Source organism: Flavitalea plasmicola (assembly GCF_030546645.1).
In the GTDB taxonomy this organism is placed as follows: Bacteria; Bacteroidota; Bacteroidia; order Chitinophagales; family Chitinophagaceae; genus Puia.
In genome coordinates, this window is the sequence record NZ_JAUOTO010000015.1 from 1 (window position 1) to 42,540 (window position 42,540).

At 53.0% G+C, this 42,540-nt stretch carries 10 protein-coding genes; all 10 read right to left on the reverse strand.

What is annotated here, in order from left to right:
* Nucleotides 1–12,445: non-ribosomal peptide synthetase (locus tag Q4E93_RS34225; protein WP_303592609.1), on the reverse strand; the 12,445-nt coding region annotated here is incomplete at its 3' end.
* A 22-nt stretch (nucleotides 12,446–12,467) separates the two neighbouring features.
* A complete protein-coding gene (locus tag Q4E93_RS34230; RefSeq protein WP_303592611.1) occupies nucleotides 12,468–21,350 on the reverse strand; it encodes a non-ribosomal peptide synthetase in 8,883 nt (2,960 codons plus the stop codon).
* Nucleotides 21,351–21,392: 42 nt separating this feature from the next.
* Nucleotides 21,393–22,445 carry an LLM class flavin-dependent oxidoreductase gene (locus Q4E93_RS34235; protein WP_303592613.1) on the reverse strand — a complete coding sequence of 351 codons (1,053 nt, stop codon included), beginning with the start codon at nucleotides 22,443–22,445 and terminating at the stop codon, nucleotides 21,393–21,395.
* An 18-nt stretch (nucleotides 22,446–22,463) separates the two neighbouring features.
* A complete protein-coding gene (locus tag Q4E93_RS34240) occupies nucleotides 22,464–32,087 on the reverse strand; it encodes a non-ribosomal peptide synthetase (RefSeq protein WP_303592615.1) in 9,624 nt (3,207 codons plus the stop codon).
* Between the two features lie 27 nt (nucleotides 32,088–32,114).
* Entirely contained in the window at nucleotides 32,115–33,743 is a 1,629-nt protein-coding gene (locus Q4E93_RS34245; RefSeq protein WP_303592616.1) for an MBL fold metallo-hydrolase, read from the reverse strand.
* Nucleotides 33,718–34,443, reverse strand: coding sequence for a thioesterase II family protein (locus Q4E93_RS34250; RefSeq protein WP_303592617.1), 726 nt, complete (start codon nucleotides 34,441–34,443; stop codon nucleotides 33,718–33,720). Before Q4E93_RS34250 ends, Q4E93_RS34245 begins: the two co-directional genes overlap by 26 nt.
* 5 nt (nucleotides 34,444–34,448) lie before the next feature.
* The gene (locus Q4E93_RS34255) at nucleotides 34,449–36,113 is read right to left on the reverse strand and encodes a cyclic peptide export ABC transporter (RefSeq protein ID WP_303592619.1); all 1,665 of its coding nucleotides are present in this window, start codon (nucleotides 36,111–36,113) and stop codon (nucleotides 34,449–34,451) included.
* A 173-nt stretch (nucleotides 36,114–36,286) separates the two neighbouring features.
* Entirely contained in the window at nucleotides 36,287–37,804 is a 1,518-nt protein-coding gene (locus Q4E93_RS34260) for a glycogen/starch synthase (protein WP_303592621.1), read from the reverse strand.
* A gap of 3 nt (nucleotides 37,805–37,807) precedes the next feature.
* Nucleotides 37,808–39,769: an alpha-amylase family glycosyl hydrolase gene (locus tag Q4E93_RS34265; protein WP_303592623.1), complete on the reverse strand. Its 1,962-nt coding sequence runs from the start codon at nucleotides 39,767–39,769 to the stop codon at nucleotides 37,808–37,810.
* Nucleotides 39,733–42,540 (reverse strand): amino acid adenylation domain-containing protein (locus Q4E93_RS34270; protein WP_303592625.1); only part of this gene is annotated, 2,808 nt, incomplete at its 5' end. The genes Q4E93_RS34265 and Q4E93_RS34270, both read right to left, overlap by 37 nt.

Below are 42,540 nucleotides of genomic sequence, written 5' to 3' on the forward strand. Positions count from 1 at the left end.
GCGGGCCCAGCAGCTCCCACACCGATACATCGAAGCAATAGGTCGTCTTCTGTAAGACAGCATCACCGGGTCCTAATGCAAAATATCGTTGTCCCCACTGCATCCGGTTGGAAACCCCTCTATGTTCCACCATCACGCCCTTCGGGCGGCCTGTCGAACCGGAGGTATACATCACATACGCCAGCTCCCCGCTGCCAACCTTCACGCCCACCGGACCATCCGCCATACCATCGCCCCACATAAGCCGCACATCTTCCTGTCTCAGCACGTACCGGGCTTCACTATCCGATACCATATAATTGATCCTTTCTTCAGGATAATCGGGATCTACCGGCACATACGCACCTCCCGCCTTCATGATCCCAAGGATCCCAACGATCATCTCAAATCCCCGCTCCACGCAGAGACACACCAGCTCCTCACGGCGCAGGCCTCTACCCAGCAGCGCATGCGCCACACGGTTGCTCCGCCTGTCCAGTTCCCCATAGCTCATCCCCTCACCTCCCGACCGTACCGCCACCGCAGCAGGATATCGAGCCGCCTGCTCCTCAAACAACTGCAGCACCGTATCGTCATTATCCCATCTCCTGGCACCGCTCTCATGGAGGGTCAGCAATTTCTCTTTCTCTTTCTCATCCATCACTGCATCGACGCTTAAAGTCCGCTGCTCATACATGGTGAAAGAGGTGAGGATCCTGATAAAATACCCGGCGGCACGCTGCAGCTCTTTCTCGCTGTACAGGTCGGTCGCGTAGGAAATACTGACACGTATATCATCGCCTGACTTGATAATCGTAAAGTCAAAAAAGGTGTTGGTATTTTCGTAAAAACTGTCCACGAGAGGCAGCTTTGACTTCGTATTGGCGTGGACGCCCCGGTAGATATGAAAGTCTACAAAATTAAAAAGGATGTCATACACAGGGTTTACGCCGGAGGCTTCTTCTCCAATGCTTTTAATGATTTCAAAGAAGGACAGCTTATCATAGGCTGTCAGCAACGCCAGCTTTTCACTGATGCTGTGGACAAGGCCCGCCGGCGCGGTCGCCCGGGAAAAATCCCAGCGGAAAGGGATGGCATTTAAGAAGCAGCCGACGATCTTGTCTCCGTCCTCTACGGCTGGCCGGCTGTTGGATACCAGGCCGATGACGACCTCTTCCGTATTAACGATCGATCTTATAAGATATAGGAACGCGGAAAAATATACGATCTTGACATTGACCTCCTGCCGCCCCGCAAAGCCGGCCACGGCATGGGCCAGGCCCTCGTCCAGGTCGATGGTAAACCTCCTGGTGACCTTGTCGCTCTCCAGCATCGCGGACTGCTTGTTAAAGGGCAGGCCCGTCCTTTTATACCCCTCCATCTCACTGGCCCAGAAGTTCCTCGTCTTTTCAGAAATCTTATGCCGCTGCTGATCGATGATAAAATCCTTATAAGACGCTTTCAGCAGGCCGGGTCTGAAGGCCGGATCTTCTTTTAGCCTGTAATATACATTGGTCAATTCTGTCATGAGGGAGGAGTTGCTCCACCCGTCGATGATGGCGTGATGGACAACCCATAATATGCAGTAGTCGTGCTCGTCCAGACGGGCGATGGCGAGCCGCCACAATCCTGGGTTGGCAAGATCGAAGGATGGCTGGTGATACCTGGCGACGAAGGCCAGCATAGCCTTCCGCTGCTCCTCCTCATCGCGCATGCGCATATCCGTGATATCCATGTCTATGACAAATGATCCGCCGGTATGCACGATCTGGACAGGCTCGGAGAAGTCGCCGGTGTTGAAGCTGGTTCGCAGCATAGGGTGTTTGTCCACCAAAAGGGCAAAGGCATTACGGAAAATATCCAGGTCAAAGGATTCGTCCTCTATCTGGTAAAGGAAGTAATCCTTGAATACGCCGGAAGCCGCGTGCAGCTGGCTGTGATACAGCATGCCTTTTTGAATATCGCTGACGGAGAACAGGTCTTCCCACCCGGACGGCAGCAGCCGGGAAAGCGTGGGATCGCCGGTTATCTCCTCGCGGAGCTTGTTGATTGACGGGGATCCCTGCAACAGATCTGCCCGGACAGGGACGGTAGCAACGACCGGTATCTCCAGGCAGCCGGCCAAGCCAGCAATGGTCTGGTGCTCGAAAATATCCTTTATCTCCAGGCTGGACCCAAAGGTCTTATTGATATCCACCACCAACCTGATGGCTTTGATGGAATCCCCGCCGATGGCAAAGAAGTTATCAAAGATGCCGATATCCCCATGTCCCAGCTTGTCCTGCCAGAGGGCAGCCAGCTGTTCTTCGATGGGATTACGGGGTCCAATGGTTGTCGCACCGGAAGATGTTTCCACCGATCCCAGCTCCGCCAGGTATTTCTTGTCCAACTTTCCGTTGGGTGTGAGGGGCAGCGCTTCTTCGAGCAGGATAAACCCCGAAGGCTGCATATATTGAGGCAGTGATGCCTGCAGGAATGCTTTCAGCCCGGGCAGGATATCGGGTGTGTCCGTCACGACATAGCCTGTCAGCTCCTTATCTCCTTCGGCCGTCTGTTTCACCAGGACCACGGCGTCCTTTACGGCATCGTAATCCCGGATACGCGTCTCTATTTCACCCAGTTCGATACGATAACCGTTGATCTTCAGCTGATCGTCCCGGCGGCCTTTGAATTCGATGGTATCCCCCGGCAGCCATCTTCCCTGATCCCCCGTCCTGTATAGCCGCTGGCCTTCTTTAAAAGGATGGGGAACGAATTTTTCAGCCGTCAGTCCCGGCAGGCCCAGGTAGCCTTTCGCCAGCCCTTTCCCCGAGAGGCAAATCTCCCCGATGGTCCCGCGGGGGAGGATATCCAGCTCCTCGCTGAGGATATATACATCGACGTTATCGATGGGTTTTCCGATTGGAATAGGCGCCGCAGCGGCAGCTGTCAGCCGGCAGGAAGTAGCCACCACCGTGTTCTCGGAAGGGCCATAGTTATTGACGATCTTATGTTCCGGGTGAAAGGTCCGCAATGTGTCTCCGCCGGTGAGTATCCACATCTCCTTATCCAGCGGCAGCTGTTGGCGTACCATCTGTTCATACACGGGCGTGGGAAGGAAGACATGCGTAATGGCCTCTTTCCGGAGGAATGCCGCAAATGCAACCATATCCAGCCTCAGCGGTTCTTCGATGGGGAATAAGGTGGCGCCGCTGAGCAGGTAAGGCCACAGCTCCCAGACGGAAGCATCAAAGCCGACACCGGCGTACAGGGTGGCCCTGCTGTCAGCATGGGTCTCAAAAGTCCTTATGTGCCAGCTGCACAGGTTGCGTAGCGATGCATGTTCCACCATCACGCCTTTCGGCTTTCCTGTAGACCCCGATGTATAAACGACATACGCCACCTGATCTTCGCAGGCAGGGACCCTATATTTTGAAGCCGGCTGCGGAAGCCCGTCCAGTTGAAGGTCCATGGCAAATATCTGCCCGTTGAAATACTCCAATACAGAGAACATCAGCTCGCTGGTAGTCAGGACGACCTTTATATTTCCATCCTTCAGCATATGATCGATCCGTTGTGACGGCAGGGAGGGGTCGATAGGCACATAAGCAGCTCCGGCTTTCAGCGCAGCCAGGATGGCGATGATCATCCAATCGCTGCGATCCAGCAGCACGGCTGACAGGTCATTGGGCTTTACCCCGGATACATCCCGCAGGTAAGCCGCCAGCCTGTCCGACACATCTTCCAGGGTAGCATAGCTGAGCCTCCGGCCGGCATAGACAATGGCCGTTGCATCCGGCGTTCTTTCCGCCTGAAGGGAGAACAACTCATGCACTGCCAGTGCGGGGAACGCCGGCTGTGTCTTTGCGGATACGTCCGCCAAGGCAACAACCTGCCCGCCACCTGTCACATCGGCGCCTGAAAGAACAGGCTTTTCATCGACGATACACCGGAGAATCCTTTGATAGTAAAGAACAAGGTCATCGATCTCGGCCGCTGTAAAAAGCCCGTCCAGGTAAGCGATTATAAGGAATATGTCCTCTTTATAACCATCGACGATAAAATTGAAGTTCGTGTTCACTATCTCATAGAAATACACGCCGGACCGGTTGATCTTCGTGTGCTCATGGATCTCTCCCATGATATGGAACTCGATATAGTTAAATATGATGTCATATATCGGGTTCTGCATAGTGACCTCTTCACCGATGGCTTTTAGTATGCCTGGCAGCGTGAGCTTATCATAGGATTTCAGTTGTTTGACCTTTTGGCTGATGGCGGCCACTGTCGCCGCAGGAGAGGAAGCTTTGTCGAATTTATGACGGAAGGGCACTGTATTCAGGAAGCATCCGAGTATCTTATCGCCATCTTCCACTTCCGGTCTGCCGCTGGCGACAAGCCCGATGGTAACATCGTTGGCATTGTTGGTATATTTCAACAGGTATAGGAATGCCGTCAGACAGACCTCCTTTATCGTCACCCCATGACGGACGGCATAGGCACGTATCATCCGCGACAGCTCCAGGCCAAACGGGGTATTGCGCCTTCCAAATTCTTTCTGGTCCCCGGCGGAAGGAAGGGATTTGTTAAAGGGAAAATCGGCCCGCTCATAATCCAGCAGCTCGTTTTGCCAATACCGGGTGATCTCCGGCACCTGCTGAAAGCGGAGCTGGTCGATGATAAAGTCCTTATAGCTGGCGCGCAGCCGGGTGACCTTGTAGGCGGCATCGGATTTGAGCCGGAAATATACATTGCTCAGCTCGGTGAGCAGGGAAGCGTTGCTCCACCCATCGATGATCGCGTGATGGTCAGTCCATAATATTCCCTGTTCATATCCGGATAATGCATAAACTTTCATTCTCCAAAGGCCTGGTGAAACGATATCGAAGGGGGTGTCCTTGTCTTCTTTCAGGTCTTGCCTGATCCGTTGCTGCTGCTCCTGGCGGGACAGCCTGCTGATATCTTCGAAAGGGATGTCCTTTCTCATAGCCGCCGTACGGTGGACTATCTGCACGGGTATCGCGAATTCATTCAGATGGAAGCTCGTGCGGAGTATCTCATGCTTGTCTATCAATTGATGGAAAGCCTGTACAAACAATGCATGGTCATAAGTGGGGTCTTCGACCTGGAAGAAGAACTGATCGCAGTAAATGGCCGACGTGGCATCCGACATATTGTGAAAGACCATGCCGAGCTCGATATCACTCATTGGATAGACATCCTCCCATCCCGCTGGCAGGCGCTGCGCCAGCGTGGGGTCTGAAAGCAGGCTGGTCTTCAATTGCTCTATGCTGGCTGTGATGCTGTCTTTACCTCCCGCTTGCGCCTGCGCATTCTCCCCGGCATAACGTATTTGGTCTGCCACGGCCGCTACCGTGGGATGGAGGAACAGCGTCCGCACGTCGACGGCATCCGTCGCTATTCTCTTATTAATGGCCATGGACAGCCGAATGGCCTTTATCGAGTCGCCGCCCAATTCAAAGAAGTTGGCATGGATCCCGACATCGTCCCTGGAGAGCACTTCCTTCCAGCATTCCACCAGCTCCTGCTCCAGGTTGTCCCTGGCTGCCTGGTATTCCGGTCCGGCATATGCCTGCAGCTGCATGTTCAGCAACAGCGCCTTTTTGTCGACCTTGCCACTGGGTGTCAGCGGGAACTCGTCCAGTACCACAAAATAGGCCGGGATCATGTAAGGAGGAAGGATCGCCATTATTTCTGCTCGTATCGGGCGGACATCGCTGGTCCCGCTGATAAATGCTATCAGGCTGTAATCGTCGTTCGCCTCTCTTTTGGCCACCACATGCGCCTCTCTGACACCGCTGGTCCGTAATAACGCAGTCTCTATCTCGCCCGTCTCTATACGGAAGCCCCGTACTTTCACCTGGTGGTCTTTTCTGCCGAGATATTGGATATCTCCATTCCAAAGCCGCATACCGACATCGCCGGAACAGTACAGGCGGTCTGCAGGATCGTATGGGTTTTGTATAAATCGGCCGGCGGTGAGTTCAGGCTTGTAAAGATAACCTTTGGCAACTCCTTTACCCCCCACTACTATTTCACCGGGCACCCCGGCAGGCAGCATCCTGTGCTCCTCGTCCATGATATAAATGCTGGTAGTGGGAATGGCCTGCCCGATATTGCTGATGCCTTCCGCGATCTCCTTTCCAGTGATCTTTTTATAGGTGGCGTGCACCGTGACTTCCGTGATGCCGTACATATTGACAAGCTCCACGTCAGGCCAGCGATAGTGAAAATCCTTTAGCTTGCCGGGGTTCAAAGCCTCACCACCGAATATCACATACCGCAACTGCAGCCTGCAATCCTTTCTCTCCCCGATGGCCTGCAGCAGATTGCCGAAAAGGGTCGGTATCTGGTTCAGCACGGTGACTCCTTCCCTTTCAAGAAGACGGAGAAAGAGGGAAGGGTTCTGGACAGTATCCTTGTCAGCAACCACGAGCCTGCCACCATACAGCAATGCGCCGAATATCTCCCAGATGGAAAAATCGAAGCACATGGAATGGAAAAGGGTCCAGGTGTCGGTGTCTTTGAACAGGAAAGGGAATTGATCGTTTACAAACAGGCGGGTCAAGTTGCCATGGTCTACCACTACGCCCTTGGGCATCCCCGTGGACCCTGACGTGTAGATGACATAGGCCGGGTCCGCCGGGCCGATAGTACGGGCCGGGTTATACGAAGGACAGGCGGCGATGTCGTCCCATTCCTGACGAAGGAAGATGGTACTGTCCCTGTCGAGTCCAAATGTTTCGATCATACCCTCATCCTCCGCGATACATGTCCTGATACCTGCATCCTGGATGATATACCGGATCCTTTCCGGAGGATATAAAGGGTCCAGCGGTACATAGATAGCGCCTGACTTCATTATTCCGAACATGGCGACCACCGACCATTCAGACCTGTCGACCAGCAAGCCTACGAAGTCACCCACGCCGATGGCATGTTTGTCATGAAGGTAGCTTGCCAGCTGGTTGGCCCACTGGTTCAGCCGGTGATAGCTCAGCTGCACCGTATTGCAGGTGAGGGCGATCTTATCCGGTGCAAGGGCCGCGTTGGTTTCAAACAGGTCGATGGGCGTCAATCCCGATGGGTAGGCCGCCTGTTCCTGCCGTAGAAGGGCTTGGAGTTCTTCCGGGTACAAAAAGTTGATCTCACTGATATCTATTTCCGGCCGGGCAACCGTCGCGGCAACGATCCGGTCTAAATGGCCTGCCAGCTGAACAATCCTGGCAGCTGCAAAAAGATCGGTGTTGTATTCTATGTTCAGCTGTAAGCCGCCCGCATGCCGTTGGAAAGTAAAGTTCAGATCGAACTTGCTGGTGTGGTCTTCCAGGGCAATGCCTTCTATCTCAAAACCGTCTATGGCAAATCCATCGGCCCCGTTGAAATCCGTGTTCTGCAATACCACGCAAATGTCAAACAAGGGGTTTCTGCCTGCATCTTTAACTGGGTCCAGGTCTTCGATCAATCTATCGAAAGGGTACGTCTGGTTGGCATAGGCCTTCAGACAGGTCTCCCGCACCGAACGCAGGAGGTCGGTGAACTTTGCATCCTTTGGAAAACGCGATCTCAGGACAATAGTATTGACATAACACCCGATCTGGTGCTCCAGCTCCGGCAGCGGCCGGCCGGCCACAGGAGTCCCGATGACAATATCTGATTGACCCGTATACTTATAGATCAGCACGTCGATTAGCGATACCAGCACCATGAACAGGCTGGCTTGCTGCTGCCTGCTGAGCAGGTCCAAAGCAGCGGTCGCCTCCTGGTCAAAAAAATGGCGGAAGGTCTGGCCATGATAGGTCTTGACAGCCGGCCTGGAGAAGTCTAACGGCAGATTGACTACGGGGGCATTCATCAGCTGTTCTTTCCAATATGTCCGGGAGGCGGCAAGGGTCCCTGCGGCCAGCTCCCGGTGTTGCCATACCGAGAAATCCTTGTATTGGATAGGCAAGGGCGGCAAAATATCCTTTCGCCTGCCTGCAGGCGCATGGTAGATACGCACCAGGTCATTGACAAAGACCTCGCAGGACCAGAAATCCGAAATGATATGGTGCATGCTGAAGAGGAAGATGAATTCCTTATCGGAAAGCTTTATCAATTGCGCTCTCACCAGCGGCCCCTTGTCGAGATGGAACATCCATGCGCCTTCTTCCCTGAGTCGGGTGGTCGCCAGCATTTCTGCATTGGACTCATGGCTGAGGTCCAGCAGGCTTAGCTTTCCGGTGGCGCCGCCATCGGAAGCGGATGCGCCGGCCGCTCCACCCTCAGGGTGGATCACCTGTCTCCACGTACCCTCTGCTTCGATAAAGGTTGTCCTCAGTGCCTGATGCCGCCGGACCACCAGGTCATAGCTTTCCGAAAATCCCGAGATATCCACTGCGCCTTTTATCCGGTATGCCCGGGTGATATTATACGCATTGGTCTCCTTTCCAATGTGCTGCAAGACCCAGATCCTTCGCTGGCTGTCCGACATTTCATAGCTGCTGCGAATAGGCGCAGGCTGGATGGTCAGCCCGCTCTCTTCCGCCGTGGGGTTGCATTGGGCATGTATATAGGCCGCCAGCTGCCCGGCCTGGCCGTATTCCAGTAAGGTTTCAAAATCCATGGACAGGCCAAACATTTCGTTGAGCCTCACCAGGACCCTGGACCCGTTGAGCGAATGGCCGCCAATCTCGAAGAAGTCGTCAGTGGCCGATATATTGGCGTGCCTGAGCACTTCTTTCCACACATCAATGACATACAGCAGTACCTGGTCCGGCGCCGTAACTGAATAAGCTTCCCGCGGGCCCATGCCGGCGGTCTCATCGCGCATGAGCGTCTCCGTTGATACACCGGAGCCCGTGCCCCCGCCGTCATCCACCAGGAAGTAGGGATTGGACGACTGGCGAAACAGTGCGTTGGCCACCACCATATTCGGGCCCTTGAAACCTGCGAGGTGCTGGAAAACTTCCGCCCCTTCCGCGGCAGTGATGGCCTTCAATATTCCCGCGCGCTTGTTGTAGCTTGTCTTGGAGGTGTCCCTGCCCATGCCCGTGCCGGCCCAAACGGGCCAGTTCACCGAAAGCATGCGCATACCTTTTTCGTGGAAGCAATCGTTTGCAAATGCATCCAGGTAAGCATTGGCAACCGTGTATTCCCAACTGTCTTTCTGGGGCACCCATGCATTGAGGGAAGAGGATAATATAAAAAAGTCAGGTTTCAGGATCCCAAAGAGCTTTTCCAGGTTTTTCACGCCTTCGATCTTAGGTCGTAATACAGCCATGCTCTCTTCTATCGTGCGATGCCCTGCGGCGGCATCCGCCGCTTTCGGTAAGTTCCCCGCCCCATGAATGATCCCCGTGATCCTGCCATATTCAGCGGCCATGGAGGTAGCTATCGCCCGCATGGCGGGTTCGTCGGCCACATCGGCAGAGCGGTATTCCACGGAAGAGCCCGCATTTTCCAGATATTGCAGGTCCCTGATCCGTTCTTTCAATCCCTCGTCCCTACTGTTAAGCAGGAGCTCCTCCCATTTTTCTTTTTCTCCGACGGCAGTCCTTCCGATGATGATAAAATGTCCGCGCGACTGCCGGGCGATGGTGCGGCAGAGCTGCATGCCCATACCCGTACCCCCTCCTGTTACCAGGTACACTGCGTCTGGCGGGAAATGATAGGCGGGCAGGCTGTCCGGTGGAACAGCCGTCAGTTGTTTCACATAACGCCGGCCGGAACGGTAGGCAAAGAACCGGAGATCGTCCTTGTCATTATATTGATACAGTATATATGCTGCAATATCATCGATAGTGTCGGTGTCCGTGTTGAAATCAACGGAGCCGATGACTGCTCCGGGATAGGCAGACAGCAGGCTTTTGAAAAATGCTTCGGATACGCTGTCGGGGATGGACAGCCGGTCTCCATCGGTCACCCGCTGCCCGTTGAAAGTAACATTTAAGAATTTTATGCGCCGTTGGAGCCTGCCCGCAAGCGCCTTTGCAAGGAACACCTGGCTAAAGCAGGAGGCATACACATCGTCCGTGGATGAATGAAGACGGATGACCCCTGTCAGCTCAATACCTTTCTGCCGAAGCATGTTCTCCAGGCAGGAGTAGTGCGCTTCCAATCTGTCATTGATGATATAGGCATCGTCATCCGGCATTTCAAAACCGACACCGTAAGACACCCGGATGCACCGGTTGCCTGCGGCCCGGAGCCTGTCAATAACTATATCCGCAACGCCATGGGTATCCGCCATGACAAGTATACATTCATCGGTGGGAGCGCTGGTCGGACCTGCGGGAGCATAAAGCGTCCATGCGGGCGTATATTGGTATTCCAGCCGGAAAGGCGCCGGCTCACCGATCCAGCAGCGCTTCCGGTCGAATTGATAACCGGGCAGCTCGATCCTGCATGCGTTCACCGGAAAATACTGGTTCCAGTCGATGTCGCTGCCGGCCATATAAGCTTCCGCTATATATCTATGAAACGCGCCGGCGGGGTCCTCATCCAGCGTTACCACCCGGTAGGGGCTGCTTTCCGTCCGGCATTCCCGCAATGCGGTGGAAATATCGCCCACAGGTCCCATCTCGAGAAAGTTCACCATCTGCCGGCCTGTCTCCATGTCGATGAGCTTTGCCACCCTGGACGCGATATCGCCTGGCGCCGCCGTATCGTCAAAGGCAAGGGCTTTTTGCAGCCCATCCTGCAGGGACGCATCCCCTTTGACCACCGCGATCACGCATTTTCCGATGCCGTTACCCACCAGGTAATTCGATCTGACACCGACAGATCCCAGCAGCCTGTGAAAGGCATACTGAAAGGCAAATGCATTAAAAGGGCCATTTCTCATCTCCGTCAGCGCCATGCATTCCCTGAACGCCTGGTCGAATAAGGGATGGCAGGCCCGGAAATGGTCCACCAGCGGAGCCTGGACTGTAATGCCGGAGTATACGAATATATTCCTGGTCACGCCGGCGGGCCGGCCGCGAAGGGCGGTAGTGGAAAGCCCATTCAACAGCCCATCCGTGGAGGACGCGACAACGGCATGCCTGTACGCGAAATGTTTTCTTCCTGTCGCCATCGTATAAGCGATATCCGTCATGGACAACCCGGGATGGGCAAGAAGATGGTCCCGCAACGCGAGTATATTGCGCTCGAGAGAGACCTGGCTGCCCCCGGACAGCACCACCGGGAGCTGTTCTTCGACTGCATGTAGCACAGTCTCCCGCACGGGAGCCTCCTCGAGGACGGCATGGCAATTCGTTCCCATCAACCCAAAAGAGCTGACGCCGGCGATCCTCTTCTTCCCTTCTGCAACTTCCCAATCCCGAAAGGCCGTGTTGACATATACAGCGCTATTGGAAAAGTCGATCAGGGGATTGGGCCTGTCGAAATGTAAGGAAGGGAACAACACTTTATACTTCAACGAAAGGATGGTCTTTATCAGACCGGCCAGACCTGCCACCGTGTCCGTATGACCGATATTCGTCTTGACAGCGGAAAGGGCGCAAAAGCCTTTTCTGGGAGTGTATGCACGAAAGGCAGTATTAAGCCCTTCTATCTCGATGGGGTCCCCGATCTTCGTGCCCGTCCCATGTGCTTCTATAAATCCTATATCTTCCGGGTCGATGCCTGCTTTTGACCAGGCCTTCCTGATCACTTCGGATTGTGCGACGGCATCCGGCGCGGTGAGGCTGGCGGAAAGAGCGCCATCGCTGTTCACGGCCGTGCCCCGGATCACCGCATGGATAATATCGTTGTCATCCAGGGCGGCCTGCAGGGGTTTGAGCAGGATACAGGCAACGGCTTCTCCCCCGGCAAGGCCATTGGCCTGCGCAGAAAAGCTCTTTGCTTTTCCATCAGGAGCCATGACGTCGAAATAATGCTGGTCATGTTCTTTTTCCGGAAGGAAGAGCGAGAGCCTCGCACCACATACCAGGGCATGCTTGCTATTGCCCAGGATCAAGTCATTACACGCTTCTTCCAGGGCCACCAGCGAAGAGGAACAGGTGGAATCGATGGCCAGTGCTTTACCACGCAGGTTGAAATACCGGGCGATCCTTCCCGCCGTCATCGCGTTCATGTTACCCGCCACCAGGGTGGCATCCCGCACTACGGCGAGCCGGTGATAATCCAGGTTGACATCCGCCATGAATAAGGAGGTGTCGCTGCCGTTAAAAAACGCGGGGCTGTACCCGGCATTCTCAAAAGCATGGTAAACCGTTTCCAGGAGCATCCTCTGTCTTGGGTCCATGTTCTGTGCCTCACCGGGAGATATATCAAAAAAAGAAAAGTCGAACTGGTCGATATCGTCGAGATAGCCGAATACCTGGTAGTCCTTATCCACAGCCAGACCGGTGTTCTTTATACGCCTGAGGTCGACTGGCCTTACGCTATCCATGGCAGACCTCAGGTTCTTGAAGAATTGCATCACCGAGTCCGCCTGGGGCAACCGTGCCGAAAATCCAATGACAGCTATAGATCTTTCCATAAATCCTGCAGAATAAATAGATTTAAAAAGGTATTTCCTTCATCTCCATTTCTTTACTGGAATAGCCGGGGCCTGATCGCCGGATCATCCTGCTTTGAGAGGCAATGGTGGCGTGACTAAAAAGAGAGGCTATGGTAAAACTGTCCGGGAACCGCTGGTTAAGGAGGTTCAGGAGCCTGACGCTTTTTAATGAGTCGCCGCCTGCTTTAAAGAAATTATCGTGAATGCCTATTTTCTCGAATAACAGGACATCTTTCCAGATGCCCGCAACAGCCTCTTCGATCTCATCACCGGGGCCTTCTTCTTCCCTGTCGATGGTGCCGGAAAGGGCAAGCGCACGCAGCGCATTAAAGTCTGTTTTCCCGGAGCTGGTGGTGGGAAGGTCTTCCACACGGACCAGTAAATGCGGGATCATATAGGCAGGCAGCTGAGCGCTCAGCCAGTCCTTCAGCTCCAGCTCATCTATCTGCCGGGATGCCGTATAATAAGCCAGAATATCCGAGGCCCCCTGGTTGTCCCTGACAAAGACGACCTCGTCCTTTATACCCGGGAATTTCCGGATGGCATGCCCGATCTCCTCCAGCTCTATCCGGTAGCCTCTCACCTTAACCTGAAAATCCTTTCTGCCCTGTAGCCGGATATTCCCATCGGCAGTCCAGCGGCCCAGGTCACCTGTCCTGTAAAGCTTTTTGCCGGGGGCCCAGGGATGGGGAAGGAATTTTTCTTCGTTCAGGTCAGGCCGCTGGTGGTACCCGATGGCCAGGCCGTCGCCGCCGATGTAGACCTCGCCGACCACGCCTGTGGGAAGAAGATGTTGGTGGTCATCCAATACATATACAGTGGTATTATCCAGTGGGGCGCCGATGGAATACAGGTGGTCTTCACAGGTAATTTGCCGGGAAGTGGACCACACGGTGGTTTCGGTAGGCCCATAAAAATTCCACAATTCCTTCGAATTTGCCAGCAGGAATTTGCCCAGGTTGACATTCAGCAGTTCGCCACCGGTGATACATTTTAACCTCCTGTCGCCTTGCCACCCGGCATTGCGCAGCATACTCCAGAATGTCGGCGTCGCCTGCATGAGGGTCGGTTGCATGCTTTCCATCCGCTGGATGACCTCGAATGGGTCCGACATCCCATTGATCAGTATGACCGAGGCGCCGGTGACCAGGGGGAGCATCAGCTCGGTGATGGAAATATCAAAGGAGAAGGTGGTGACCGCCATGATCCTGTCATGTGCGTCAGGATGCAGCCGGCGATCCATCGCCCACAGGTAATTGACGATCGAGCGATGGGATACCAGCACCCCTTTGGGCTGTCCCGTGGACCCGGAGGTATACATCAGGTAGGCCGCAGCAGCGGATGAGATGGAGGTTGCGGGGCCCATCACGGCATTTCCACTGCACCGGAGGTCCACAGGCGCGAGCGCAACCCCGGCAGGCGGCAGATAGCCCCCTGCCCCATGGGTCAGAACCAGCCGCGCCCCGCTGTCCCGGATGAGGAAGTCTATCCGCTGCGGCGGCAACTGCTTATCCACAGGAAGATAGGTAGCCCCGGCCTTTAATACGCCCAGCAGGGAGATCAATAACCATTCCGAGCGGTCGAGCAATAAGGCCACTACGGCCCCGTCAGTTACCCCATATTCCTTCCTGAGGACGCGGGCAAGATAATTGGCCCTGCTGTTCAATTCCCGGTAGGAGAAAGACTTGTCCCCGGTGATCACGGCAGTCCCGTCGGGCGTCTTTTCAGCCTGCTCCTCCACCAGTTGATGGATCAGCCGGTGGGAAGGGTATGCCTGCACCGTGTCATTGAATCGGTAGAGGAGGTCGTTCATTTCACTGGCAGGCAGCACCTCCGTGCTCTCAGGCAGGCCCGCCGGATCGAGGAATCCCCGCAACAGGGAGGTATAGTAGTGTTCGATCCTTTTCAGGTCCTCACGGTCATAAATATCCGGGGAAAAGATCATCGCCACCTTGTCTTCGCGCGGCCCTGCAATGATGGTAAAATCAAAGAAAGTATTGGTGTTCTCAAATCCTTTCACCAGGGGATCCATGACCTGCACACCGTCCGTTCGCAGTCCGTCCAGGGCAGACAGATCGACATAGTTGAAGATGATATCATAAACGGGATTGATGCCATGAACCTCGCTCCCGGAAAGCCGGGCGACCTCCGCAAATGACAGCTTGTCATACGCTTTGAGACGGATATAACGGTCATGCACAGCTTCCAGGATCGCTCCAAAGCTGGCGTGCGGCGGCAGCTGCACCCGGAAAGGCAGCGTATTCAGGAAACATCCAAGGACCTCATCCCCCTCTTCCGTCTCCATCCTCAGGTTACCCACCAGGCCAAAGACTATGTCCGAGGCGCCGGTGGTCAGCTTTAGCAAATAGCTGAAGGCGGCCAGGCAAACCACTTTTTTGCTCACCCGCGTTCTTACAGCTATGCTGTCCAGCAATCCATTATCCAGCGTAAAGGTATATACGTCGCTGTCCTTGGGGCCCTGATCATGGCTGGGCACGGTGCGATTGAAGGGCAGTTCGGTCCGTCTGTGGTCATGCAGCTCCTGCAGCCAGAAATCCCTTAGGACCGGGGAATGCCGGGCGCCGTATTGTTCGATGATATGATCCTTGAAAGTCGTCCGCAGGGGAGCAGGCACGAAACCGGGGTCCTTTTTCAACGCCTCATAGGTATTCACCAGCTCGGTAAGCAGGCTGGCGTTGCTCCAGCCGTCCAGGATGGCGTGGTGGAATACCCATAGTACAAAGTATTCATCGTTGCCAAGGGCGAATACCCTCATATACCAGAGGCCGGGAGAGGAAATATCGAATGGGACAGCTCTTTCCCTTCGGACCTGTTCTTTCAGACAGGTGGCCGCCTCCATACGGCTCATGCCGGATAGGTCTTCCAGCCGGACATCGATCTCCACCGCAGCAGGGACATATATGAGATGTAAGAATTCCGGGAAGTTCCTGATGTCGTAGCTCGTGCGAAGGATAGGATGACGCCGGATAAGCAGGGCGAACGCCTTTTTCAAAGTCATCTCATCGAAGGATGGATCTTTCACCTGGTAACAGAACTGGTCCTTATACATTCCCCCGGCGGCTCCTGTGAGGTTGTAATAGAGGATGCCTTTCTCGATGTCGCTTAAAGGATATGCGTCTTCCACCAATGGCGGCAAGTCATAACGTGGCAGGCCCGGGAGAGGTTCCGCCGCGGGCGCTTCGGGAAGGAGCAGGTTGCTCTGTGCCACCGAAGCCAGTTCCCGGATGCTGGGATGCCTGAACAGGTGGCTGACGCGCAGGCCCGCATGCAGCTGGCCGTTCACCCGCGCAACAAGCCGGATCGCCTTGAGGGAATCACCGCCGGAGAGAAAGAAATTTTCATCGATCCCGGTAGCGCCGATGCCCAGCACCTCTGTCCAGACGTCATAGATGGCCTGTTCGATCTCATCACCGGGTGCGGTCAACGACCGTGCCACGGCAGTGCCGTCGACGTCGAATAGCGGCAGCGCATTCCTGTCGACTTTGCCGCTGACGGTTAATGGGAAGCTTTCCATTCTCCTGTAAAAGGAAGGTATCATATAAGGGGGAAGCAGACCGGCCAGGTGCTGCCGGATAAGGACATCGTCGACGGGCTGATGAGACAGGTAATAGGCCACCAGGTGCCTGCTCCCTTCCTGACCCTGCATGCTTACTACTGCATCCCCGATGGAAGGGTGCTTCCTCAGGTTGTCCTCGATTTCTCCCAGCTCAATCCTGAATCCCCTGATCTTGACCTGGTGATCTTTCCTGCCTGTATACTCAATATTGCCGTCATCGAGCCACCTGCCGATGTCCCCCGTACGATAAAGCAATGTTCCTTCTTCGAACGGGTTGGGGACAAATTTTTCTGCGGTAATGTCAGGCCGGTGGAGATACCCTTTGGCCAGCCCTTTCCCGGCAATACATATTTCTCCGGGGACACCGATGGGCTGCAGCCGCAGGTTGTCGTCGAGCACATATAATTTAATGTTCCAGATGGGCTTTCCGATAGGCACCCGGTCATCGGAGGCGCTGGTCTCATAATAGCTGACATCCACCGCCGCCTCGGTAGGGCCGTATAAATTATGCAGAGGAATATCCAGCAGTTCGTAATGCCGCTTCACGGTGGAAATGCTCAGCGCTTCGCCGCTTGCAAAGACATATTTGAGGCTGGCAACCATGGGAATGGCTGCCGGCAGGTATTCCAGGAATTCGGTATACATGCCGGGAACAAAATGAAGGGCGGTGATCCCGTATTGCCGGATGTCACTTATCAAAAGCTCCGGCTCGTAAACATGCGCGCTATTACACAGCGCCATCCTGCAGCCCTTGCACAGGGGCATGAATATTTCCCAGACGGACACATCGAATATGTTGGGCGTCTTCTGGAGGATGACGTCGGACGGATCGAAACCATAATGGTTCCACATCCATTCGATCCTGTTTATCACTGGTTTATTCTCCATCATCACGCCCTTGGGCATGCCCGTCGAGCCGGAAGTATAAATGACATACAGGAGCCCTTCGCCGGATCCGTGTATCTCCGGCTTGCTGCTGCTATGATCATGTGCAATATTCCTCCATACATCCCTGAGATAAATAGTGGCAATTCCGGGAACCGCGCTGTCCGCGCTGACAAGCTTATCCGCAATGAGGACTTTCGCTCCGGCATCCTGCAGCATAAAGATCTTCCTGGACGCCGGGTAGGCAGGATCCACAGGGAGATAAGCCGCCCCGGATTTCAATATTCCCAGGATGCCGGCGATCATCCATTCCGTACGCTCCATTTCCAGGCCTATGATATCGCCCGGACTTACCCGGTGCTGCGTTATAAGGAAGTTAGCCACCTGGTTGGACCATTGGTCCAGCTGCCGGAAGGTCAGGCTGCGATCTTCATGAACAACGGAGATGGCATCCGGTCTGCATTCCGCCTGTCGTTCGAACATTTCCAGGATGCTGTTGCAGGGAGAGGCCTCCGCAAAAGTATCGTTAAAGTCCACCAATAGCCGATGCAGCTCTTCCTCTCCTATGCATTGCAGGCTTTCCAGCGGCGTCCCGCTGTCTTGCAAGGCGGACCTCAGCAAGGTGCAAAAACGGCTGGCAAGCAATTGCATGGTGCTTTGAACAAAAAGATCCGCATCGTAGGTGATGTTCAGTTCAATATGTTCATCCCTTTCATTGAATTGGAAGCAAACATCGAATTCGCTGTGGAGGCTTTCCGGTGTAAAAGGGCGGACCCGGATATCATGCAAGCTAACTTCCAGGTTCTGCCGGGATCTTGCATCATTCAATATGATCATCGCGTCGAACAGAGGACTTCTGCTGGGATCCCTGGCCAGGGCCAGGTCTTCCACCAGTCTGTCGAATGGGTATGCCTGGTTGGCATATGCCTCCAGCGCACATTGTCTCACCGCTTCCAGCAGTCCTGAAAAGCTCAGGTCGTCATTAAATTTCGTGCGCAGGGGCAATGTATTGATGAACAGCCCGATCTGCCCTTCCAGGTCAGGATGTTCCCTTCCGGCCACGGGCGTGCCGACGACTATATCTTTCTGGCCCGTATGTTTGTACAGCAGCGCATTCACTGCAGCGAGCAAGGTCATGAATAAGCTGACGCCATGATGCCGGCTGAATGCATAGGTATTCCCGGATAGTTCTTTATCCAGGATGACTTTTACCGAAGACCCCCTATATTTTTTTACGGCTCCCCGCTGCCTGTCTAAGGGAAGGTCCAGCCTGGGTATCTCTCCCCGGAACCTGTCTAACCAATACTGCTTCATGAGGCCGGTTTCCGGCTGCATCAATTGCAGGCCCTGCCAGTGCACATAATCTTTATATTGGACCTTCAAATCCGCGAGTCTTTCGCCCTGGCCGGAAGAATAGTAGTTGTACGATAATAACAGCTCTTTTATGAATACTTCCATGGACCACCCATCGGAAATGATATGATGCATGGTTATCACCAGCAAATGACGCAGGCTGCCGCGCTGTATGACACATACGCTTAAAAGCGGACCTTTTTCCAGGTGAAAGCAGGTCCGGGACGCGGACAGGACGGCCTCCCCGGCCAGAAGATCGCCGTCGGGCTGCGCTGAGATATCGCTGAACGCGATCCTGAATTTTTCCTCATCGTATTCGCCGATCACCTGGCACGGTCCCTCTTCACCTTTATCTGCGAATAAGGTCCTCAATGATTCATGTCGTTGTACAATATCCGCATACGCATTCTCCAGGGCAGGCCTGTTGAGCGTTCCGTCTATCTCATAAGCCTGGCTGATGTTATAAAGCGCTTTATTGTCGGATAGCTGATCGATGATCCAGATGCGGCGCTGGGCATTGGATATTTCATATTGCTCCCGTGCACTCACCCGCTGGATGGGGATATATGAGCTGCCGACCCGCATTTTCACAACACCGCCCAGCGCTTCGATAGTGGGGTACTCGAAGACGGTCTGTATTTCCAGTCTTACCCCCAGCCGTTTTCTGACCCGCGATGCCACCTGTGTCGCTTTCAGCGAATGACCTCCCAGCTCAAAAAAATTGTCGCTTACACCCACTTCCACCAAACCCAGTACCTCCTTCCAGATCTCCGCCAGCGCCGATTCCACTTCATCCGACGGCCCCCGGTGCCCATCTCCTTTCATGCCGGCCCCTGCCTCCTCCTTCGGCTCCGGGAGCTTTCGCCGGTCAATCTTCCCATTTTCCGTCAACGGCATCCGCTGAAGCTCCACCACTTCACGCGGGATCAGCTGCAAGGGCAGCCTGCCTTCCAGGGCCCTGCGCCAGTCGTACGCTTCCTTTCCATCAGCCTCCTCCCGTACCACATAACCTATCAGGTATTTATTCCCCTGCTCATCTTCCCTATCGACCACCACCGACTCCTTCACGCCCGCGATCCGCATCAGCTCATATTCTATCTCCCCCAGTTCCACCCGGTGGCCCCGTATCTTCACCTGGTGGTCACGGCGGCCATAATACTCTACGTTCCCATCCTCCCGCCACCGCCCAACATCCCCCGTCCGGTACATCCGCACTCCTTTCAGGTACGGGTCTTCTTTAAACACAGCCTTGCTTCTCTCCTCATCCCGCCAGTATCCACGGCCTACGCCTGCACCCGACACGCAGATCTCTCCCTTCACACCCACGGGGCACATACGCAGCTGATCGTCCATAATATAGATCCGCATGTTCCGGATTACCCTGCCCACGGGTATCCTGTCACCTTCCATCTCTCCTCCCACGCAGTAATGTGTAATGTCATCCGACGCTTCCGTCGGCCCATAGGCATTCACCATTCTTATTCCTCCATATCGGGCCTTCCACCGCTCCACCAGCTTCCCTTTCAGCTCCTCCCCCGTCACCAGCAGCCAGCGCAACATACCCAGTCCCTCCACTCCCAACCCTGTTTCCTCCAGCGTATCCAGCAGCACCGTCAAATAGCTCGGCACCACTTCCAGCACCGTTATCCCATCTTCCGCCACCTTCCTTATAAATCCTTCCACCGACAACAATATTCCGTTGTCGTAGACCACCACCTCGCCCCCTTTCATCAAGGAAGTCCACATCTGCCACACCGATATGTCAAAACTCTCCTTCGCGTTCTGCGCAATCCGGCTCCTCTCATCTATCCCTAACAACTCCACCTTCGCATACAAATGGTTCAGCATGCCGCCATGTTCGATCATTGCACCCTTCGGGAGACCCGTCGACCCCGACGTGTAAATGACATAGGCCAACCCTCCGGTATCCCATCTCCGCTCCACCGCCATCCCCGGCTGCGCCAGTATTTCCTCATCATCCAATGTCACCCGCCGCAGCCCGGCTCCCAAACCCTCTCTTCCCGCTGCCGCGCTCACCCATACTTTCGCCTGCGTATCCTCCAGTATATAATTTATCCGTTCATCCGGGTACGATGGGTCCACGGGCACATAGCCTCCTCCCGCCTTCCATATCCCAAGGATGGCAACCATCATCTCCCTTCCGCGCTGCATGCACACGGGCACCAGCTCATCCCTTCCCACCCCCAGCGCTACCAGTACCCGGCTCAGCCGGTTGCTCCGCTCTTCCAGATCCCCATACGTCATCTCTCCTTCGCTATCCTTTATACATATACGATCCCAATGCTGCAGCGCCTGCAACCTCAGCACATCTACCACCGTCTGTCCTTCCTCCATCCTCACTTCCGGCCCCTTCATCTGCTCCGACAGTAACAATGCTTCCGCATACGGCAATACCTCGAACTCCCTTAGCTGCGCCCCCCCGTGTTCCGCCATCCACTCCAGCAATCTGACATAATTACCCCCCAGCCGGCTCGCATAGTCCTCTCCCAGCCACTCGCCATATTCCAGCACCAGCTCACTCCCTTCCTTCTCCTGGCGCAACATCACGCCGCACACCGGCAGCTCCGACAGATCCTGCAACGCCCCATCACCGTACCCCGCCTCCAGCAGCACCGACAAATCATAGCCTCTGTCCTTACGCACCTTCTCCACCAACTCCCGGTAAGCGTATCCACTGTGACGCAATGCCTCCCCAACCAGGTCCTTATAAAATTTCAACAGTTCCCTCACCGTTAGCTCCCCTCGCAGCCGTCCCCGTACCAGGCACAGATTACCACCTGCACCCAGCTCCGGCGTCACCACGATCACTTCCTCGTTGCCGCTGTACACGCTCAGCAGGTACGCCCACGCGCTCAAACCATAGATCAACCGGCCCGCCTCAGCTCCCCCCGTTATCTCCCGGATCCTCGTCATCAAACCCTCCGGCAGCAAAATGCGCTTCAGGCGACGGGTAGATCCTTTACCCCTGCTCATACCCAGCTGCAGTGGCGTGACGGGTTCGGAAAACCGATGCAGCCAATAATTCTCAACTATAATATTTTTCGACATAAGATAAGATGCAATGGTTGTATAATTCCCCGGCGCCGACACTCAGGACACCAGATCAGCCTGCTTTTCGGAATAATATTGGCTGCATATCTTCTGTTCAGTCAGTTTTAATACATTGGAAATGTGCCAAAGCTCGTCTTCGCCCGGAGGCACTTCGATCACCAGCGGATCGAACCCGTTGATGACATACCTCACCATGGAATCCGACAACTCATCATAGCTTCCGACGTGATAGGGACAGTCCGATTTAAAGTTCTTGAAGGGCTGCAGGTTATACGTAGAGTCCGGCAGCTCGGCAAAATCGTTCAATTCCCTTTTCCATTTGCCGTCCGTGTTGGTCATGGAGTATTCCATCAGGTCCTTGTCCTCTTCCGTGCCGTAAAAAAGTTCATTGAGCCTTTCCGTGGCGTCCACCCTGCTTTCCCTGGCGATGATGCCGAAATGCAGGCCGAAATGTAGTTTTTCCGCAAGCTCGCTTTGCTGCAACCCTTCCACCGGCTTGGCCATGCCCATTTTATTGGCGCCCACGATCTTTGCAGCCTGGGAAGATTCTTCAGAAGCGCCCGCAACAAAGAACACAGGCTTGAGTTTTTCCGGCAGATTGCTGGATAGCTTGGCATTCTTCAATTTATAGAACTTGCCGTCAAAGGTCAGGGGCTTGACGTCATTCAGCAGCCCGTCGATGATCTGGATAAACTCCACCAGCCTTTTATACCTGTCATCGTGTGCCGTGGTATCCCCAAGGGCGGCCAGGTCAGTTTTGGAAGTGCCGGTGATAAAGTTTATATAGACCTTGCGCTGATATAAGGAGGCCAATGAAAGTATCTTTTTTGCCACCAGGAAGGGGTGCATATATGCAGGGTTGGCGGCGATGAATGGCGACAAGGTCTCCGAGTTATTCAACACCGCCTGCGCAAATACCCATGGTTCGATGTTGCCCCTGTTGCTTTCGAACAGCAGCAGCCCGGTGTAGCGGTACTCCTCTGAAAGCCTGATAAATTCTTTCAGGTCTCTAAAAGCATATTCCTGGATGCTTTCCTCCCGGTATAAAACCGAGAAGACGTCAACAGAGCGATCAGGCAGGTGTAATTTCATATTGGTTTGGTATTGTGGTTATATTGAAAAAGACATATCTCCGATGACATCCGGCAGGGCATGATCCTTGAACTCCCTGACAACATCCCTGACCAACGCCTTATCGCCGGCCTGTCCGTCGCGATGCAGGCAGATCTTTTCAAGTAAGGACCTCAGGTCCTCCCAGGCGTTACTGATCCAGGGCATATCGTAATAGGCTGAGCTGAACCTGATATTCAGGACCAGCCCATCCTGCTTCACGTAGAAATCAAAGTTTAATTTGAAATGGCTTACTTTATAGTTCAGGTTATAGGGTTCGGGTGAAAGGGTGGTGGCGCTAAGTTTGCCGAGATCGGTCAGGTCCTGCAGCTGAACGACTATATCGGAAAAGGCTGTCCCGTTCTTTCTATCAGGGAAAAGATCCTTCACCAGGTCCGCGTATGAATACAAATTGAACTCGAGCGCATCCAGGATACCTTCCTGTACCTGAGTGACCATGTCATAAAGGCTGGCATCAGGCCTTACTACCGTCCTCAATGGCGAAAAGCCGGTGTACAGCCCCACCTGGTCTTCCAACTCGATCTGGCTCCTGGCATCGTTGATCAATGCGATCACGATGTCATCACTGCCGGAATATATGTTCAGCAGCAGGTTAATTCCTGCCACCAGGACGGAGAAGGTAGTTGCATTCCAGTCTGCGGCCGTGCTCCGGATCATGTCGAACAAGGATTCGTCGACCTCCACAGAGAAAACATTTCCATCATTGGCGCTGAACATTCCTTTCTTCGTACGGGACGAAAGCTCTATCGCGGCCGGGGCGTCCTTGAACTTCAGGAGCCAGTGCTCCCTGCAGGTGTCATAATAGCTATTGCATTGCCTGTTCTTTTCCCAGGCGACATAATCTTTATATTGGTTCTCCGGGCGCCGTGCGGAGGGCTCCCGTCCCGCGGCTAACTCCGCATATGCCTGAAAGAGCTCTTTTACAATTATTTTCAGCGATACACCGTCGGCTATGATATGATGGATGTTAAAGACGAGAATATATCTGTCTGCGGCAACGCATACTAAAAGTACTTTCAGCAAGGGCGCCTTTTGCAGATCGATCTCCTCCGTGATCCACTCCTGTAAAGACCTTTCAAGATCCTTTCCGGGCAATCGTACATCGATGGAGGCCACTTCGAAAGCAACCTGGCCAGCGGCAAGCACTTTCTGCCTGGGCTGGTCCTCCTCCAGGAAAAAGGATGTCCGGAGAGTATCGTGTCTTTCGATCATCCCGCGGCATGCCTGTTCCAGGAAGTTGCGTTCAACAGGTTGTTTTATCATGAATGCGATGGGAATATTATAAGTCCTGTTATTCCCTTCGAACTGGCAGGACAGCCAGACTCTTTTCTGCGCTTCGGAAAGATCATAGGATGCCTGCTCTCCGGCAGGCATTATTTGCTGGTACAGTTCCTGCCGGGCCGACCGGATACGGCCGGCGATGCCTTCAATACCGGAGCTTTGAAATATATTCCTTATGCTCAATCTTACATTGAACTCCCTTCGAATACGGGCTATCAGCCTCAATGCTTTGATGCTATGGCCGCCCAGGTCGAAAAAGTCGTCCTCCATCGCCACCTCGCCGGAGGCGAGCACTTCCTTGCAGATCTCCAGCAGCTTCCTTTCCATCGGTGTCCGGCCGTGATCATCCCGGACCACGCGGACCATATACTTTTTCCAATCCGCAGCCAGGGCGGCTTTGTCCGGCTTGCCATTCGGCGTCAGTGGCAAGCGCTGGAAGAAAATGAAGTGAGCCGGCACCATGTACTCCGGCAAACGAAGTCTTATATAGCTACGCAGGTCCGATGCCGTCATCGCTCCCTCCCGCACCACATACGCCAGCAGCACCGGGATATCACTTTCGTCCTGCCCGGCTACGACCGCAACCTCCCGGACATCTTCATGACCCGATAGGGTTTTCTCTATCTCCTGTAACTCTATCCGGTAGCCCTTTATCTTGACCTGATGGTCATTTCTTCCCAGGTACTTCATCTTCCTGCCGGGCATCCACCTGCCGATGTCTCCGGTCCGGAAGAGACGCCCGCCCCCATGACTGTACCGGTCTTCTACAAACCTTTCCTGCCGCACGTCATGCAGGTAGCCGGGAGAAACCCCATCGCCGCCGATGTAGATTTCCCCTGCTGCCCCGAAAGGCAATAATCTTTGATTTCCATCCAGCACGTATAGCCGCGTATTGCGTATGGGCTCACCGATGGACGGCTCTTCATCATCGTCCGCAGACACCAGGGCAGCAGTGGAATACGTCGTGGTTTCCGTAGGGCCGTAGAGGTTGTATACCTTTTTCACCTGGCTGAAGGCGTATAATTGCCTGACCAGGCCGCTTCTTAAAGCTTCGCCCGCCAGGTTGATGACCGACACCGACAAAGGTATCGTTCCAGCCCTGGCCAGTTCCACAGCTACGGACGGAACTGTATTGATCAGAGTGATCTCCTGCTTACCAGGCAATGTATCGATCTCTGCGGCGTTGTTGGCAAGTATGCATGTACCGCCTCCCGCCAGGGGCAAAAATATCTCGAAAACGGAAAGGTCAAAACAAATAGAGGTGCCGGCCAGCACCCCGCTTATCTCTTCTGCTGAATAGACAGACAGCGCCCAGCTGAGGAGGTTGAACACATTGGAGTGGGTTATCTTCACCCCTTTGGGCCGGCCGGTCGTTCCGCTGGTGTAAATGATATAAGCGATGGCACTTCCGTCCGCTGTTGCGAATCCGTTGCCGCCAGGGGAGATCCCTGCCTGCTGCTGTCTGAAACTCCTGAGGACATCTTCATCGATGATCACTTTACACCCCGAATCCCCGACCATAAGATCGATCCGCTGTTGCGGATAAGCCGGGTCGATAGGGACATACCCCGCCCCCGTCTTCAGTACCGCAAGCATGGAGATCACCATCCATTCCGATCTTTCCAGCATAATCCCCGCAAGCGATCCTGGCCCTAAGTCATAAGATGTATGCAGCCACCAGGCTAATTGCCCTGACAGCTCATGCAAAGTCTTGTAGTCCAGGCGTTGATCATTATACACCAGCGCCACCGAATCCGGGGCAAGGCGGACCTGCTCCTCAAAAAGTGCTGTAATGCTTTTGTAGGCGGGCACATCCGTCTTCGCCGGGTTTACTTTCCGCACCAGCAGGTCCGTCTCTTCAGCATCCAGGTAATCGATCTCATCTATCACCGTATCCATGCCCGCCAGCGCGGCGTCCAGGAATTGGATCAAATGGTCCAGCAGCTGTCTGATATTATCCCGGCTGAAAATGTCAGGGTTATAAATGGCATTCAATAGCAATTGCCCGTCAGCCTGCTCTTCGAACTCGAAAGTAATGTCGAACTGGCTGGTCTTCCGCTGGAGGTCGTTCATGACGGTGACATCGAGGCCTTCAAAAGAATATCTTTTATTGGTTTCAAGCTCTACCTGGTTCTGAAGGACGACCAGTATATCAAACAAGGCGGACCTGCTGTTGTCGGTTGGGAGATCCAGCCTGTCTACCAGCCTGGCAAATGGGTAAGCTTTATGCGTATACGCACCCAGCAATAATTCTTTCACCTGTCTCAGCAGTCCCGAGAAAGGTTCATTTCCCCGGACGCGGGTCCTGATGGCCAGGGTATTGAGGTATAATCCGACCTGGTGTTCCAGCTCTTTTTCGTCCCTGGTAGCAACAGGCGTCCCCAGTACAATATCGTCCTGCCCCGTATACCGGTATAGCACTGCGTTGATACCCGCCAGCAATCCCATGAACAAAGTAGCACCTTCCTCCGAACACAGCGCTCTTAACCCGGAGACCAACGGGGAAGGGATCATTGTAATGATCGTGTCGCCCTTGTATGTTTTGACGGCGGGGCGGGTCTTATCAAAGGGCAGCTGCAGGACAGGCAGCTCGCCACCAAGCTGGTTGAGCCAATATTCTTCGTTCTGTTTCTCCCGGGTTGACTGCAAATGGGTGTTTTCCCAGGCGGCATAATCCTTGTACTGGATCCTCAGGGGAGTTAACGACGGCTCTCTGTTGCCGGCATAGTCGCTATAGACCTGGGACAGCTCTCTCAATATGTTCTCGACGGACCATCCATCACTGATGATATGGTGCATGGTGATCAGCAAAACGTATTTCCGTGGAGCCCTGGCGAGGACGCTAATCCTGAACAGCGGCCATACGCCAAGATCAAACGGACGTCCCTCTTCGGCCAATGCAAATTCCCGTATATCCTTATCCGCATCTGCTGTTCTGCTGAGGTCGGGGTACTGAACGTTGTATACGGGCGGCGAGGGTAGAATGTACTGTCTAATTTCACCTGCGGGCGCTTCGCGGAAGACGGTCCGGAGGCTTTCATGCCGGCTTATAAGGTATTGTATAGCGCGATGCAGCAGTGTAGTATCGGGGTCGCCTGTTATATCGATGCCGCCCTGTATGTTGTATGCACAGGAACTGTCCTCCGCCTGGCTGAGCACCCACAGGCGGAACTGGCTGTCTGTGAGCAAATAACTCCGGGAATGGCCGGCCAGGGGTATGATGTCACCGCCGCCAGTCCCTGAGGCGCTGATGGACAAGGCCAGGTCGGCCAGAATGGGATGGGTAAATATTTCCCGCAAGCCTGTCCTGTATCCCATGTCTGCCTGGATACGGGTCTGCAGCTGCATCGCCTTGAGGCTATTGCCCCCGATGGAAAAGAAGTCATCGTTCCTCCCGATCTGTTGCCTGTTCAACAACCCGGACCATAGAGCGGCAAGCCGTTCTTCCATCCTGGTAGCCGGTGCTTCATAAGCGGCAGCCATTTTGAGCTTTTCATTCGGCATGGCCGCCAATGCCCTTTTGTCCACTTTGCCGATGCCGATGCGCGGGAATTCCCTCACTTTGACATAGGCGGCAGGCAGCATGTGATCAGGCAGCCATTGGGACAGGAATCTGTTCAGCCTAAAGGGATCCACCGCTTCCCCGGTTTTTATGTAGGCCACCAGATAAGCATCGTCCGGGTCCTTCTTATCCAGTAGCACGACAGCCTCATGAATGTGTTCATGCTTCAGGAGGGAGGCCTCGATCTCACCCAGCTCGATCCTGACGCCATTTATCTTTACCTGCAAGTCCCTCCGGCCGATGTACAGGATGTTGCCGTTCTCAAAGCGCGCCATATCCCCGGTCCTGTAAAGAGTACCCTGTCCTGATTCCGGCACCGGGTTAGGGATGAACGATGCATTGGTCCTTGTCTCGTCTTTCAGATAGCCCAGGCCGACGCAGTCGCCTCCCAGGTATAATTCGCCCGGCTCTCCCGGCGCCACCGGCTGCAGCTCCTCGTCCAGCAGCAAGGCCTTTACATTATCGATGGGCCTGCCTATGGGTATGTTGTCCCCGATCTCCCCACTGATCTCAAAAAACACCGTACCCATGGAAGCTTCTGTAGCCCCGTACGTATTCGTTATCCCCACTTCCGGAAGCATCTCCCTGAACCTCCTGATAGCTTTGGGGTTCATAGCCTCTCCGCCGATGAGCAGCTGGCGTAAAGAACTTGCCTTCGTTTTCCCTTTCTCACCTGAGATCTCCAGGTAATCAACAAAAACGGAAAAAACAGAAGGAACAAAGTCAGTAAAGGTCACCTGCTCTTGCTCGATCAGGTCTATGAGGGCATGGAAATCCATATCTTCGGCAGGAGTAGGAATGACAGTCTTGCCGCCATTCAGCAAAGGCCAGAACATTTGCCAGACACAGGCATCATAATCATATTTACTGGCAAACAGAACGCTCTCCTCCTTATTCTGTCCATAACGTTTGTTCATGTAGAGCAGCCTGTTCAGGATCCCTCTTTGAATATTTACCGTGCATTTGGGCATCCCCGTCGTACCGGAGGTATACATTCCGTAAATGGGGGTATCCAGGGAGATACTATCCTTCGTATCAGGCAGGCCGGTATCCAGGAGATCAAAGGCGATCTCTATTTGTTCATGTCCTCCTCCCGGATGGACTTTTCGCCCCCCTTTGTTGAAGACCAGCAGGGCCGGCTCCAGCTCTTCCATCAACAGGTCAATTCTTTTCACGGGCCAGTCCAGGTCGATGGGTACAAAGGGCGCGCCTATCTTCAACAATGCCAGCATGCAGATGGGGATCTCCAACCCCTTGTCCATGAACATTGCGACAAAATCGCCCTGGCGGACACCCCGCTCCCGTAACAGTTTCGCCAGGTGATTAGCCTTGCCATTGGCATCCCGGTAAGTAACAGCCCTGCCACCGCATACGATGGCAGTCCTCTCCGGAGTGGCTGCGGCCTGCTTCTCCACAAGGGAAGCAATGTGCTCACCAGGCGGATAAGTTCTTGTCTCTCCCGAAGACAGTTGGATTATCCGGGCTTTTTCGTCAGCACTCAAACGGCTGAACCTGGCATTATAAATAGGTGCTATAGCCGTACCCGGCGCCTGGGTCACCAGGCCGAGGATCTGTTTGAATTCTTTAAGTAACAGCTTAACCGTGGTCTCCCTGAAACACGCCGTTCTGTAATCCATCCGCACATGAAAAACATCTCCTGCGCCCGTGATATAACAATTCAGGTCCACATTCATATCGATGCCAGTGTTCCCTGGAAAAAATCCGAATGCATCCGGAACATCCTTGTTTTCTAAAAAAAGTAATCCGTTGAAAAAAACTGCCGTAAAAGGAAATCCTCCGATCCTGCGCCCGAGGCCCAATTGTTCCGCAATAAGACCGGGGGAATAACGATGATGCCTCAAGCCCCGTTCAATAGCGGTTTTTATTTCGCTCAGCAGATCTTCGATCGTGACGATGTCGGCCAGCTTGTACCTGAGAAGGACGGTATTGACAAAAATACCGAGCATATTCCGCAAGGCCGGGTGGTCCCTACCTGCCACAGGCATGCCTAATATAACTTCTTTCCGCCGGGAGAATTTGCTCATCAATAAGACAAAAGCGCACTGCAGGACCGTATATACCGTAACCCCATGTTGCCGGGCAAGCCTATCCACTGCCGTCCATTGATCACGGTGGATGACATCGATAACAGAAGCGCCTTTCCTGTCGTTGATGTCCGTCCTGGGAAAATCATAAGGCAATTTAAATTCCGCGGCATCCCGCAATTGAGCCAGCCAATACTGATGGGTCGCCTCCATTTCCGGAGAAGCGCTCCGGAGGGCGTCAAAAGCAATATAATCCCTGTACTGGAAAGAGGATAACCTGCTTGGTATTTGCCTGTTGGCCACGGTGGCATCATACCTGGCCCTCAATTCCGAGGAGAGGAGCATGAGCGCATAGCCGTCGGCGATCAGGTGATGAGCTACCAGCAGCAGTTTACAGGTGCCATCATCCAGTCGGATAGCTGTCAGATGAAACAGTGGCAGCCGGGTAACGTCTATATACTTATTAGCCTCCTGTCGCACCGTCTGGAGATATCCCTTATGCTGTGAAACGTCTGCCGGCGAAGAAAGGTCTATCGACTTTATTCCGACGTGCAAATAATCTCCTACGAGCTGAACCACCCTATCCCCTTGCCGTGGAAAGGAGGTCCTTAATATTTCCTGTTCCCTGATAATTTCATTCAGCGTCTTTTCCAGTATCATCAGATCGGGTGGCGTATCCCATTCCAGCACAACAGGAAGGTTATAGCAGGTGCTCTCTCCTTTCAGCTGCTGATCATACCACATTGCTTTTTGCACGGTCGACAGATCATGAACGGCTTGTTGTACCGTGGCCCGGAATATAATTTGGCCGCTGCTGTTCCTCGCGTCGATGAATCCTGCCAGGCTGCGTATGGTAGGATAGGAGAAGAGTAAGGTATAGTCATCCATAATGTCCGGCAGGAGTCCCGCCAGTTGTACCATTTTAATGGAATCGAGCCCCGCCGAAAAGAGTGCGTCGTCCGGATGGACATCCCCGATGCCCGACACTTCCCGCACTGCATCCAGGATCCTTTTTTCCGTGGGCGATAATATATACCCGCGGCTATCGGGCAGCGCATCCCTAAACGGAGATCTATATACAATATTAAGCGCATTATTCGCAAAGAGGTCCTTATTCGCCGGCCGGCGCACCTTGCCGCTGGTGGTCTTTGCCAGCGTCCCTTTCCTGATGAGGACGATCTCTTCCGCGCCGATGCCGAACGCTTCGGACAGGGCAGATGCAATATCCCGGCAGATGTGGTCATAGGCAGCCGCGCTGTCATTATCCACCTCACATACGACCACAAGCTTTTCCTTTTGCTCCTTTTCAATGGTGAAGGCGGCGCAGCCCCGGGAAGGTATCAGATCGCTGCAGCCGGCAGCAACTTCTTCGATGTCGCCGGGATAATAGTTGACGCCATTGAGAATAATGAGGTCCTTGATCCTCCCGCATATGAATAATTCACCACCTTCGAACATCCCCAGGTCGCCGGTCCGAAAGTACCGCCGTTCATTTCCCTGGAAATCATGATCGAATGAGGCGTTTTCTTGCTTGTCCCCCCAATATCCCCGTGCAACGCTGTTACCGTTGATCCATATTTCACCCACTTCTTTTTCTTTCAGCGCTTTACCATCTCCATCAACGATCTGTACATCATAACCGTATGGTCTTCCACATGACACCAGTTCATAAAGAGGGGCCCCGGGCGCGACATATTCAATTGTCCTGGGTCCATCTCCATTAGGGGCGGCTGCGATCAACAGGGTCGCTTCAGCCATCCCATAGCAGGCCTGGAACGAGCCGGCCTTGAAGCCACAGGCGCCAAATGCAGCAGCAAATTCCCGGAGGGTTGCTGCACGCACGGGTTCAGCGCCGTTGTAGGCCGTTTTCCATGAACTCAGATCGAGGTCTTTCTTTTCGTCATCCGAAATTTTCTTCGCACACAGCTCATAAGCAAAATCAGGTCCACCGCTGGTAGTCCCTTTATATTTGTGTATGGCCTTCAGCCAACGCAGCGGCCGCTGTATAAAATCAGAAGGCGCCATCAGCACGCACTTTGCCCCCAGGTAGACCGTATGCAATATATTCCCGATGAGCCCCATATCATGGTGAAATGGAAGCCAGCTTACGATCACCGCCTTCTCATCCTGTCTGAATGCAGCTTTTATCAATTCCTGGTTGCAGATGACATTGTCATGCGTAACCATCACCCCTTTGGGCTTCCCGCTGGATCCGGAAGTGTATTGAAGAAAGGCAATATCGCTTTTCGTCCGTTGCCCATCGTCCGGTTCAGCCGTATCGTCGCCGATGAGGTCAGAGCACAGCACCCTGCATCCGGGGTTTTCCTTTTCCAATCGGTGCTGCCGGCCCCCGCTGGTGCTTGTAAGGATCAAAGTGGCTCCGCAATCGGCGGCAATGCGTCCGGGCGCCTCCGCCCACCGCCCCCGGCCTGTCAGAGGGCAAGGGACGGCAATGAGGTCCGCATAAAGACATGCAAAAAATGCTTTTATAAAATCCGTTCCCGGTGGATAAAGCAATATGACCCGCGCTCCCGGCGTACGATCTTTCCTCAAACGGGAGGCAATGGCTTTGGCATCTGCACATAGTTCGCGCCAGGTAAGGTTAATCTCTATATCTTCTCCATCCGCGAGGTAGGTGAATGCCACCTTTTCTGCCTTTGTTTCAGCACAATGCTCTAAACAATCTGTAATACGGTGGTTTGATCGTACATCCATAATATGGCCCGCCTCTAAATTGATCGGTTATATCTCTGCCAGGACTTCATGCACCGGCTGTTTCAAATAGAACAATTCTTTCTCTCCATATAGCCGTTCCGCGACGATGCCCTGCTGAATGCATTTTTTCACCAGCATGTTCGAAGCAATGATCGGGTTGGACTCGTCCGTGTACTGAATACTGCTGATGAACTTCAGCCATGGCTCCATACCCATGGCGTATACATACACCTCTTTCGGGTGATAGACGTCCACCAGCGCCATCCCCCTTTCGAAGTTGGATCCCGCCAGTCGCCTGGAGCTGTCTTTGTCCCTCGACAGCTCATCGGTCATTAGTGGGCCATACAACCACGTCAGCGGCGCACCGTCGCACTCCATCCCGATGAAGATAATATCGACATCCCCTATCTCCTTGTAAATGTGCTGGTACAACGCAGGTTCGATATTGCAGGAGTCCGCAACGAACAGCATGGAGAACTTATCCACTTTAACGTGGTGGCAGATCTTGGAATGTATGTTGAGATCGCAGTGTTCACCAAGGAAAGGGATGCCTGTAATAGTGCAATCCGAGAATTGAGTGCTCTCCATCTCGTCCAGCTCAAAAATATTTTGAAAACCCATGTTCTTGAACATCAGCTTTAAGGAAGGGTCCTGCAAGGCGCCCGAACCGCTGCGCGGGACAATCAGGTGCCTGATCTTATGACGCAATGGCAATAACGTCTCAAAAAGCACATGATCCTGGTGGTTGTGCGTTATGAGCACATAATCTATGACGTCGGGAAGGTCGATATCGGAAAACCTGGCTACTTCATGCTGGTACCCGTAATAGCTGATCAGCGGATCTACCAGGATGCTGACCTCTTTTGTTTCCACCAGGATGCATGCATGCCCGAAATAGCGCATCCGGATCTTATCACCTTCATATTTCTTATAGCCCGGCAGGCTTTCCGCCGTGAAAAAAGTCCTGAATAACGCATCCTCCTCCTCTTTTATCCCCATCATGTCCTTTATATAGGCATAGGTTTGAGGTGTCCGTTTCATCTTTGCCAGTTCATCGATGCCCGGGTGGTTGAAAGGGATATTTAAATGGAGAACATGTTTCTCATCCAGCCTCGGGGTGCTTAATACAAATGGTCTTTCGTCATTCTCCGTGATCCAAAGCGCAATGCTCTGACAGGACGGTTTATAAAACGGGCTTTTGTATAACAGGTGTTCAAAAAACCTGTAGGACGGATTATTATTAAGGTCATACACCAGTTCCACATAGCCTTTCAGCATGGCCGGGATCTTGTCGTATAATGGCTCCAGTGAAAACCCTTTCGGATGGTTCTTCAGCAGTTTTTCCAGCTGTTTGATCGCTTCGGAAAGTTCTACGAGGTCATTTTGCTCTTCGATGGTCCTGTCGCGCAGCTGCCTGATATCATCCACCCGTCCCCCGTCGTAGTCGACGAAGGGACCACCCAACATCTTCGGGTTCTTGACAGCTGCCGCATGTATATGGGGCGCCTGGATATAGGAGTTAAGTATCTTGAGATGCCGGCCAGTGATATTCATAGCAGCTGTTGCAGGCGAGATTAAATGGGACCATGCATACCATCTATTGAATAAAGGCTCGATGACAACATTGGGCTTAAGATATAACGGCTGTTCGTTCATTGGTAATTTTTTGATTGAGTGTATGGATAATGTCTTTTACTATTTCTTCACTGAAAGAAAAGATAAAGAAATGCTTTCCGGGGAACTCTCTTATTTTTAGCTCACCGGTCGTTTCCTGTTGCCACAGCCGGGCATCTTCATATTTCGTCTCTTCCTCAGACCCGAAGAAGACCGAAATGGGGACATCGAATGGCGCCGACTGGCTATATCTGTACATTTCAACTATTTTAAAGTCCGATCGAAGGATAGGCTCAAAGAATACCATTAGTTCATCGCATTGAAGTACTTCATCAGGCATCCCCCCCATTTCCTTTACTTTCGCGAGGAAATCTTCTTTCGTCAATTCATGGTATTTTTCTTCCCGCTTGCTCTCGAGGGTCGCCGGGCCGCCGCAGCCCGAAACAAACAGATGCAAAGGCCGGGGTAAATTCGCTTCGATTATTTTTTTCAGGGTCAGGAACGCAAGCAGGCCGCCCATGCTATGCCCATAGATAGCATATGGTTCCTGCAGCACTGGCTGGATCTGCCGCAAAATATCGTCCACCGCCTGCGATGCGTCCTGCAGCAGTTTCTCCTTGAATCGCGTTCCCCTTCCAGGCAGCTCGACGGATATCAGGTTTAATTTGTCCCTGGCATGTTTCTGATAGTCTGTATATGAATACTTGCTTCCTCCCGCAAACGGTAAACAGAATAAATTCATCGCCATTATTTATAATTGATTAGATCAGCCCGTTCCAGCCTGGGAACGTCATCATAAACGATCTTTCCAAAGTCGAACTTGATCAGTCTGTCCGCATAACTGTAATAGGCATCGTCGTGAGTGACGGCAACCACGGTCTTTCCCTGGTTCTTCAGCCAGGGGATGAGCTCCCTGTAAAAATAGGCCCGGAAACCGGGGTCCTGCTCGGCCGCCCATTCGTCCAGGATGATAACAGGCCTGTCTTCCATAAGCGCATAGATCATAGCCAGCCGCTTCTGCTGTCCCTTGGAAAGATTATTATCGAAAAAACCTCTCTCCTTGTTCATCTGCAGCACGGAAGTCAACCTGAACAATTCAATATGTTTTCTAAGGTAAGGGTCTTCGGTATCTACTTCAAAGTCATTGTAGTTCTCGGAGAATAAATGGTTATTCGTAAAAATGGCAGACAGCTGGTCACAGTAGAACGAATAGCCCCTCATCGAAACGACTTCGCCATTCATCATTATCCTGCCCGCTGCCGGCCTGTACAGCCCGGTGAGCAGATTGACAAAAGTGGTCTTCCCGCTGCCGTTGCCCCCCATTATAAAAACAATCTCTCCCTTCCCTATCTCCAGGTTCAACGGCCCCAGCGTAAAAGACTGCTCTTTATTCCTGCTGGTATAGGAATATCTTACATTGTTAAAAAAAATGCTTTCGAAATTCTGCCCTTTATCAGGCATATCCCTGTGCCCCGCATGCGGGCTCGTTGCATTAATATCCCTTTCCAGCGCATTGATCCGCTCGAAGGCGATCTTCATCCTGGTGTAAAAAGGAATGGCTCCGACAATTGTTGCCACGGGACCCATAATATAAAGGATGGCAAAAACAAAAGTGAGGCTGGATGCAGTATTTAAATGCAAGAACTTTGGAAATACGTATAAGACAATTCCCAGCACCATGTACCAGCTGTACCCCCCAACCAGCCCGTTCCTCATATAGCGCATCGCAGTCTTCCGGTCGTAACCCCTCGACTGCTTTAGGGTCCTTTTCAGGAAATTCTCGGTTAAATTATCATTTCGCACCGTGCTTAGCTTCACTTCTTTGAACCCCATGATCAGATCCCGCAGATGCCTGTAATAGGTGTTTTGCAGATCTCTCAGCTTATTCAGGTCCTTTTCGATCAGTCTATTCCTCAAAATATAAAAGCCCGTTAGTCCCACCACCAGGGAAAGGATCAGCAATGCGCTCAACGGCGACAGGACAAACATATATGCCAGCGCGCAAATAATAATAATGGAGGAGTTGACGAAGGTTATCAGGTTCTGAGGAATGCCCGCAAGCAGCTTAATATCCGTGAGCGTTGCATAAATTTTTTCGCTACCAAGCTTTTCAAATGATTCGTAATCGGCAAATCTCAGCTTATCGAGAATGGAGGTCTCCAGCTCATAAAGATTGTTATTGGTAAACCTGATGATATTGGCCTGATAGATATAACTCAACGTCACCGATGTCAATATAATAAGGAGGAACATCAGCCAGTCGAAACGGGGAAAGTAGGGAAGGGGCTGCTGTCTGATGGCATGACCGATAAATATCAGGACCAGACTGCTCACCAGACTGTTAATAGCGCCGAGTACGATAAAAACAATGATAGGCCTGGAGTGCCGGTAAAAATAATGCCGAATATTCATAGATAGGTCTGACGAAAAGGTTATAACGGTTATTTCTAAGTTCTCGCGGGGATAGGAAACAGGGAAATCGCGGTTAGGCGTGTATAGCGTAATTTATCGATTTAAATTTTAATTTAAAGAAAAATGAAACAAAAAAAATCTTAAAAAATTATTCCGCAGAAGCAAAGTACAAATTAGGAAATTTCACCATGCAATATCTGCCCGAAAAAATCGAAATATCGCTCCTTGGCCTTATCCCAGGAATGGTCCTCACCCAGGCAATGAACGACCATTTTTTGCCAGGCATCCTTTTTATGCTTATAGACATCCACCGCTTCGTTGACAGTGGCAAGCAAACTGTCATAGCTGAACTCGCCGATATAGAACCCGGTGCTGCCGCCCGCATTTTCCCCATAGGGTTTTACAGTATCGCGCAGACCGCCCACCGGGCGCACGATAGGAATGCACCCGAATGCCATGGCGTATAGCTGTACCAGTCCGCAAGGTTCAAAAAGCGATGGACAGAGGATGGCATCCGATGCTGCCAGCAGTTCTCTGGCAAGCAAGTCGCTATATTGGGGGATATAGCTGAACCTTCCGGGAAACCGTTGCTGTGCAAGGGCAAATCTTCTATGTACATTTCCTGTCAGACCACCCGCAGGATGGCCGCATACGATCAGCCCGATGCCGGAATTCAACAATGCCTCCAGCTTCTTCATTGCTACTGCTTCACTATCCCAGAAATTCATGAGCAACGTTATGCCTTTTTGCTCCGTAAGACGGCATAGCATCACCACCAGCGGGGCTTCCGTGCAGTGCAGCGCATATTTTCCTGTTATTTTCAACCTGGCCTTCCGCTTCATTTCAACGACCTCCCTGCATTTGTCCTCAAAAAACTCCGGCAGGTGAGGCTTCATTTTCCAAACCCTGTCATCGATGCCATTCGGCAAAGCATGTACTTTCTTCCTCTTTATCAGCTCCAGGAATACGAGCCCGGGATGAGGAACCCTGTGCTCCTCCAGTTCCCTTGCATAAGTCGCGCTCACGGTAGCAACATGATCCGCATGTTTCAATCCCAGGGAAAGCATCGTCGCCATGCCGTACCTGGAAAAGACAGGCATCAGTTGAGAAGTTAATTCCTCGTCCAGGTAATCGCATACGTCCGGGAATATCTCCCCCTGGTGCTCGTAGTTATGTATCATTAGAATGGTGGAAAAGCGTTTTCTTTCTTTCAAAGCGCTCAGCTTCCCGCCGAACGCAAAGCATCCGCAAACATGCCAGTCATGGAACAGCAGGTGGCCGGGATCCAGCTGAAGGTCCTCCAGCAGTTGAAGGGCCGCCTTGCCGAAATACAGGTAAGCGAAAAAAGAAGCATTCTGCTGATAGGGCATTTCCCCATCCTTTGGTCTGCCGCTGTCCTCCCCCGGCTCGAGATCACTAAAAACATTGCCGTCTGACATGTTAAGAAAATAATACTTCACCGCTCCGTCATCGTGGTAATAATAGACGAACTTGTATTCGATGCCCTGCATAAGGAGTGCGATCTCCCCTTCTGGCGCCTGACTGAGCCCATGCATCCTCCCTTCATAATAAAAAGAAATGACAATATTGGGTTCACGTTCCGAAAGATACCTTGGCAAAGCGCCCAGCACATCGCCTAAACCTCCTCGCTTGTAATAAGGCGCGACTTCTGAACCGAGATGTACTATCATAAGCTAGAATTCATATACTGATCTGATATTTTCGTCGGGTCCGGAATACAGGGCGCTCACACCATATTCATTTACACGGTACGCTCCTTCCGCAATAGCCTTCCGGCTGTCGTCGAAATTTATATAGAACTGCAGCCGCCGGTCCTGCAGCGCTCTTGTTACGACCAGAAGATGCCCCCCGCCTCCGGGTGTGTCCAATATGACGCTGCCATAAGTGAAAAGATCAAAGTATGCTTCCCGCAGCCGGTTCAACGCCCGTATACAATCCGTCATGGAATGGTCGGGACAATCAAACGCCATACATTGCCTGTTGAAAGGATCGGCCAGGCCTTCCATATATGTCTCCTCGCCATAATACATCACCGGTGTTCCCGGCAACGCGTAGATCAAAATAAATGCAAGCCGGTAATGCTCCTTTTGCCGGAGGAGAGAGAAGAACCGTGGCACGTCATGATTGCTGGCAAAACTCCAGGAAAACTGGTTGACGCGGAAAGCGTTCCTGCTGAGCATATCCATTATTCTCATCGCAAGCTGGTTGACGGAAAGCTTCCGCTGTTGGAAAAATGCGATGATAATATCCCAGTAAAGCGCAAAATTCGTAGTGCCGTCTATACACCCCGATGCTGTCATGTCCTTCGAATTCGCCTGCCAGGATTCCGCAATGACCAGCAGCCGAGGGTTGACCTCGCGGCTGGCGTGGACAAACTCATCCACGAATCCTGCTGGCAGTTCCGTGCCCGTATCCAATCTCCACCCGTCGATGCCGAATGCTTCCGGCCAATACCGGGCCACCTTCCTGAAGTATGCCCGAACCTCTTTATGCTCCAGGTTGAATTGGGGCAGATCTTCATATCCGTGCCAACCGCTGCACACAATGTCGCTGCCTGCCGGCAGGGAAGACGGCGGCCTGTAGAACCAGTCCTTATAAACCGGGTCCCCCTGCATATCCGGTAAGTTCTTACATGCATGGAATTCGGCAGAGCAGTGGTTCAGGGCGATGTCCAGGATAACTTTGATCCCCCAATCATGCGCTTTGCGGATCAATTCCCTGAGATCTTCATCGTCACCCAGCACGGGATCGATGGACATATAATCCGAACAGTCGTACCTGTGGTAGCTCCTGGCGGCGAACACAGGGTTCATGTATATGAAATCGAACCCCATGCCGGCGATGTATCCCATCTTCTCGACAATACCTCTTATGTCGCCCCCTAATACACCAGTCAGGTCTGCTGCCGGGCTCCGCATTATCGCCTTCCTTTTGTCGCCACCCGGGCCCCCTATGTGGAATCTGTCGGGCAGTACCTGGTATCCGGCTTTCAGGGGAGTGCAACTTTCTCCCGCCGTCCTTACCAGGGGAAAAATAAACAACTTCTCTTCCGGAATGGAATCTACGAATGTGTGATCACCGGATAAATATTTCACCTGCCCGCCTCCTGAGATCTTCATGGTATACTTCAGCTCTTCAGACAGAAATGGCAGCCTGACGAACCAATAAGCGTTATTCTTTTCCCGGAAGGCGAGGTGCAATGGATAAGCCGAGGACCCTGTTATCAGTTCAACCGACCCTATCCATGTCTGATGGGTAATAGCCCGGATCTCCCAAACCTCATCCCTGACATGGCTGATATAATTCACTTCATTCCTGAACTCCAGTGGGCAAAAGATCTGGCTCTCGACGACCACGGGCGCCCGTTTTTGAACATCATAGGGAGAGATTACCGATTGCTCGTTATTATAGGGGTTCTTATAATCGCCGTTAAAGAAAAAATGATAAAAGGATTTACCGCCCGGTAAAAACACATCGGTCCTGAAGAAATTTTCCATGCGGTCCATTCTTTTCCTGAAATATCGTCCCCTGGAAGGAAATATCCCGATGTCTACGTGCTCGATCGCCTCATTGAAAGGCTTGAAAAGGAACTCCTTCTTTACAAGTGCTCCGGTTCCGGCTGTGTTCTCAGGCATAAACATGAATCGATGGTATTTATAAAATGACTGAATATCCATTCAATGTCTTCCGGCTGGTAATAGATCGTTTTGTAATTGCAATAGATCCCTATGCCATTGCTGTATTCTGTGATATGCAGGTCAAGGTCAAAGTAACCGCTGCCGGTGTTTGCATAATGCCTTGGTCCAAGATCCTGCAAAAGCTCCAAATGGTTGTCCGGAGAGGATGGCATATTCAGGAATATCCGGCTGATGGCCGAAAATGAAATATCAAGATCATCGAGAATTTGTTCAAAAGGGTAGTACTGATATTTATAAGCGTGCAAAATATCCTTGCTCAATGCGCGGATACCGTCGCGCAGCGGCAGGGTCTCATCGACAGAATTCCTTATCAGGACGGTGTTGACCATGAACCCTATCAGCCCCGCAAGGCTTTCATGGTCCCTTAATACTACGTTAGCCGCCACGATCATATCATTACAGCCGGTGAGGCCCCGGGCCCACAGGTTCAGGAAAAACACCAGCACCGCGAACAAGCTGGTATTACAGTCCTTTGAAAGCTGTTTTAATTCCGCGTACATTAAAGGAGCGATCGTAAAATAATACGTAGAGCTTTCATGCATGACCACCTTGCCGATGACGCCGAAGAACCGGCTCTCCTCCTCACGGCTCATCGGCTTGAGACACTCCCCGATCTCATGGGAGAGGATCTCCCGGTAAGGCCGCCGCAACACAGGCGCCAGCTCCGGCCTGCGGCTGGTAAGCAGGTCCCTGGCCGGCAGCTTCTCTTTGCTGAACCTGTGCCAGTAGCGTAAAAAATCGTCCTTTAGCGCCGCCCTGACCAATTGTTTGTTCCAATGAACATAGTCCCTGAATTGCACCTTTACAGGAGGCAGGTCATTGGGCAACCCCTGCAAAAATATCCTGTAAAGGGTCATTAATTCACGCTCAATGACGTTCTTCGACCACTCGTCGCAAACGACATGGTGCATATTGAAAATGATATAATGGTCGCCTTCGTGCAGCTTTATAAGCTGTATATAGAAGAGAGGGCCTTCTGTAAAGTTGAAAAGATGCCTGTTGGCACTGCTTATATATTCCTGCAACTTTTCCTGTACATCTGTCTGTGCGGAAATATCAATGACCTGGAAGGGTATCGGAAATTCATCGAATGGCTTTACGATCTGCTTTCCTCCGTCGATGTCCACAAAGATAGAACGCAGGCTTTCGTGCCTCCTGACCAGCTCCATGCAGGCTTGCCGGATCGCGTACCCGTTCACATCCCCAATGCGCTTATTAATGACACAATTGAATGCACCCTGTTTTTTTTCATACCTATACATCAGCCATTGTCCTTTTTGGGCCTGTGACAGATCGTAATACGGCTGCTCCTTCATGGGGAGGATATCGGTGAAACCCTGACTATCCGAGGCCCCGTTGTCTATCCATTGTGCCAGTTGCCTTATCGTCGGATGTAAGAAAATGATGCTTATCTCTATTTTGACGCCGAGTTCCTTGCTTATCTTCGACACCAATTGTATTGCTATTAAAGAATGGCCTCCCAGTTGAAAAAAGTTATCATATATCCCTACCCGCCCGACTTGCAGCAGTTGCTGCCATATCTCTGCCAACGTCTTCTCCAGCGCTGTGCCAGGCGCCATATATCCATCCTTCAGCGGTCCCCACGCTTCAGGGTCCGGCAGGCCTTTGCGGTCCACCTTCCCGCTGGCCGTCAGCGGCAGCTCCGCCAGCCGCACCAGGATCCCGGGCACCATGTACTCCGGCAGCTCCCGCAGCATCACCGCACGCAACCTTTCCACCTCCAGCTCCCCTTCCACCACCACATATCCCACCAGCACCTTATCGCCCATCCCTCCTTCTTCGCCCGCCACCACCACACACTGCAGCACACCTTCACAGCTCCCCAGCACCCGCTCGATCTCTCCCAGCTCCACCCGGTAACCCCGGATCTTCACCTGCCCATCACGACGCCCCAGGTACGCCAGGTTCCCGTCCGGCAGCCACCGCGCCTGATCCCCCGTACGGTACATCCGTCCACCCGTAAACGGGTCCTTCACAAACTGCAACGCCGTCAGCTCCGGACGATCCCAGTAGCCGCGCGCCACCTGCGCACCGCCTACGCAAAGCTCTCCTGCCACACCATCCGGCAGCAGCTGTCCCCGCTCGTCCATAATGTACAAGCCTGTATTCCATACCGCCTGCCCTATCGGCACCACCGGCCAACTGCCAGAACCCACAGGCACCCTCCAGCAGCTGACATCGATCGTCGCCTCCGTCGGTCCATACAGGTTGTACAACGATTTGCCCGGCAGCCGCTCTGCCATCATCCCTATATGGCTGCTCCGCAACGCCTCCCCGCTGCACAATATCCCTTTCAGCCCCGCACACATGCCCGGCCCGACATCCTGCAGGAACACCTCCAGCATCGATGGCACAAAATGGATCCATGTTATTTTCTCCGCCGCAATCACCCACTGCAGGTAGGCCGTATCCCGATGACCGCCGGGACGCGCCATCACCAAGGTTGCTCCCGACACCAACGGACCCAGCAGCTCCCACACCGACACATCGAAGCAGAACGTCGTCTTCTGCAGCACCGCATCCCCCGGCCCCAGACCTAAATACCAGCCCGCCCAACGCAGCCGGTTCGACAGCCCCTCATGCTCTATCATCACACCCTTCGGACGGCCCGTAGAGCCCGACGTATACATCACATACGCCAGATCGCTCCCTCCCACTTCGACACCCGCGCCCTGGCACGATCGGCC

Excerpts from the sequence above, each read along its gene's own strand:
- Q4E93_RS34245 (WP_303592616.1), bottom strand. The coding sequence starts at position 33,743 with ATGAACGAACAGCCGTTATATCTTAAGCCCAATGTTGTCATCGAGCCT.
- Q4E93_RS34265 (WP_303592623.1), bottom strand. The coding sequence starts at position 39,769 with ATGCCTGAGAACACAGCCGGAACCGGAGCACTTGTAAAGAAGGAGTTC.
- Q4E93_RS34255 (WP_303592619.1), bottom strand. The coding sequence starts at position 36,113 with ATGAATATTCGGCATTATTTTTACCGGCACTCCAGGCCTATCATTGTT.
- Q4E93_RS34230 (WP_303592611.1), bottom strand. The coding sequence starts at position 21,350 with ATGTCGAAAAATATTATAGTTGAGAATTATTGGCTGCATCGGTTTTCC.
- Q4E93_RS34260 (WP_303592621.1), bottom strand. The coding sequence starts at position 37,804 with ATGATAGTACATCTCGGTTCAGAAGTCGCGCCTTATTACAAGCGAGGA.
- Q4E93_RS34235 (WP_303592613.1), bottom strand. The coding sequence starts at position 22,445 with ATGAAATTACACCTGCCTGATCGCTCTGTTGACGTCTTCTCGGTTTTA.
- Q4E93_RS34250 (WP_303592617.1), bottom strand. The coding sequence starts at position 34,443 with ATGAATTTATTCTGTTTACCGTTTGCGGGAGGAAGCAAGTATTCATAT.
- Q4E93_RS34240 (WP_303592615.1), bottom strand. The coding sequence starts at position 32,087 with ATGGATGTACGATCAAACCACCGTATTACAGATTGTTTAGAGCATTGT.